The organism is Criblamydia sequanensis CRIB-18 (assembly GCF_000750955.1).
In the GTDB taxonomy this organism is placed as follows: Bacteria; Chlamydiota; Chlamydiia; order Chlamydiales; family Criblamydiaceae; genus Criblamydia; species Criblamydia sequanensis.
Genome location: NZ_CCEJ010000003.1, coordinates 173,014 through 230,684, shown reverse-complemented (window position 1 = coordinate 230,684; position 57,671 = coordinate 173,014). Strand labels below are relative to the sequence as shown.

General features: G+C 38.5%; 47 protein-coding genes, 1 tRNA gene and 1 other RNA gene (2 of these 49 only partly in view). 27 read left to right on the top strand and 22 right to left on the bottom strand.

The features are described 5' to 3' along the window. Positions 1-256: the 5' portion of a SycD/LcrH family type III secretion system chaperone gene (locus CSEC_RS12540; protein ID WP_053331713.1), read on the bottom strand. Its footprint begins 251 nt before the window's first position; only the first 256 of its 507 coding nucleotides appear in the window; it begins with the start codon at positions 254-256; its stop codon lies off the left edge, out of view. A 17-nt stretch (positions 257-273) separates the two neighbouring features. Further along, positions 274-801, bottom strand: coding sequence for a hypothetical protein (locus tag CSEC_RS02795; protein WP_041016890.1), 528 nt, complete (start codon positions 799-801; stop codon positions 274-276). A gap of 535 nt (positions 802-1,336) precedes the next feature. Between CSEC_RS02795 and CSEC_RS02790 the strand changes: the two genes are divergently transcribed. The 4 genes from CSEC_RS02790 (at position 1,337) to queA (ending at position 6,240) form a co-directional block, all read left to right on the top strand. After that, entirely contained in the window at positions 1,337-2,653 is a 1,317-nt protein-coding gene (locus CSEC_RS02790; RefSeq protein ID WP_154017606.1) for a sodium-dependent transporter, read from the top strand. A 567-nt stretch (positions 2,654-3,220) separates the two neighbouring features. Then, positions 3,221-4,237: a Holliday junction branch migration DNA helicase RuvB gene (ruvB, locus tag CSEC_RS02785; protein ID WP_041016889.1), complete on the top strand. Its 1,017-nt coding sequence runs from the start codon at positions 3,221-3,223 to the stop codon at positions 4,235-4,237. Further along, the gene (locus CSEC_RS02780; RefSeq protein WP_041016888.1) at positions 4,227-5,093 is read left to right on the top strand and encodes a SpoIID/LytB domain-containing protein; all 867 of its coding nucleotides are present in this window, start codon (positions 4,227-4,229) and stop codon (positions 5,091-5,093) included. The genes ruvB and CSEC_RS02780 overlap by 11 nt, the downstream gene beginning before the upstream one ends. A 106-nt stretch (positions 5,094-5,199) precedes the next feature. Then, entirely contained in the window at positions 5,200-6,240 is a 1,041-nt protein-coding gene (gene queA, locus CSEC_RS02775; protein ID WP_041016887.1) for a tRNA preQ1(34) S-adenosylmethionine ribosyltransferase-isomerase QueA, read from the top strand. Between the two features lie 101 nt (positions 6,241-6,341). On the opposite strand, the gene CSEC_RS02770 is transcribed toward queA, so the two are convergent. Beyond that, a complete protein-coding gene (locus tag CSEC_RS02770; protein WP_041016886.1) occupies positions 6,342-8,411 on the bottom strand; it encodes a thioredoxin domain-containing protein in 2,070 nt (689 codons plus the stop codon). A 461-nt stretch (positions 8,412-8,872) separates the two neighbouring features. On the opposite strand from CSEC_RS02770, the gene CSEC_RS02765 reads away from it, so the two are divergent. Then, entirely contained in the window at positions 8,873-12,514 is a 3,642-nt protein-coding gene (locus tag CSEC_RS02765; protein WP_041016885.1) for a hypothetical protein, read from the top strand. A 23-nt stretch (positions 12,515-12,537) separates the two neighbouring features. On the opposite strand, the gene CSEC_RS02760 is transcribed toward CSEC_RS02765, so the two are convergent. Together CSEC_RS02760 and CSEC_RS02755 are read right to left on the bottom strand one after the other, a co-directional pair. Next, positions 12,538-13,479 carry a hypothetical protein gene (locus tag CSEC_RS02760; protein ID WP_041016884.1) on the bottom strand — a complete coding sequence of 314 codons (942 nt, stop codon included), beginning with the start codon at positions 13,477-13,479 and terminating at the stop codon, positions 12,538-12,540. Between the two features lie 141 nt (positions 13,480-13,620). Beyond that, positions 13,621-13,821 carry an IS1/IS1595 family N-terminal zinc-binding domain-containing protein gene (locus CSEC_RS02755; RefSeq protein ID WP_041016883.1) on the bottom strand — a complete coding sequence of 67 codons (201 nt, stop codon included), beginning with the start codon at positions 13,819-13,821 and terminating at the stop codon, positions 13,621-13,623. Positions 13,822-14,394: 573 nt separating this feature from the next. On the opposite strand from CSEC_RS02755, the gene acs reads away from it, so the two are divergent. Both acs and CSEC_RS02745 read left to right on the top strand, forming a co-directional pair. After that, on the top strand, positions 14,395-16,359 hold the full coding sequence (gene acs / locus CSEC_RS02750; RefSeq protein ID WP_041016882.1) for an acetate--CoA ligase: 1,965 nt from the start codon (positions 14,395-14,397) through the stop codon (positions 16,357-16,359). A 12-nt stretch (positions 16,360-16,371) separates the two neighbouring features. Beyond that, entirely contained in the window at positions 16,372-17,613 is a 1,242-nt protein-coding gene (locus CSEC_RS02745) for an alpha/beta hydrolase family protein (protein WP_053331712.1), read from the top strand. Here CSEC_RS02745 and CSEC_RS02740 read toward each other — a convergent pair. Together CSEC_RS02740 and CSEC_RS02735 are read right to left on the bottom strand one after the other, a co-directional pair. Further along, positions 17,596-18,762: a class I SAM-dependent rRNA methyltransferase gene (locus tag CSEC_RS02740; RefSeq protein WP_237559199.1), complete on the bottom strand. Its 1,167-nt coding sequence runs from the start codon at positions 18,760-18,762 to the stop codon at positions 17,596-17,598. The two genes, CSEC_RS02745 and CSEC_RS02740, sit on opposite strands and share 18 nt — an antisense overlap. Next, complete coding sequence (locus CSEC_RS02735; RefSeq protein WP_053331711.1) at positions 18,762-19,169, bottom strand: DUF423 domain-containing protein; 408 nt, start codon at positions 19,167-19,169, stop codon at positions 18,762-18,764. Before CSEC_RS02735 ends, CSEC_RS02740 begins: the two co-directional genes overlap by 1 nt. A 54-nt stretch (positions 19,170-19,223) precedes the next feature. Between CSEC_RS02735 and CSEC_RS02730 the strand changes: the two genes are divergently transcribed. Then, complete coding sequence (locus tag CSEC_RS02730; protein ID WP_041016880.1) at positions 19,224-19,754, top strand: NUDIX hydrolase; 531 nt, start codon at positions 19,224-19,226, stop codon at positions 19,752-19,754. A gap of 47 nt (positions 19,755-19,801) precedes the next feature. Here the strand turns inward: CSEC_RS02730 and CSEC_RS02725 are convergent, their stop codons facing one another. After that, positions 19,802-20,236, bottom strand: a complete 435-nt coding sequence (locus tag CSEC_RS02725; protein WP_041016879.1) for a YbhB/YbcL family Raf kinase inhibitor-like protein — start codon at positions 20,234-20,236, stop codon at positions 19,802-19,804. Position 20,237: 1 nt separating this feature from the next. Next, positions 20,238-20,657: a hypothetical protein gene (locus tag CSEC_RS02720; RefSeq protein WP_041016878.1), complete on the bottom strand. Its 420-nt coding sequence runs from the start codon at positions 20,655-20,657 to the stop codon at positions 20,238-20,240. A gap of 213 nt (positions 20,658-20,870) precedes the next feature. Here CSEC_RS02720 and CSEC_RS02715 point away from each other — a divergent pair, with 213 nt between their 5' ends. The 13 genes from CSEC_RS02715 to CSEC_RS12535 all read left to right on the top strand — a co-directional run bounded on the left by CSEC_RS02715 (position 20,871) and on the right by CSEC_RS12535 (position 39,119). Further along, positions 20,871-21,635, top strand: a complete 765-nt coding sequence (locus CSEC_RS02715; RefSeq protein WP_041016877.1) for a class I SAM-dependent methyltransferase — start codon at positions 20,871-20,873, stop codon at positions 21,633-21,635. A 123-nt stretch (positions 21,636-21,758) separates the two neighbouring features. After that, on the top strand, positions 21,759-22,184 hold the full coding sequence (locus tag CSEC_RS02710; RefSeq protein ID WP_041016876.1) for a hypothetical protein: 426 nt from the start codon (positions 21,759-21,761) through the stop codon (positions 22,182-22,184). Positions 22,185-22,490: 306 nt separating this feature from the next. Next, positions 22,491-22,934 (top strand): hypothetical protein, encoded by a 444-nt coding sequence (locus CSEC_RS02700; RefSeq protein ID WP_041016874.1) that lies wholly within the window; start codon positions 22,491-22,493, stop codon positions 22,932-22,934. A 69-nt stretch (positions 22,935-23,003) separates the two neighbouring features. Further along, positions 23,004-24,497, top strand: coding sequence for a histidine ammonia-lyase (gene hutH, locus CSEC_RS02695; RefSeq protein WP_041016873.1), 1,494 nt, complete (start codon positions 23,004-23,006; stop codon positions 24,495-24,497). 9 nt (positions 24,498-24,506) lie between these two features. Beyond that, the gene (locus CSEC_RS02690) at positions 24,507-24,836 is read left to right on the top strand and encodes a 4a-hydroxytetrahydrobiopterin dehydratase (protein ID WP_041016872.1); all 330 of its coding nucleotides are present in this window, start codon (positions 24,507-24,509) and stop codon (positions 24,834-24,836) included. A 16-nt stretch (positions 24,837-24,852) separates the two neighbouring features. Then, the gene (gene hutU, locus CSEC_RS02685; protein WP_041016871.1) at positions 24,853-26,550 is read left to right on the top strand and encodes a urocanate hydratase; all 1,698 of its coding nucleotides are present in this window, start codon (positions 24,853-24,855) and stop codon (positions 26,548-26,550) included. Position 26,551: 1 nt separating this feature from the next. After that, the gene (hutI, locus tag CSEC_RS02680; protein WP_041016870.1) at positions 26,552-27,802 is read left to right on the top strand and encodes an imidazolonepropionase; all 1,251 of its coding nucleotides are present in this window, start codon (positions 26,552-26,554) and stop codon (positions 27,800-27,802) included. A gap of 59 nt (positions 27,803-27,861) precedes the next feature. After that, entirely contained in the window at positions 27,862-29,721 is a 1,860-nt protein-coding gene (locus tag CSEC_RS02675; RefSeq protein ID WP_041016869.1) for a hypothetical protein, read from the top strand. Next, complete coding sequence (gene hutG / locus CSEC_RS02670; protein ID WP_154017604.1) at positions 29,718-30,722, top strand: formimidoylglutamase; 1,005 nt, start codon at positions 29,718-29,720, stop codon at positions 30,720-30,722. Before CSEC_RS02675 ends, hutG begins: the two co-directional genes overlap by 4 nt. Further along, the gene (locus CSEC_RS02665) at positions 30,719-32,620 is read left to right on the top strand and encodes an asparagine synthetase B family protein (protein WP_041016867.1); all 1,902 of its coding nucleotides are present in this window, start codon (positions 30,719-30,721) and stop codon (positions 32,618-32,620) included. Before hutG ends, CSEC_RS02665 begins: the two co-directional genes overlap by 4 nt. Positions 32,621-32,700: 80 nt before the next feature. Further along, positions 32,701-33,684, top strand: a complete 984-nt coding sequence (locus CSEC_RS02660) for a class I SAM-dependent methyltransferase (RefSeq protein WP_041016866.1) — start codon at positions 32,701-32,703, stop codon at positions 33,682-33,684. A 170-nt stretch (positions 33,685-33,854) separates the two neighbouring features. Further along, positions 33,855-34,031 carry a hypothetical protein gene (locus tag CSEC_RS13080; RefSeq protein WP_154017603.1) on the top strand — a complete coding sequence of 59 codons (177 nt, stop codon included), beginning with the start codon at positions 33,855-33,857 and terminating at the stop codon, positions 34,029-34,031. 246 nt (positions 34,032-34,277) lie between these two features. Next, the gene (locus tag CSEC_RS12535; protein WP_053331710.1) at positions 34,278-39,119 is read left to right on the top strand and encodes a glycogen/starch synthase; all 4,842 of its coding nucleotides are present in this window, start codon (positions 34,278-34,280) and stop codon (positions 39,117-39,119) included. 218 nt (positions 39,120-39,337) lie between these two features. Here CSEC_RS12535 and ffs read toward each other — a convergent pair. Both ffs and CSEC_RS02650 read right to left on the bottom strand, forming a co-directional pair. After that, positions 39,338-39,437, bottom strand: an RNA gene (gene ffs, locus CSEC_RS12945) — signal recognition particle sRNA small type. Between the two features lie 82 nt (positions 39,438-39,519). After that, positions 39,520-40,065 (bottom strand): CT584 family type III secretion system tip protein, encoded by a 546-nt coding sequence (locus tag CSEC_RS02650; RefSeq protein WP_041016865.1) that lies wholly within the window; start codon positions 40,063-40,065, stop codon positions 39,520-39,522. Positions 40,066-40,276: 211 nt separating this feature from the next. On the opposite strand from CSEC_RS02650, the gene CSEC_RS02645 reads away from it, so the two are divergent. Then, the gene (locus CSEC_RS02645) at positions 40,277-41,413 is read left to right on the top strand and encodes a phosphotransacetylase family protein (RefSeq protein WP_053331783.1); all 1,137 of its coding nucleotides are present in this window, start codon (positions 40,277-40,279) and stop codon (positions 41,411-41,413) included. Between the two features lie 135 nt (positions 41,414-41,548). On the opposite strand, the gene CSEC_RS02640 is transcribed toward CSEC_RS02645, so the two are convergent. The 8 genes from CSEC_RS02640 to CSEC_RS02605 form a co-directional block, all read right to left on the bottom strand. Beyond that, positions 41,549-42,628, bottom strand: a complete 1,080-nt coding sequence (locus tag CSEC_RS02640) for a glycosyltransferase family 9 protein (protein WP_041016864.1) — start codon at positions 42,626-42,628, stop codon at positions 41,549-41,551. Then, entirely contained in the window at positions 42,625-43,521 is an 897-nt protein-coding gene (locus CSEC_RS02635) for an RluA family pseudouridine synthase (RefSeq protein WP_053331709.1), read from the bottom strand. The genes CSEC_RS02640 and CSEC_RS02635 overlap by 4 nt, the downstream gene beginning before the upstream one ends. Next, on the bottom strand, positions 43,521-44,549 hold the full coding sequence (gene pheS / locus CSEC_RS02630) for a phenylalanine--tRNA ligase subunit alpha (RefSeq protein ID WP_041016863.1): 1,029 nt from the start codon (positions 44,547-44,549) through the stop codon (positions 43,521-43,523). The genes CSEC_RS02635 and pheS overlap by 1 nt, the downstream gene beginning before the upstream one ends. 118 nt (positions 44,550-44,667) lie before the next feature. Next, positions 44,668-45,024: a 50S ribosomal protein L20 gene (rplT, locus tag CSEC_RS02625; RefSeq protein ID WP_041016862.1), complete on the bottom strand. Its 357-nt coding sequence runs from the start codon at positions 45,022-45,024 to the stop codon at positions 44,668-44,670. Between the two features lie 25 nt (positions 45,025-45,049). Continuing rightward, entirely contained in the window at positions 45,050-45,244 is a 195-nt protein-coding gene (rpmI, locus tag CSEC_RS02620; protein WP_041016861.1) for a 50S ribosomal protein L35, read from the bottom strand. 97 nt (positions 45,245-45,341) lie between these two features. Further along, positions 45,342-45,848 carry a translation initiation factor IF-3 gene (infC, locus tag CSEC_RS02615; protein ID WP_041016860.1) on the bottom strand — a complete coding sequence of 169 codons (507 nt, stop codon included), beginning with the start codon at positions 45,846-45,848 and terminating at the stop codon, positions 45,342-45,344. Beyond that, on the bottom strand, positions 45,845-47,479 hold the full coding sequence (locus CSEC_RS02610; protein ID WP_041016859.1) for a hypothetical protein: 1,635 nt from the start codon (positions 47,477-47,479) through the stop codon (positions 45,845-45,847). Before CSEC_RS02610 ends, infC begins: the two co-directional genes overlap by 4 nt. 86 nt (positions 47,480-47,565) lie before the next feature. Next, positions 47,566-47,639 (bottom strand) — tRNA-Val (locus CSEC_RS02605). 93 nt (positions 47,640-47,732) lie between these two features. On the opposite strand from CSEC_RS02605, the gene CSEC_RS02600 reads away from it, so the two are divergent. The 4 genes from CSEC_RS02600 (at position 47,733) to CSEC_RS02585 (ending at position 53,136) form a co-directional block, all read left to right on the top strand. After that, positions 47,733-48,707 carry a bile acid:sodium symporter gene (locus CSEC_RS02600; RefSeq protein ID WP_041016858.1) on the top strand — a complete coding sequence of 325 codons (975 nt, stop codon included), beginning with the start codon at positions 47,733-47,735 and terminating at the stop codon, positions 48,705-48,707. Positions 48,708-48,759: 52 nt separating this feature from the next. Then, complete coding sequence (locus CSEC_RS02595; RefSeq protein ID WP_041016857.1) at positions 48,760-50,376, top strand: hypothetical protein; 1,617 nt, start codon at positions 48,760-48,762, stop codon at positions 50,374-50,376. Between the two features lie 161 nt (positions 50,377-50,537). After that, positions 50,538-51,668, top strand: a complete 1,131-nt coding sequence (locus CSEC_RS02590) for a hypothetical protein (protein WP_041016856.1) — start codon at positions 50,538-50,540, stop codon at positions 51,666-51,668. A 1-nt stretch (position 51,669) separates the two neighbouring features. Beyond that, complete coding sequence (locus CSEC_RS02585) at positions 51,670-53,136, top strand: hypothetical protein (RefSeq protein WP_041016855.1); 1,467 nt, start codon at positions 51,670-51,672, stop codon at positions 53,134-53,136. A 72-nt stretch (positions 53,137-53,208) separates the two neighbouring features. Here the strand turns inward: CSEC_RS02585 and uvrC are convergent, their stop codons facing one another. From uvrC to CSEC_RS02570, 3 genes are all read right to left on the bottom strand, one after another. Further along, entirely contained in the window at positions 53,209-55,041 is a 1,833-nt protein-coding gene (uvrC, locus tag CSEC_RS02580) for an excinuclease ABC subunit UvrC (RefSeq protein ID WP_041016854.1), read from the bottom strand. Positions 55,042-55,327: 286 nt separating this feature from the next. Next, on the bottom strand, positions 55,328-55,732 hold the full coding sequence (locus tag CSEC_RS02575; protein WP_041016853.1) for a hypothetical protein: 405 nt from the start codon (positions 55,730-55,732) through the stop codon (positions 55,328-55,330). Between the two features lie 149 nt (positions 55,733-55,881). After that, positions 55,882-56,751 (bottom strand): glycosyltransferase, encoded by an 870-nt coding sequence (locus CSEC_RS02570; protein WP_079977953.1) that lies wholly within the window; start codon positions 56,749-56,751, stop codon positions 55,882-55,884. Positions 56,752-56,826: 75 nt separating this feature from the next. Here CSEC_RS02570 and CSEC_RS02565 point away from each other — a divergent pair, with 75 nt between their 5' ends. Beyond that, positions 56,827-57,671: the 5' portion of a rhomboid family intramembrane serine protease gene (locus tag CSEC_RS02565; RefSeq protein ID WP_041016852.1), read on the top strand. The gene runs 49 nt beyond the window's last position; only the first 845 of its 894 coding nucleotides appear in the window; it begins with the start codon at positions 56,827-56,829; its stop codon lies beyond the right edge, outside the window.

Here is a 57,671-nt window from a genome sequence, read left to right as displayed (position 1 = left end):
AAGTGGCTCCAAGGCCTTTCCAGAATCGTCCGTCTTTTCTTCTGACCGCCGTCAATAAAATAAAAAAGTTAAGGGCTTCCTGATACTTCCCTGCCTCATAAAATCCAAAGGCGAAGCTATAAAGGGACTCGACCAGACTGTCATCAATTGCCCTTAAGTTCTTTAAATCGGCTGTTTCAGGATCAAAATCTTCCAACACCTTTTTTAAATCTAAAGGCAATTTATCACTATCGATTTCTGAAAGAACTTTATCCATATGAAGCCTAAAAAGTTTTAACGGCCGCCAGCATTCCTTGCCATCGTTTTCTTTAAGTCAGAAAGCGTCTTAAGCGAGCTATGAGCCATCTGAATGGTTTGGTGTCTTTCGTTCGTAGCTCGGTTTACCGTTTGAAAGTCCATCTCTGTTTTAGTGGTATATTCAGAGACTTTCATACGAACGTTTTCTATCACTCTTTCTCTTTCCGCAGAATCAAATTCTCCATCCGTCTTAGAAATGGCAATCCCTTCAGCTTTTGCTTCATTGAGCATCTTCTCAAGATCAGACCCTTTTTCGACTGTAACTTTTCCATTCACCGTCTTAGCATTTATGGCCGCAATCAAATCCTGGAGTTTGGCAGCTTTGGTTTGCCGATCGCTCAATTTGTTTAAGTTATCACCGATTTTATCATCGAGATATTTAAATCTATCGACTTTGACCATAAGGAAAAGCTGCTCCACCGTGTAATCATCCGGGTTTATGGGCCTATCTTCGTCAAGCTCTTTAATCTTATCGGTCGGGCTTACGCCGGTACTGTCTACCATGGTCCTTCTCCTAATGTTGAGTCTTGCCAAGCTCTCTATCAAACTTTAGAGAACGAAAGAGTAATTTAACCACAAAACCATTTGGATTGGGTTAATTTTTTATTAATATTATGTAAACCGACTTCTGGTTGAACGTAAAAATGTAATAAAGCGCGAAAACTCAATTAAAATAAATAAAAATTTTAAATAATTAACTTATTAAAATCAACTAAAACTTGCATTTAACGATAAAGAGAATTTTTGAATTTAAACCCTAATGTTTCCTACTAGTAAATTTCTTTTCCTACAAGCCTTGCTAAACCAAGTTAGGCCTATTTTAAAATAGGGCTGGCTCTTTTAAGAGCCGGGGCGTTTTCGATTCCCTAGGGAAAAAGAAACCGAATCTAAACTATTATAGGTCGCAATCCGGGTTTTAAACTTGATTCTCTTCTTTTATCCCTATATAATAACAAGGTTTTTTAAATTATCTACTTTATAAGGGTAAAAATGGCAAGAGAATCCTGGGGTTCCCGATTCGGGTTTATTCGGGTTTATTATGGCTGTGGCTGGGTCCGCTATCGGGCTTGCCAATATCTGGCGCTTCCCCTATCTCGTAGGAAAAAATGGCGGCGCGGCTTTTATTCTCGTTTATATTTTCTTTTTAGCATTAATTGGATTTCCTGTGCTAGTCGCAGAAATCGCAATCGGGAGAAAAACTCTTCTTAACCCAAGCGGCGCCCTTAGGAAACTCGGAGGTCCGCTTTGGAGCTCAGGGGGGAAACTCATGATTTTAACAGGGTTCTTAGTCAGCTCCTTCTATAGCGTCGTCGCGGGATGGATTCTTGGTTATTTTATTGAAGCTCTCCAGGGGAATGTTTCAAACTTTACTTCCACTATAGAGGCCCAAAACACCTTCCTCTCTCTTATTGCGTCGCCTTACTGGGGCCTTTGCTTTCATTTTCTGTTCCTTTTATTTTGTGCCGCGGTACTCTATTTAGGGGTAAGGGAAGGTATTGAAAAAGGCACAAAAATAATGATGCCGATTCTTTTTGTCGTCTTAATCCTCTTAGTTATTAAGGGAATCTCGCTTGATAATTCCTCTGATGCGATCACTTTCTTACTCTCCCCTGACTGGTCTGTTTTAACAAAAGGGGCCATACTTGCAGCCCTTGGACAAGCTTTTTTTACTTTAAGTTTGGGTCAGGGAACGATGATTACTTATGGTAGCTATCTCAGCAAAAAAGAAAGCATTATCAAGACTTGCATTCCGGTTATCCTCATGGATTTAGTCGTCTCTTTGCTTGCAGCTGTTGCGGTGTTCACAATCGCTTTTTCGGTCGGAATTCAACCCGATTCCGGACCCGGGCTTATTTTCCACACTCTGCCCTGGGTTTTTAGCCAGCTCTCAGGAGGATACCTTATTGCGGTTGCCTTTTTTCTGCTTGTATTATTAGCTGCCATGACCTCTGAGATCTCAGCTCTTGAGCCGCTTATTGCCTATCTCTGTGATGAAAAAGGCTTTTCTCGTCATAAAGCTGTAATGTGGGCGGCAACAGGGGCGTTTATAACAGGCATTCCTTCTGCCTTATCCTATGGGATCTTGAAGAATTGGACGATTGATTCAATGCCTATCCTTGATTTTATGGATTATCTTTGCAGCAGCATCCTGATTCCAATCGGCGGGCTTTTAGCTGTAGCATTTGTTGGATGGCGTTGGAAGGTCAGTAATGCCATTCAAGAGATAAAAGTCGGCTCTCTTGAGAGTTTTGAAAAGCATCGATGGCTCACCCCATATTTTAAAATTTCTTTTCAATTCGGAGCGCCTATCTTTATTATTCTTATCCTAATGAATGCCTTAGGTTTATTCGGATAATAGAATTCTTTCGAAACTCGCTTTGATTGGAAGAATGGGCTGGTTTTGTGTAAATTTTGAAAGCATAGAATAACCTATGCGTGAAAAATTTAGGAAAAAAGATGCCAAAAAAAGCCTATTTTAACAATTGAATGGACTTTCGAAAGAAGTCTAATATAAAAGACCCCTCGGTTTAAACTTGTGACTTTGAGCCTCTTTTACTTTCTTTCGTTAAAGAAGCAGCAAGCAAGCCATCTTATTTTCGAGGCTTGTTCCCGCAGCTTTGAGCCAAAATTTGAATACGGTAAGGAAGTTTTATTGTCATGACTGACATAAAGATTAGGACCAATCAACAACATTTTAGGCCATCCACTTAAAAAAAGTTCATCTCAGTTATTTAAATGTAATTTAATATTCTCACACACTTATTTACAATAAGCATAAATTTTCTCAATCCGTTAGAAGAATCTTAGTTGTTTAAAAATCAAGATTTAAAGAAAAGTTCTTTAGAAATAGTTAGAGATGGCTCTTGCCAAGCAGTTAAAAAAGGATTAAAGTAGATCCAAAATCAATTTTTTTTCGAATAAGATGAAACAACACCCTTTTATAGAATCAACCTTCACTAAAAAAGACACCGTTTTTGAAGTCGGTCTAAGGCCCCAGCATTTAAATGAATTTGTGGGTCAGGAATTGATTTGCGAAAGGTTGAATGTGATGATTGGCGCTGCAAGAAAAAGAAATGAGACATTAGGCCACTGCTTATTTTTCGGCCCTCCCGGACTTGGCAAAACGACCCTTGCGACCCTTCTTGCAAAATCGATGGGTACAAATCTAGTCTCAACTTCAGCACCGGCCATTGAAAAACCAGGTGATTTGGCTGGCCTTCTGACAACTTTAGAGGAAGGCGATGTTCTCTTCATTGATGAGATTCATCGTTTGAATAAAGCCATTGAAGAATATTTGTATTCTGCCATGGAAGATTTTTCAATCGACATTTTGATTGACTCGGGCGCAAATGCAAGATCTGTAAAACTTAAACTTAAGCCCTTCACTTTAGCTTGCGCAACAACAAGACAAGGCATGATTACAGCTCCCCTACGCTCCAGATTTGCCCTCACTTGCAGACTAGACTTTTACCCAATCGAAGCCTTAAAGAAAATTATTTTAAGAACGGCGAGTCTTCTTAATTTTGACATCGACCCTCAAGGGCTTCACGAAATTTCTTCAAGGTCAAGAGGCACCCCGAGAATTGCCAATAACCTTCTTAGGTGGGTACGGGATTTTTCCGAGATGAAATCGGATGGATGCGGCAAAGATACCGTTGTAAAAGCCCTTGAAATGCTAACTATTGACCATCTTGGACTCGACGAAATGGATAGAAAAATTCTTCAAGTAATTATCGAGCACTATAATGGAGGCCCCGTCGGTTTAAAAACTGTCGGGATTGCCCTTGGAGAAGATGAAAACACTCTTGAAGAGGTTTATGAACCGTATTTAATCCTTCTTGGTTTTCTTAAAAGAACGCCAAGAGGCCGTGAAGCAACCACTAAAGCTTATCAACATATGAACATTATTAAAAAAGGAGAACCTGATTATGATTGCTAGGGTCATTCTTACCCTTATTGCCCTGATCCCGCTTTCATGTTCTTTAGAAGCAGGAACGCTATGGGATTCAGTAAACAGCTATTTTTCAAAAAAAATTGACACGACCCCTACTTTACGCATTTTAGTTGCGAAGGAAAGGACGGCTTTGGATATGGCAATCCAAGGAAAATTTCGAATTTACGACCCAAAAAACGGAGAGCTTTTAGCGACAAGAAAGCTTGGCAGGTCAGGGCCTATTGAAGCGACAAGTGCCGGCATCAAATGGGGAGAAGGGTTCCCGGGAATCCACCAGCTTCTTATCGTTCCGGATCACATCGGAACCACCATTGCTTTAGATGGGAAAGAATATCAGGGCAGCTTGTACGTCTATGAAATCGATGGAAAATTAAACGCCATTAATAGAATTGGCGTGGAAGAGTTATTGTATAGCGTCTTAAGCCAAGACTTCAATGAATATACGCCTCAGGAATTATTGGCCTCTCTTGCTATTGTCGCAAGAACGAATGCCTATTTTTTGGCTGATAACCCTAAAAATCCGTTTTGGACTTTAGATGCGGAACAAATAAATTATAACGGCATCAATCGTTCGCTTTATAATCCTGCGGTTGAAGAAGCGGTTCGACACACCCGTTATATGGTTTTATCTAAAAAAAGCTCATTTGATGCTGTTTCCAGCACCTTTCCGGCTTTTTGGGCGGATGCTTCCTCTAAACTTGCAGGAAGCGGGAAAGTTGGGTCTAAAATTTCAATAAGCGAAGCCAAACCCTTGGCGGACCGCGGCCAAACAGCCTCCCAAATTTTAGCAAAAGCTTTTCCTGGTACTGAAATCGTACTTATCCAGAATACGACCTACTAATCTAAAAGAAGGATGGTGTAACACCATCCTTCTTCTTTATTGAAATGAAAAACCATAAGTCCTTATACTGGTTTTGTTTATAAACTAATGGTTTCCTTTTATTCAGATGAATCCCAATCAAATTTTAGATTTAGATGCCTATGACTTTTCCCTGCCTGATGACTTAATCGCTAAAAGTCCCATGTCCCCAAGAGATCACTCCCGTCTTTTAGTCATCGATAGAAAATCAGGGCAAATGACAGAAAGAAAATTCTTCCAAATTAAAGATTTTTTTTCTAAAGGCGACTGTCTTGTCACAAACAATACAAAAGTCATTCCGGCAAGGCTAATCGGCGCTAAGGAAACAGGGTCTAAGGCCGAGTGTCTATTGCTTAAAGCCCTGTCCCCCTTTTCTTGGGAAGCGCTTGTCAAACCGGGAAAAAAAATCACCGAGGGAACCCGTTTAATTTTTAGCGAAGGATTCGAAGCTTTAGTTACAGCTGTCTTGCCTTCCGGAAATCGGGTCTTGGAATTTAGATGCGATTCCATGAGTATTCCAGAAGCAATAAAAAAATACGGAAAAATACCACTGCCCTCTTATATTAATGAAGGCGAAGCGAAAGAGGAAGACCGTATTACTTATCAAACTGTATACGCTAAAGAAGAAGGCTCAGCCGCTGCGCCAACTGCCGGACTTCACTTCACTCAAAACCTATTGGATGACATTAATAAACAAGGTGCCGATCTTCTATCTGTCACCCTTCATGTGGGGGTCGGTACCTTTAGACCTGTAAAAGAAAAAGACATCAGAAACCATCTCATGCATTCTGAGAGTTATATGATTTCAACTGAAACCGCCTCTAAAATAAATGAATCGAAAGGAAATCTTTTTGCAGTAGGAACAACCTCTTTGCGTGCTATCGAGTCTAATGCCTCCTTAAACGGGAAACTTACCGGGGGTTCTTTTGATACTTCTATTTTTATTTATCCCGGTTTTCAATTTAAGCGTGTGAATCATTTAATCACGAACTTTCATTTACCAAAATCTTCCCTTCTTATGCTGGTTTCAGCCTTCGCAGGTTACGATTTGATAAGGGAAGCCTACCAAAAAGCTATCAAAGATCGTTTTAGGTTTTATTCTTATGGCGATGCCATGCTGATCATTTAGACGATTAACTTCTTTTGGAAATCCCATTCGATTGACTATTAGATGCTTTCAGATTTTTTCAAAGCTCATTTTCCAAATCAAAAACGAATTAGGCAAGAAGTCTATTGCTTTTCTAGAGCTTTTGATATCTCTTCTAAATTGGAAAGAGGCTTAAGGCAAACGCCTTGATAGCACGTATAAAGAGTTGTTTTTCCATCAATTGGCACCTTATCCCTTATGTAGGGAAGAAGAGAGGTTAGTTCTTCATCCTGAACCCTTTTAACGATTATAGCTTTATGTGGAATAAAGTTTTGGTAAATGAGTTGTAGAATTCGATCTTTATTATCTTCCTTCTCATTTAAGGCGATAATGAAAGTCGGCATACGCGTATTATAATAGCGCTGCAATGCGATCAAATGGTAGCAATAGCCGGGTGAATAAACATCAAGGTATTTATTAACAGCTTTAAAGATATCTTCGGCTTGCTCAAGATAGTTAGGATTGAGGGTGATTTGGTAAAGGCGGATTAAATTTTCTGCGTGCACTGCATTAGCCGAGGGTTCAGCGCCATCGGCAAAAAGACAGCGTCTAATTAAAAGATGCTGATGCTCTTTTCCGGAGCTAAAATAAGCCCCGTTTTCTTCCTTGAATTCGTTTTGCAAGATATTTGTAAGAGCAAGAGCCCATTTAAGATAAAAGACGCCTCTATCGGCTTCAAATAAAGAAATTAGCCCGTGGATAAGATAAGCATAATCATCTAGACTTCCCTGATACCTAGGCTCATTATCCCTCCATCTTCTATAAAGAATCCCTTCTTTCCAGAGATATTTGTAGATAAACTGAGCGGAGTTTTCAGCAGCTTGCAGATAGCGTTCTTCGCCGAACGCTCGTCCGGCTTCCGCAAGAGAAAAAATTGTAAGTCCATTCCAGGCAGTTATGATTTTATCATCTTTTATGGGTTTTACGCGGGTTCCCCTCTCTTCTAAAAGCGCCTGTTTTTGAAGGGTCAATAACTCTTCCAGCGCATGAAAATCAGCTCCTTTATGGCTTGCAAACTCAGGTAAAGGAACCGGAGTGTTCAGGATATTTCTTCCTTCAAAATTCCCTTCATGGGTAACGCCATAATATTCTACAAAAAACTCTGACTCTTCTTGCCCTAAGATTTTTTTTATTTCTTCTTCTTCCCAAGTATAGTAATACCCTTCTTTTCCTTCCGAATCGGCATCTTCTGCGCTATAGAAACCGCCTAAGCTATTTGTCATAGTCGTAAGGATATATTCGATGATCTCCTGAGCAACCTTTTTATAAAGAGGCTGCTTGCCCGCTTGCCATGTTTCTAAATAACTGAATATAAGAAGCGCATTATCATAGAGCATCTTTTCAAAGTGGGGAATAAGCCAGTGTTCATCCACGCTGTATCTTGAAAATCCGCCCGCTAAGTGGTCGAAAATGCCGCCGCGGTGCATCATATCGAGAGTGCGTTGCACAAAGAAAAAAGATCTTCCATCCCCTGTCGTCTTAGCAAAACGAAGTAAGAAGTTATACTGATAGCCGATTGGAAATTTTGGAACTCCCTTCATCCCCCCATACACAGGGTCTGCAAGTTTTAAGAGAATATCAATAGTAGAGTCAATCACATCTTTTTTTGGGAAATCAATCCCTTTGGTGTGAGCATTGTCTTGAAAAACTTCAACGATGCGCTCGGCTTGACTTAAGATTTTTTTCCTATCATCGCTCCACCAAATGTGTCTTATCCTTTGCACAAGCTCAGAAATGCCCATCAGCCCATGCTTCGAAGTGGGCGGCATATAAGTGGCTGCAAAAAAAGGCTCCAATGAGGGGGTTAAGATAACATTGAGCGGCCAGCCGGCAGCCCCTGACATCATACTTTGGGCAAATTCCATGTAGAGCGAATCCACTTCGGGAAGCTCTTCCCTATCAATTTTAATATTAATAAAGGTTTCGTTTAACATTTCCGCGATTTCAGGATCCTCAAAAGACTCCTTTTCCATGACATGGCACCAATGGCAAGTCGAATAACCAATAGAAAGCAAGATGGGCTTATCGTTTTCTTTCGCAGTATTAAAAGCTTCTTCACCCCAAGGGTACCAATCCACGGGATTATGGGCGTGCTGGAGCAAGTAAGGGGATTTTTCATGGATGAGGCGATTTGTGTAGCGAGGTTGTTGCATAGATGCCTTTTTTAAAGCTGGAAGACTTTTTTAGCCTTTCAAAGATTTCAAAGCTTCCGTGGAATAACCACTTCAAAGCTTTATTCCTAAAGCAAAGTCCTTTAAGGGGTGCCTTTTTTAAAATTAATCGCTTGGTACTTTGATACCTTGCTTTCTTGAGAGAATCAAGAAGTTTTTAAAAGAAGCCAATAATTTTTTGAATCATAAGCAAAAATCATATTTGCTGTTTTTTTATTTTTTAAATTAAAAATATGAAAAACCAAAAACAAAGTTATTATTTTAAAAATTTAGTTACGTTTCATTTTGAAATAGATAAATAAACCTAAAAATGAATAGAAGTCCCTTTTCGGGAAATTATCAATATTCAACTTGAGTTTTTATCTTGCGAAGTATATGAAACGAATCTTCCTAATACGTTTATTTATTTTGGCAAGATGTTTCACAAAAAGGCTTAGCACCCTATGGATAGCAGCAAGAATAACAAGCCCTGTTCGGCAAATCCAACCAAAAACCGAAAAACTCTGCTTCGCGTCATCAATGGAATTGCTCTGACACTCATCGCAAGCATCGGGGTTCTCTTACCGATTTCTCCCGCAAAAGCTGAAAAGCCTAAAACTGAAAGAGCCGGCTCTCCCCTCACGCTTCTCTCCGATGAAATAGATGATTTGGGAGATAATCGAACAGACGATGACATGGAATTTATTAAAATTCTTCAGGAGCAAAGGCTCGCTCAGAATAAGAAAATTAAAATCTTGCGCAAAGAGTTAGAGTCGACAAAGTCTCGGCTTGAAATGTTAAAGTCAGATCTTATGGTTAAAGGCTATTCAGCCGAAAAAGTTTTGAAAAATCGAATCCAGTCTTTAGAAGATGAACTTTTAAAAATTAAAGATGAGACAAGCAACTTAACAAGCGCCATTGTTTCAAAAGAAGAAGCTCTTGAAACAAAAAAACATGAGTTGCATGCCGCAACAACGATTTTCATGGAAACAAGCGCTCGTCTAAACGAGCAGCTAAGAAATGCTGAAAATCAAATTGTGGCCATCAACCATCAGCTGACAATCGCAAATGAACGGCTGCTTGAAAAAGACGCGGAATTACAAATTGCTCATTCCTGGCAAGAGGATTTAAGTCATGCCGAAACAAAAATTAAAGAGATGCAAAAGCATCTCGAAAGAGCTGAAAGCCTCTACCGGCAAGAAAAAAATAAAGCGGATCTTTTGACTGAAGCTCTTCAAGAGCACTCCTTTACAAGACGCGAGCTTGAAAATAAATACGCTGAACTTGAAAAGACACTCGAAGAGGAGAAGGTGGAAGCTCTTTATCTTGTAGAAGCCTTAGAAAGTAATATTCAAAATCTTGAACAGAAAGAAGATAAAGTTAATAGCTCAATTTACGACCTCACGGTTCGCCTCCATCAAGTGGAGCTAAAAGGGGCTGATTTAAAAAAGGACTTACTCTCGGCTAAAAAAAATTATATTGCTGAAAATGAAAAACAGACTTCTTTGCACCAAAATCTGACTCAAGAATTAAAGGAAAAAGACTCCTTGTCCAAAGAATACCTGACAACTTTTCAGATCAGCATTCTAAATTTGGAAGATCAACTTGAAGCCGCTAAAATGAGAATTAGGGAGCTTGAAGCTTTAAAAGAAAAAGCGGATTCAGCGGATGGATTTCAATTAAGCTTGGCTGAAAAAGAAAAAGAGCTAAAAGATCTTAGCCATAAGCTTCAAGAAGAAATTCGAAATACCTCTTCCCTTCAAAGCGAGCTTGAATCTGCAAACGATCTTCACGCAAGCGAAAAAGATGAGCTTCTTAAAGGGATTCAAGCTCACAGAAAAGAGCTAGAAGAAGCTAAAACAGACTTAAAGCTTCTTTCAGAACAATTTTCTGCCATGACAGGCATTTTTGATCATTTTGAAGAAGGCGTTCGATCAAAAATCAGTGAAATGGAAAATCAAATCCACTTTTTTGAAAATGAAACTAAAAAAGAAGAAGCATGGAGAAAGCATCTTGAAGCTAAACTCGAAGAAAAAGAAAAAGAACTGCTAAATTTTGCTTTTCTTTTTGAGAACCGGGAAGAAGAATTAAAAGAAGCTATAGCACAGAAAGAAAAAGAGCTGGAAACAGAACAAAGCCAAACCTCCGATCTTGAACTTTATTTAATGGAAGCCAAAGAAGAGCTTGCTTCCTTAAAAGAAAACCAAAGACAAATCCACACGGAAAAAGAAGAGTTTCAAAAAGAGATTCATTTAGCAAAAATCCGAATCGATGATTCTCAGGAAGTCATTACTTACCTTAGAAATGAGCTTAACGACGCCTTAAGCCATCTTGAGGAAGAGCGTAGTCTTACCGAAAGATTAAAAAATGAGCTCGCCCAAAACGAGGAGTCTCAAAAGAAACATCAAGAGACCTTAGATTATGTGGCAGAACTTGAGTTCTTACTTGACCAGACCGACATCACAATTCATGAAGAAAGAGAACAAATTCTCGCGCTTAAGGAAACTCTTACAAAAGCTCTTGATGAAAAAAAACATCTTGAAGCTTACCTAGACCAATATGAAAATGCAAAAGCTAAACTTAATCATCTTGAGATAGCTTTAAATGAAGCGAGCGAAAGCACAAAGGCCATGGGTAGCCAAACTACCTCTTTAAGGGAGCAGCTTGAAGAAGCCCAAAAAGAAAAAGAAGTTTTGAGAGCAAGCCTTGAAGAATTTGAAAGATACAGAAATCATGCAAACGAATTGCAAGAAGCATTAAGCAAAGCCAATACGGCATTAGACGAAAATTTCTCGCAAATTCAACTTTTAAAAGATGAGCTTTCAAAAACTTTAGAGTTTCAAAATGTTTTAAATGAAAAATATGAAGCTAGCCTAAGGGAACTTGATCTCGCTAAGCAGAATCTTGCAAAAGAAGAGCTTGAATCAAACGAGCTAAAAAATCGATTAGATGACCTTGTATTAAAGCAAACAGAAGCAAATAATGTAAGTGTTGCTTTGAGAAACGATCTTGAAAGAAGCTATGCCCTTCAAGAAAGCGAAAGAGAAGAAGCTAAAAAGAAATTAGATGAATTAGAAGAGACATTAAGAAATCAAGAAAGAGAAAAATCCAACGCAGATGATCTTATTAGACATTTAAAAGATGAACTCCAAAAAGAAGAAGCTGAGAAAATTGAAGCTCAGCAATTAGTCTTAAAGCTTAAAGATATGCAAGAGCTTTATCATCTTGAAAAAGAAAAAACTGAATCTCTACTTACTAAAATTCAAGAGATTGAAATGGAAAAAAATCAGGAAGTTCAAAAAAACCATGCCATGATGGAACATTTAGCAGAAGTAATGGATGAAAGCGAGCACTCTAAACGCGGCATTAGCCATCTAGAAGATCAATTAAAAAATCTAACCGCCATTGAAATGGAAAAAAATCAGGAAGTTGAGAAAAATAACTCCCTCATTCAACGGCTAAATGCAGCTATGGAAGAAGTAGAGTATTCCAAAAATTATGCACAAGAACTCGAAGAGCGATATAAGACCCTTTCGTCAATTGAAATGGAAAAAAATCAAGAAATGCAGAGAAATCATGCTCTAATGCAGCAGCTGCATGATGCCATGGAAGAGCTTGAGCATTCTAAAAATCATACTCAAGAGCTAGAAGAAAAATTTAGTAGATTCTCCTCTTTAGAAATTGAAAAAAATCAAGAAATTGAGAGAAATCAGATTTTAATTCAAAAGCTAACTGAAGCCATGGAAGAGCTTGAGAAAGCAAGAAACGATCAACAAGCTTTAGTTTCCAAAATCAATCACCTAGCCGAGGAAGAGAGAAATTCAAAATTGCTTGCTGCAAAAGTGATTGACAATTTCGAATCCGCTTTAAATGAGCTTTCTATCGAAGAAAACACTTCCCGATCCTTAAGAAATTCTTATGACGATTTACTGATGTCCTATCAAATTGAGATTGAAAAAAATCAGGAGCAAAATCAAAGGCTTCAAGATTTAAGAAATCAAAATGAAGATCTCATCCGGGAAATTAACAAGGAAAGAGAAATCACTTTTCAATTAAGATCGGAACAAAATCGTCCCTTTTTTCATGATGAGGAATTTAATCAATAATCAGGCTTTTTAAGAGAAGGGTTTTATCCCTTCTCTATTTCGACTTCGGCCAAATAGATAGCACTCTTTTTTAATTGCGAAGAGTAATAGCAGACAAATAAACGATTCCCCATTAAAACAAGACCCGGATAGCCGCTATCGCCAAAACTTGGCAAAACCAGCAGTCGATTCCACTTGTTGTTTTCATATTCAAATAAAGTAGTTTTCTCAAAAATGCCATAAGGATTGATCTGAAGAAGCCTTCCCCCAATAATAGCTTTATTTTCTTCAGTAAGAACTACATTTGGACTGGCAAGATAGAAGGGCGCTTTTTCAAAATGCCAATCTTCATAGGGGTAGGAAGAGGTGCCAACTAAAAGTTTTCTATCCTCGCGATCCTGTCTTATGAAAACAGTCATTTGGTCTTTAAGGATATATAGACACGCCTCACTCGGCCTTCCCTTAAAAGGCCAATCTACAACTTTCTTAAAAAATTTCCCCTCTGAGGAAGTATGCAAACTTGCACTCCATGGCTTATATCGATCGCCCGGGACTGAAAAACGGTAGGAGGCGGCATAAAAAGATTTTTCCTCCTGAATAATACGCCAAAGCCATTCCCCCTCTTCTGCAATTAAAAAGAAAGGGCTAAAGATACGACCCTCTAAAGATCGGCAGCTAAGGGATAACATTCTTTTTTTGGAATTTAAACTTAAGGCACAAACATAAAGCATTAAGGATCCGTCGTTATGAATTAAAAACTTCGGATCTCTTAAATCAAATTCTTTATCATGCAAGAGAGCAACAGCATGCCAGTTTATGGCATCATGGCTTTGTAAAATCCGGATCATGCCGGGTTCAGTATCAGAATGCAGGCTAGCTTCCCTTAAACAAACAAACCACTGATTTTGGAAGCGGATAATATCTGGAAAAGCATTATGAGGAGCAAAGTCCCAAATTTTTTTATTGGATTTAAGATAGGCTTTCATTGAAACTCAATAATTTAAGGTTAATTGAAAGCAGCATAATCTTAAAAATACGTCTTTCATTATTGAAAAACTATAAATTTCTCAAGGACGAGGTTGATAAGAAAGTTTAAAGATTCATTATACATAATGAATCTTCTTTCATTAGCAAATATTTTCAAGCTGTCTTTCTTCAACACGAACAGCTACTAAGTTGGCTCCTTTCTCGATGAGAATTTTTTCTTCTTCAGGATCTATTGAAAATTGTCTTCCACACTCTAGACATCGATGGTTTTGTTTTCCATGTCTTGTATATCCGTTTTTCTTATACGCTTGGGAACTACATTCTGGACACGCAATAGTCACGGCACACCTCTCCTTGAGAAAATTATGATATAGACTTTCGAATCGATTCAAAAACAATTATTTTCACATCAAAGTTTGTTTCGAAAATCTTGTTATTACTGTCTCTTTAGTTTCAATAATAGAAATTCCAATTGTGTCTTTCGTTACTTTTATTTTTGCCGTCACTTCTAAATATTTTTTTAAGATTGTTCTTAAATAAAAAATAAATGTTTCCAATCCTTTAAATATTTACGACAAGACGTATACCGCTCTTTTCTAAATTAGCTCAAGTAAAAGTTTTAGAATTTTCTATTTTTAGAACCGATGGCAGCGCTATTTCACAAGAACTTATTGCAAGAACAAGAAAACTCATGAGAAAATAGAAGTAAATTTAAACGATATTAAAATAGAATTTAAAACTAATGAATCTATTTTCTTTGAAAAAAATTAGAGTGAACTGCTTTTATAATTACTAGGAAAATTAAAATGTCTAAAAAAATTGAACGGCGCTAAAGGTGGTTTTTTTAAATTTCCTAATACTTAACATGAATCCCGAACTTTTTTTGCAAAAGACACCTATTTCTTTTGAGGCTTATGACTTTAGAACCAAATCTCCTATCTCTCATTCATAAATCCCCCATTTTTCCACCCTTTCCGGATATCCAAAAAAATGCCGAAGTAAAGAATTTTGAAGAATATGAGCATCTTTACGAGAGCTCTATTCATCATGAAGAGGCCTTTTGGCTTGAACAAGCAAAAACGCTGGATTGGATGCGATTTCCAAGTAAGGGTCTTGAGTATAATTGGAGTAAAGATGAAGTTTGGCATCGCTTTTTTAGCGATGGAGAACTCAATGTCTCTTTTAATGCCATTGATCGTCATGTGCGGAATGGCAAGAAAGATAAGCCCGCCCTCATTTGGCAAGCTGAAGATGAATCCGAACATCGCACTCTCACCTTCGGACAATTGAAAGAAGAGGTGGAGCGTTTTGCCAATGTTTTAAAAAAGCATGGCGTAAAAAAAGGGGACAGGATTGCAATTTACATGCCGATGGTTTTAGAGCAAGCCGTCGCGATGCTAGCTTCTGCTCGAATCGGCGCCATTCATTCGGTTGTTTTTGGCGGCTTTAGCAGCGAGTCATTAAGTTACAGATTAAAAGATGCGGATTGTAAACTTATAGTCACATCCAATGTTGCCAAAAGGGGCGGAAAGATCATCCCTCTAAAAGAAATGGTGGATAAAGCGCTTCTCGAACCTTGTTCTTGTCAAAAAGTAATCGTTTTCCGAAGAGATGAGAGGCTGACTCCCATGGTAGCCGGGAGAGATCTATGGTATCATGAAGAAATGGCCTCCGTTTCTCCAATCTGTCCGCCGGAACCATTAAATGCCGAGGACCCTCTTTTTATCCTCTACACCTCCGGCTCAACAGGTAAACCTAAGGGTGCGCTTCATACGCAAGGCGGGTATTTACTTCATGCAAGTCTTTCCCATCGCCTATATTTTGATATAAAAGAAAACGATGTTTATTGGTGTACGGCAGATCTTGGATGGATAACAGGGCATAGTTATGTGGTTTACGGCCCCCTTGCAAATGGAACCACGACTCTTCTTTTTGAAGGAACCCCGACTTTTCCGGATCCTGCCATTTTCTGGAGAGTGATTAACAAACATCAAGTGACTAAATTTTACACAGCACCCACTGTCATCCGATCCCTTATGAAAGAAGGGGCCTCTTTAATCAATCCGGATCTATTAAAATCCCTTAAGCTTTTAGGAACGGTCGGCGAACCAATCAACCCTGAGGCCTGGATTTGGTATTATGATAATATCGGTCAAAATAAATGCCCTGTCATTGACACTTGGTGGCAAACAGAAACAGGCGGTATTATGATCGCTCCCCTTCCAGGCTGCCATAGTCTTAAACCGGGATCAGCTTCCTATCCTTTTTTTGGCATCAAGCCGGGAATTTATGATGAAGAGGGTGAGCTATGCGTTCATACAGGAGGCGGGCTCTACATCGAAAAACCTTGGCCCGGAATCATGAGGACTCTTTGGGGAGATCATAAAAAGTTCATAGAAACTTATTTTTCAAAAAAAGTAGGGGCTTATTTTACAGGAGATGGTAGCATCCAAGACGAAGCCGGCTGCTATTGGCTTCTTGGAAGAATGGATGATGTCGTTAATATTTCCGGACATAGAATTGGAACGGCTGAAGTTGAAAGCGCTCTTGTCTCACATGTGGCTGTGGCTGAATCGGCCGTTGTTTCTAAACCACATGAGATAAAAGGCGAGCTTCTTCTAGCTTATGTGATTTTAGTAAATGGCTTTTTACCAAGCAAAGAACTTGAAGAACAACTAAAGCAGCATATTAAAAATGAAATTGGAGCCATTGCGGTTCCGGATACGATTAAATTTGTGAGCTCTCTTCCAAAAACAAGATCGGGGAAAATCATGAGACGATTGCTTCGATGTATTGCGAGAGGAGAGCTTGATAAAATGGGTGACTTAACCACTCTTGCCGATCCTAATGCTATTGAAGAATTGACAAAAGACAATTAATTTTGGAGGCTTATGAGGCTATATTTCCACTCCCCCTCTTTCGATTCGCAGCTACTTCGCGTAGCATCCTACATTTACTTTGGGGCAAGCGATCTCGGAGAATGCCTGTCAACTGCCGCAAGAATTCATGAAAATGATTATGATAGCTGGCAGATGGAATGGAGCAAACTTGCCGAACGATTGATGTCCGAGGGTATCGAATCTGAAAGAAAAGGGCACCTTATAAGCGCAAGAGATTGTTTCTTAAAAGCTTCCAATTACTATAGGACGAGCTTGTATTTCGATTATCGTCCCGAAAAAAAGGAACGCTTGAAAGAAGGTTATGATTTGCATGTTCAAGCTTTTAACAAAGCTTCCTCTTATTTCGCACATACTGCAGAACCTTTAAAAATCCCATTTGAAGGCTTTTACTTGCCGGGCATATTTTATTCTATCGATAAAAGCAAAGAGGTGCGCCCCTTAATTATCTGTACAGGCGGCTATGACAGCACCCATCAAGAAGCTTATTTTTCATTTGTTCCGGCAGCCTTGCAAAGAGGCTATAATGTCATCAGTTTTGATGGTCCGGGGCAGGGCGAGCTTCTCATTAAAAAAGGCCTTCCCATGAGGCCTGATTGGGAAACTGTGATTCGAGCCGTTATTGATTTTGCTTCCAAAAGAGCCGATTTGGAACTCTCTAAAATCGCACTTTATGGATCAAGCTGGGGAGGCTTTTTAGCTCCGAGAGCTGCTTGTTTTGAAAAAAGAATCGCCTGTCTTATTGCTAATCCGGGTCAATATGATGCGATGGACAATGTTAGACGAGCCCTTTCTCAAGATAATGAAGGCTCTTGCCCTGAGTGGGAAGAGTTCATGCAAGCTGCCATGAAAGATAAGCACTTTGGAAATAAAATCCAGACAAAGATGTTTATTCATGGGGTAGAAACCCCTAATAAATTATTGCAGGAATGGCAAAATTACACTTTAAAAACAATTGCTGAAAATATCACTTGCAAAACGTTGGTTTGCGATTCAGAAAATGAAAATTTAGCTCCTGATCAGGCCAAAAATTTATTTGATCTTTTGACATGCCCTAAAGAATACCTTCTTTTTAAATCTTCTGAGGGAGCCGGAGAGCACAGCGGTTTTGGAAATTTAAGCCTTGCCCTTCACCGCATCTTTGATTGGCTGGACACTCAATATAATAAAGCTCAAATCATGGATGAGCTCGATTGTGAAAAGCAAGAAATCATTTCACTAGGATACATAAAGTAAAAGACTCTTAAGATAATCGCCTTCAGGGTGATAAATGCTTATCGGGTGATCTTTTGCAAGTTCATGGCGGCCAATAATACGAACCTTTCTTTTGGCTTCAAGGGCTGCTTGAAAGATCACTTGCTGGAAAAGATCAGCATTCACATGATAAGAGCAGCTGCAAGTCAATAAAATAGAACCCTTCTTAGCTTTAGAAAAAGCCAAGCGGTTAATATCCTTATACCCTCTGCAGGCCGCATCCACATCTTTTCTTAGTTTTGCAAAAGCCGGAGGATCTAGAATAACAATGTCATAATCCAAGGGTTTTTCACGTAAGAAAGTAAATACATCATCAGCAATAAACTCATTTTCATTATTGCTAAAGCCATTTAAAGCCACATTTTCCCTCGCAAGTAAAATGGCTTCTTTTGATATATCCACCGAATCGACTTTAAGAGCGCCCCCTTTTAAGGAATAGACAGAAAATGCGCCTGAATAACAAAAAGCGTTTAAAACCGTTTTGCCCTTAGAAAGCTCCGATATCTTATTTCTCATTTCACGGTGGTCTAAAAAGAACCCCGTTTTTTGCCCTTTTTGGATGTCTACTTTGAATGAAAGACCATTTTCTTTGATAACGAGTTCTTCATCCCATTCGCCATAAAGAAGTCCCTCTTCGCTTTTTAAACCTTCTTTTTTTAATGAAGGAAGATTCGACTTCTCGACAATAGCCTTCGGCCTCATATGTTTGATAATTAAATCAATAATTGTCTTTTTTAGCTTGCGTATGCCAAGCGTCCCAATCTGCAGGACAACGACCTCATTAAATCGATCAATAATAAGGCCGGGGATTCCATCTCCTTCGCTATTGATGACTCTATAAGCGGTTGTCTCTTTTCCTTTAAAAAGCTCTTCTCTAAGTTCTAAAGCCTCTTTAAGATTCTCTTCGATCGCGCGCTCGCATGGGGTGTCATCAAAGGAGAGCATGCGGACTGTAATATCGCTCTTCCGATTGACATAGCCATGCCCTAAAAGCTCTCCGCTTTCAGAGTAAACAGGTAAACCTACTCCATCTTCACAAGGGCTTATTTCTTTGATGGCTCCGGAGAAAATCCAGGGATGTCTAAATTTAACAGCGCGCTCTTTGCCTTTTTTAAGGATAACTCTATTCACTATAAACCTCCTTTTGGAACATCAAAAAAAACGCCTGCCAGGTATAAAAGCCAGCCTGCTATAAGTAGAAGGCCGCCAATTGGGGTTATAGCTCCAAAAATTCCGATTTTTGATAAAGCGAGCACATACAAACTAAAAGAAAAAATAAAGGTTCCAAGCGCTATGCTCAAAGCTGCATAAGAGAAAAAACCGGATGGAAAAAATAGCAATGTTATTGCTATAAGAATTAAAGCCAAGGAATGAATAAGCTGATAGCGAACGCCAACATCAAAGGCATCTAAAAACCGCTCTTCTATTTTTCCTTTCAGCCCATGTGATCCAAAAGCTCCTAATATAACACCCGTTAAGGCGAAAAAAGCTCCTACAAGCAAATAAGGTTTTGCGATTGCCAGTTGTTTGAGATCCATAAGGCCTTCATCTGTTAAAAGTTTAAAAATTCGAAAGAGACTATAAGGTTCAAAATGATAAACGATCCAATAAAAGATTCACAGTGTGTTTTTCAGGGTGTTAAATTTGATGTCTATCAAACCCAAAAAAAATCGAGGGAGGGTAATATTTTAAAAAAAGAATTTATAGCCCACAACGGGGCAGTTGTGATTTTGCCTTTTTTAAATCAAAATGAAATCCTCCTTATCCAAAACCATCGCTTTGCAGTTAATGAGACACTATTTGAATTGCCTGCCGGAACTTTAGAGATGGGAGAAGAGCCAATGAACGCAGCTTTTAGAGAACTTGCCGAAGAAACAGGCTATGAAGCAAAGGTTATAGAGCCGTTAAATCAATTTTTTACCTCTCCCGGGATAAGCAACGAGAAAATGTTCGCTTTTGTGGCGACGGATCTCAAGGAAACTCTTCAAAACTTGGATGAGGGCGAAGAGATCGAAGTGACCAAAATGTCTTTTAGCACGGCCTTAGACCTCATAAAAAATGGGCGAATCAAAGATGGTAAAACGATTTCAACCCTTCTATACTACAAGGCTTTTAAGAAATAAGTTCTTAATTGAAAAGGCGATATTTGAATAATCTAGCGTGCTATGTTTTATCTTTGGTAGGTGCCCATAAGCTCGGCGCGCTCTATGATATGATTTTCCATTTCCTTCAATAACTCTTCTTTTGAGCCGCCATTTTTGAGCTGGAGCACGGTATCAAGCGCAAAAAGAGTGATATAGTAGCGGTGAGCTTTTCCATGCGGAGGACAAGGGCCTTTATACCCAAAACTGCCGAAACCGTTTTTCCCTTGATGAATCAATTTTTCGCCTTCAGTAATTTCAGTCGTTGTGGGATGGATATTCCAAACAATCCAATGATCAAAAACACCGGATGGGGCATCCGGGTCTTCCATAATTAGAGCAAAGCTTTTGCATCCCATGGGAACATCGAAAATTTCAATAGAGGGAGAGACATTCTCGCCTTCGCAAGTATACTTTTTAGGAATAGGGGCACCATTTTCGTAAGAGCGGCTTGTAATCCTCATACTACTCCTTGTCTCCTTCAGCGCCCGGGTCAATTTTTTCAACTTTCTGACCTCTTTTTAATCTCTTATCCTGCAAATGGTTTAATGATTCTTGAAAGGAATAAAGCTTATCCCAGAAAAGAGAATTCTGTAAGGCAAGAGCTTTTTCCTCTTTGTTTTTTCTTTTCGAAGGGTTTTCAAGATGGGTAATTTCCTGCCAGATTTCATTGGATAACTCTTCATCTATATCAAGTTTTCCTTTCCCGAGAGCTTCTTCTTCAATGATGTCTTTAAAAGCTTGAATCGCTTTAATAAACTCATCATACCCTTTAAAAAATTCAGCCTGATTTGTTGCATTCTTACTAACTTCGCCTTCAAACTTTAAAAGCTTTTCTGTAGCAGAAAGGGTTTGATTGACTTTTAGATCGATATTGTCTGTCATTTATTGATCCTCTAAAAAGATTCACTATTAATTACATTTTAATCTTTTTTTTGTTTATTTGATTAAATTTAATAAATGTTATAGAAAATGTTTTAAAGACATTAAATAACAATTACTTATATTCACTAGATTTATCTCTTAAATAAGAGCTATCGACAGAAATAAGAACTTCCTTCATGATAGATGTAATTTAAAACCCTTATATTTAATATTATGAAATCCTCTTCAGAAGAAACTAGCTGGGAAACCTCAAGCGACTGGTACAAAAAAGCTGTTGGTGAAAAAGGGCATTACTACCATCAAGCCCTTATTATTCCTAACCTATTAAAAATGCTCCAGCTTGAAAAAACTTCATCGGTTTTGGATTTAGCTTGCGGACAAGGGGTTCTTGAAAGAGCCATCCCGAAAGAATGCTCTTATTACGGGGTTGATATTTCCCCTTCGCTTATCAAGGAAGCTGATAAGAAAAAGTTGAGCCGGGAGCATACTTTCCTTTGCCAGGACGCAAGCAAACCCTTGCCTATTAAAGGCAGGGAATTTACACATGCCGCCATCATTTTAGCTTTGCAAAATATTCTGGACCCGGGATCCGTGATAAAAAATGCTTCTAGACACCTCTCCGAAAAGGGATCTTTCATACTTATTTTAAATCATCCATGCTTTCGAATACCAAGGCAATCTTCTTGGGGTGTAGATCTTCAAAATAAAAAACAATATAGAAGAATCGATAGCTACATGTCAGAGTTATCAATTCCAATTACAACCAATCCTGGTAAAAGTAATTCTCCAAACACGCTTTCTTTTCATAGGCCTCTCTCTCATTATATAAGTTTGCTTTCCAAAAATGGATTTCTTATCAAAGAAATTGAAGAATGGTGCTCTGATAAAAAAAGTGAAGGGCGATCAGCTAAAATGGAAGATCGAGCACGTAAAGAAATCCCTCTATTTATAGCGATACATGCCATAAAAGTTTCTTAATTTATTAAAAGAGACCAATAAAATTTGATTGCAGAATTCAAATTGGTTTATTAATGTTCTATTTACTTGTCAACCGTTTCTATTAAATATTGATTCGAAAATACAAACAATTAAAGGTGAAAAATGAGCGCATCAACGTCAACTGTAGCTGGACCTACATGCCATGATTGCAAAATTGGGGCTCAATTCGACAGAATGTTATCCCGCCCCTTAACCACAACAGACCCTGACCTTGCTTCCTTTTCCTCTCTGCAAGGAAGATTGGTTTCTCTTGTAGAGTTGGGCCACACACTTGTAAGAGAACCTTATCGGGCTTTTAAAAACCTTCTATTAGTCATTCAAAAAATTTATGAATGGGTTCGAATGTTTTTTGAAACCTTATTCGGAGAGCATACTTGGGGGGAATTTGGAGCGGTCTCAGAAGATCTTGGAAGCACTCTTGTCGCTCTTCCAATGCGCGCTGCGACATGGTTTATGGATTTATCCAAACTCTTTGCAGGTATTTTTGTTCCGGCAGCCGCCATCAGCACAGAAACTACGCCTCCTTAAATAATTCAAGAAGAGGAAGGTGTCTTTACTTTCCTCTTTTTAAATTTGAATAAAATAACCCTCCTTGATTAAAGTATCTTTCCTGGAATAGACTCTTCCGAAACTCGCTTTGATTGGAAGAACGGGCTGATTTTATGCAAATTTTTTGATAAATTTTGAAAGCATAGGATAACCTATACATGAAAAATTTAGGGAAAAAGATGCCAAAAACAGCTATTTTAACCATTGAATGGAGTTTCGAAAGAAATCTAATGTACCCCATACGACCTCTCTCTTTATTCTAAAAATTCTTTAGGAGTCCGGCTAATGATTTGTGAAAATGATCACATCAAGCAAGATGCATTACAGAGAGACTTTGTTTTTGATTTTGAAGAAGCTCTCATACAATGTGAAAGAATCTTTTCAAGACCTCTTGCAACAAATAATTTGGTGAAGTACAACTCCTTCTCCTCTTGGAGAGGCAGAGCCATTTGCCTCGTCCATGCCGGCAAATTGCTTGTTAGAGAACCTTTTAGACTAGTTAAACATGTCATCACGATTGTGATTCATTTAGCCACCCTTTGCTTGGACTTATTAAATTTTCTTTTCTCGGAAGATGCTCGAGAAGACATGCTTGGACGTATAACCTCAAATCTCTTTTATATTGTAAACTTGATGGTAAGGCCGATCGCTTTTGCTTTAGACCTTTTAAAGCTTCTTGGAGGCTTTTTTATTCATCCGGGTATGGCCATAACAGCTATAAAAATTTAAAGCTTCTTACTTTTTTCCTTGCGATTTACGAGAAATTCTCTATCATTCAATTTTTTTTTGGAAAATATGATGGGAAAAGAAAACATAGAACTTGGCAAAGAACCTCTTACTCTAGAGATTGCAAAAAAATTAGCTTCAAAGACGATTCTATCTATAAATAAAGAAGCTTTAAGAAGGGTGTCTGAAAGCAGATCCTTGGTTGAAAAAAAAGTAGCTGAAAATAAACCCGTTTATGGCATCAATACCGGCTTTGGAGTCAATGCCTCTATTTCCATCCCGGGCAAAGAATTAAAAAAGCTTCAGGTTAATATTATCAGAAGCCATGCTACAGGGTTTGGGAACCCCTTAAGCGCTGAAGAGTCGCGCCTTTTACTCTCCCTTAGGCTTTTTACACTTCTTAATGGCCACACCGGCGTTTCAAGCGAGCTCTGTCTTGCTTTAAAAGATCTCTATCATTCAGAAATTATCCCTCTTATACCTGAAAAAGGATCGGTTGGCGCAAGCGGCGATTTAGCGCCGCTCGCCCATTTAGGTTTAAGCCTTATTGGAGAAGGCTCTGTCTTTCTTGATGGAAAAAAGATAGAAGCAAAAGCGGCTCTTAAAAAAAAGGGATTAAAACCTTATGTTTTAAAAGAAAAGGAGGGTCTTGGCCTTATTAATGGCACACAAGCCATGTTATCTGTCGGCTCTTTAGCTCTATATGAAGCTCTAGAACTTTTTTTTAAAGCCAACAAAGTGGCCGCCCTTTCTTTTGAAGCTTTAAGAGGCAATGTCGATGAGTTAAATCCCTTAATCCATAAAGCAAGAAAACAAATAGGGCAGATTGAGTCCGCAAAAGATATATTAGGGCAGCTTCAAGGATCTTCACTTCTTTCAAAAAAAACAAAGCGAAGATTCCTTCAAGACCCTTACTCTTTAAGATGCGCCCCTCAAGTGCATGGCGCTTCTTTTGATTTCCTGAATTTTTGTAAAACAATTGTAGAAAGGGAATTAAATGCCTCAACAGACAACCCTCTTGTTTTCTCTAAAGAAGGCCTCATCCTAAGCGGCGGAAACTTTCATGGAGAGCCTTTGGCCATAAGCTTTGATACGGCAGCTATTGCAGTTTCAGAATTTGCAAGCATTTCGGAAAGAAGACTTGAGCTTTTACTAAATCCTCATTTTAGCGGCCTCACCCCTTTTCTTGCCATTAACCCGGGACTTGAGTCGGGATACATGGGGTTTCAGTATTTAAGCGCAAGTCTTGTTAATGAAAATAAAGTCTTAAGTTCCCCGGCAAGTGTAGACTCCATTCCCGGAAATGGCGGGATTGAAGACCATGTCTCTATGGGGATGACGAGTGCAAGAAAGCTTAAGCAAATTGTTTATAATGTCAAAGTCGCCCTCGTATTGGAGGCTATATCTGCCGCTCAAGCGATTACGCTTGGAAAGTTAAGCCATAAGCTTGGTAAAGGAACTAAAAAAACCTTTGATCTCATTCGAGAGGAAGTTACACCTTTAACAGGTGATAGAATTATTTCAGAAGATGTCCAAAAAGGACTTATCTTTATTAACAAATTATAAGAGGCTGGCATGGCTTTAGCAAAAAAATCCTGTGAACCCTGCAATAAGAACACTCCTACCTTAGAATTGGAGGAACAAAAAATCTTTTTAGAAGGTCTTGATAAGGAATGGAAAATCAAAAATGGCGAATACCTTGAAAGACACTATCGTTTTCCTGATTTTAAAACGGCCTTAGACTTTGTCAAAATGATTGGAGATATTGCAGAAACAGAAAACCATCATCCGGACATTTTTCTAACCTATGGCAAAGTGTCTCTAAAAATTTGGACTCATAAGGCCCAAGGGCTTACCAAAAACGACTTCTATCTGGCAGCTAAATATGACGCCGTAACCCCTTAAATAATTGATGATATAAATGGATATCGACGCTTTTTTTAAAACGTATGCGAACCACCCCTGCTACAAAGCGCCAAGAGGAGCTACGCTTCATGCAAAAAGCTGGCTGACAGAAGCTCCCCTTCGTATGCTTTTAAATAATTTAGATGAAGAAGTGGCAGAAAACCCGTCCGAGCTTATTGTCTATGGCGGGAATGGACAAGCCGCAAGAAGCCGAAAAGACCTTGAAAACATCATCAAAGCTCTTCTTGTTTTAGAAGACGATGAAACCCTTCTCATACAATCCGGGAGGCCGGTCGGAATTTTGCCAACCCATCCCTTAGCGCCAAAAGTGCTTCTTGCAAATAGCAACCTCGTCCCCGCATGGGCAACCTGGGATAACTTTTTTAAGCTTAAGGATAAAGGGCTCATCATGTATGGGCAAATGACAGCCGGCAGCTGGATTTATATCGGCACGCAAGGGATTGTCCAGGGAACCTATGAAACCTTTGCCGAGCTTGCAAAACAAAAATTTGGCGGCTCTTTAAGAGGAAAGCTTGTTGTCACAGCTGGCCTTGGAGGAATGGGTGGAGCGCAGCCACTTGCTGTCACTTTAAATAAAGGGGTCTGTCTTGCCGCCGATGTCGATAAAAGCAGAATTGAAAAAAGGCTAAAAACAAGATACTTAGACGTTTTTGCCAAAAATTATGAAGAAGCGATCGCTTTGGCCTTAGACCATAAAAAGTCTGAAAAGCCTCTTTCCATCGGTATTGAAATGAACGCTGTTGATCTATTGGAAAAACTGTTGAAAGACCATATAATTCCGGATGCAGCCACCGATCAAACCTCGGCTCATGATCCTATCAATGGGTATATACCCCAGGGCCTAGATTTAAATGAAGCCAAGCGATTAAGAGAAAGCGATCCTAAAAAATATCGAGAAGCTTCTTTAAAAAGTATGGCTTTACATGTAAAAGCGCTTCTAAAAATGCAAAAAATGGGGACCGTTGTTTTTGATTATGGCAACAACATCAGAAACTTTGCCTTTGAGGGCGGGGAAAAAGAAGCTTTCAATATTCCGGGATTTGTTCCTGAATACATAAGACCTCTTTTCTGTGAAGGGAAGGGTCCTTTTAGATGGGTGGCATTATCGGGCGATCCTGAGGATATTGCGGTAACAGACGAGGCCCTTTTAGAATTATTTAAAGAGGATGAGCACTTAACCGAATGGTTAAAGAACGCGAAAGAAAAAATAGCGTTTCAAGGGCTGCCTGCAAGAATTTGCTGGCTTGGGATGGGTGATCGAAAAAAAGCAGGTTTACTTTTTAATCAACTTGTCCGTGAAGGAAAGGTAAAAGCCCCGATTGTGATTGGAAGGGATCATCTAGACGCAGGCTCTGTCGCCTCTCCTTATCGAGAAACAGAAAATATGAAAGACGGTTCAGATGCCATATCCGACTGGCCTCTTTTAAATGCTTTAACTAATACAGCAAGCGGCGCCACCTGGGTCTCTTTTCATCATGGCGGAGGGGTTGGAATGGGCTTTTCCCAACATGCTGGGATGGTAATTGTAGCAGACGGGTCGGAAACACAAGAAAAAGCGCTTGCTAGAGTTTTAAATAATGATCCCGCCCTAGGCGTTATTAGACACTATGAAGCAGGTTACGATGAAGCCAAAGCGGCCATGGAAAAGCATCCCATAGACTTGCAAAAACGAATCAAAAAAGGAATTTCTTAAATTGAAAGAAACCGCTCAATCCTTAATTGGACCTTTTAAAGAAGTCGTTACGATGGAGGGTCTTCCTTTGGAAGGCCCTTTAAAGGATCAAAGTGTGCCGATTGTCAAAGAAGGCGGTATCCTTCTTGAAAATGGGATTATTCTAGAAGTTGGTCCTTTTGAAGATCTAAAAAAAAAGGTTAATGGCTCCATCTCGCATCTTCCTTTTCCGGCCATTGCCGTTCCGGGATTTATAGATTGCCATACGCATCTTTGCTTTGCGGGATCAAGGGTTTCTGATTATGCAAAACGAGTCTCTTCGATGAGCTATCTAGAAATCGCAAAAGCAGGGGGCGGGATATTAGACACAGTTAAAAAGACAAGAGCTGCCTCAAAAGAAGAGCTTATCGTTTCCTTAAATAAGCGATTGGAAGAGGTGATCTCACAAGGAATAACTTCATTGGAAATAAAAAGCGGTTATGGGCTTACGCTTAACGATGAGATTAAACAGCTCGAAGCCATTAAAGAAGCTAGTCTAAAAAGCCCCTTAACTATCATCTCCACTTGTCTTGCAGCCCATATCTGCCCACCCGAATTTTCATCTAGCAAAGCCTATCTTGATTTTCTAATGAAAAAAGTTCTTCCTTTAGTGAAAGAAAAAAACTTAGCGAAACGCGTTGATATTTTTGTCGAAAATGGAGCCTTTGAAGTTGAAGAAAGCATTTTCTATTTAAATTTCGCAAAGACCTTAGGGTTTGAAGTTGTGGTTCATGCCGATCAATTTCATCCGGGCGGCTCGAACGTTGCAAAAATAACCAAAGCCATCAGCGCCGATCATTTAGAAGCCTCAAGCGAAAAAGATTTATTGGAATTAAAAGAGGCGGGTGTCATCCCGGTTGCTCTTCCCGGCGCTTCAATTGGCCTTGGAATGGCGTTTACAAAAGGAAGAAAAATTTTAGATCTTGGCATGCCTCTTGTGATCGCCTCTGATTGGAATCCAGGCTCTGCCCCGATGGGAAACCTGCTTGCGGAAGCGGCGATCTTTGGCGCTTTTGAAAAATTAACCATCTCTGAAACGCTAGCTGCCATAACATCAAGAGCCTCTCACGCTCTTTCTTTAAAAGATTGCGGCATTCTTAAAACCGGATACAAGGCTGATTTTACCATTTTTGAAACAAGCGATTATCGAGATATTTTCTATTACCAGGGAAGCTTAAAACCTTCTGCTACCTATATAAAAGGCACTCAAGTCTTTTCCAAAGATAAATTTTGATTGCTTAAAAAAGCCTTAATGCCTTGCTATAAGTTTTAAAACTATACCCCCTTTATTTTATGTCGCAACCTCTTCAACAAGTCACAACTTTTTCTAACTATTCTTTTATTGATGATTACAAAATACCCGATAGAAAAGCTATTAAAAAGGCTTTATCTAACTGCCGGCTTCCTTTTGCAAAAGACTCAGGGTTTAGTATTCAATCCGCTGAACGAGATCTTCTTATTCTTGAAATAGCGGTTAGCTATTTTGCTAAATTAAAGTCCAATTCAAAGAGAACTCTAATTAAACATCGAACTTTCTTAAGTGAAAGAGTAAAAAAAGAGGAATTTAATGCGATTATTTCAAGTGATCATGCTTTAAATTCTTTTCACAATAAGTTAATCGGTATTTTCTTTAGCGGTATTTCCCCCCATGCCGTCCTTCCTCCCAAAAAAAATAAATTTTCAGATTGGGAAGCCATGAAGACTAGAGAGGAAATCGAAAGAGAAGGGTTTGGATCAACAGCTGTTAACCCATCGCTTATTGAATCTGAAAAAGAATTTCACCCTCAAGCAGAAGAAGTCCCGTCCTTAGGAAGCGTTGATGAGTCTCCGCCAACTCTTGAGGAACCCTTAGAAAAAAGCGCTTTTAAAGATAAGGAAATAGAAGAATCCCTTTCAGCACTTCAAGAAGAAGACTTGGAAGAATGTGATATTTTTAAGACTCTTTATCAAATGAAAAATGATAATAACGATCCAATCGGGTGTGAAGCTATTCGTATTAGAATAAAAAAAGCGAATAAAATATCTGAGTTTTTTCAAAATTTTATTTTTAAATATTACCTTCGGATGTGTCCTGATTCAAACCTATCACAAGTTTCAACACAAAGGCTTATTGCAAAAATTAATCTCAGGCTTCCTGAGTTTATACAAAATTATTTTTTCCCTCTCCCAAACGAATTCGCAAAAAGAGACAAAAGCTTCCTTTTATCTGCTTTAGGTCAATTAAGCGCTTTTTTAAACTGTTACATCGATGCTCACAAATACCACTCGAAAAATACCAAAGGCTTTAAGCTCAATAAACCTGGAGAGCAAAAGAAGTTGGGCAAGCAAGAGGATTTTCTTCCATCTGAGAAAGAGAAGTTGCTTGCTGAGAAAATGAGTGAATTACTGAGTCAAAAAGGGATTAAAGCTTGCGTTTCCCCTCTTTTTACTAAAGAAGATCAGCTTCTTTTAATCGGAGAAAAGCTAAGTGAGCTTTACAACCAAATTTTTAGTGAAGAATTTAGCTTGCTTGCAGAACTTCTGACGACTCCTTTTCTTTTAACACTAAATGAATTAATCTGTCCTGAACTTTTTCTTTTTTTACTGTATCGTTTATTGATGGTGGATTTCTCTCTAAATACGGAAGGAGAACCAACGATCCCTCGTTCGATTTTTGAAGCGAACGACAAAGATTTTTCGAATGAAATTGGAAATCAAATAGAAGCGCTTATGACAAATCTTCTAGAACTTGGAGATGCAAGCTTACTTTTAAAAAAATTAACAGGTAAATTGGTCAAAAGCGGAAAAACCACCCTTGCTGAAATTTTAGAAAAAGAAATAAAGAGGATCTATAGTATGGGTGCTCTAGGATTCAATGGCATCCTTATTTTAAATCATTTACTTTTTCAAAATGGAGAGCCGATTTTTTCTAATCGAACGATCCCGATAATTCCTGAAGCTCTTTTGAATCAGCAAGAATTGAAAAAAAGACTGTGTGTTCTTTTTAAAAATCAGGGACCCTCCCCTGTTATTAAACTTATTGCAAAAGTCTCCTCCTTAGAAGATTTTTTTGACAAGATCAGCCATCATCTGCTTTCTTTAGCAGAAAGCCCCCTGCTTAGTTTAATTGCCATTACCGCCCTAATTGATGGGCTAAAGGAAAAGAAAGAGTGACTAGTGTGAAAGGAAATGAATGGTTAAGCCGGTATTCTCCTCCTGCTCTCACTCTATGGGTTGGACGTAGAGATAACCCTCCGGGGGATAGAGTCTATGAAAATATAACTCTCATGGATCTAAGACAAAAAAATGCCGCTAAGTCTCAGAACTTTGGACTTCTTGGCCTTAGATCTGATGAAGGGGTTAAACGAAATTTAGGAAGAGCCGGCGCCTTCGATGGACCGTCTGCCTTTCGAAAAAGCTTTGCCAATCTTGCCCTTCCCCTCAATTTACAAAATAAATTGGTGGATTTTGGGGATATTTCGGCTATTGACAATGACTTAGAAATGACTCAAGAAGCTTTCGGGTTTGCCTTGGAAAAAATTATCCGTAGCGGCTTTACACCTTTTGCCATTGGCGGAGGCCATGAATTAAGCTGGGCTTTCTATCAAGGTTTGATCAAAGCTTATCCGAACGAGGCAATCACCATCATCAATTTTGATGCGCACTTCGACTTAAGACATTTAAATCATTTAGAGAAAGGAACTTCCGGAACTTCATTTAGACAAATTGCTTTAAACTTAAAGAAAAGAGACCTTCCCTTCCGTTACCTCTGTCTTGGCATTCAGTCGTTTAGCAATACTCATTTTCTTTTTGAACAAGCTAAAGAGTTTCAAGCGGACTATGTAAAAAGCGATGATTTTTTCCTTAAAGGCTATGAAGCAGGTCTTCCTTTAATTGAAAAGTATCTCGAATTTTCTTCAAAAATTTATGTCACGATATGTCTTGATGTCTTTCAAGCAGCTATTGCGCCTGGTGTCAGTGCCCCTCAAGTATTAGGCATCCATCCCTGGCATATCATTCCTTTGCTTAGAAAATTGGCGGAGTCTAAAAAACTCGTTGGGTTTGATATCGCCGAATTAAACCCGGCTTTTGATCAAGAGGATCGGACAGCCAAGCTTGCAGCTCTTTTAAGCCTTGAGATGCTAAACGCGCTTTCCCCTAAGGAGAAAGAATGAGCGGAGGTTTTGCTGGCATTTCCTATCCCGACGTCTTTCAGGTGGAAGAACAAATCAACCCTATGCTTAAGGCCATTAAAAGCAACCTAGAATTAAACGTTCAATTCTATACTCATAAGCAAATACAAATCGGAAGTGTTGGAACCCCTATCTCCTTCAACGAAAAAAAGACCATTAGCGCCATTTTTGACGGTCAGCTTTATAACTATGATGAATTAAAACAAGACCTCTTATCTAAAGGGTTTCACTTTCACTCTGACAACCCCTCTGAACTTATACTAAGAGCTTATGAGCACTATGGCCTAAATTTTTTAGATAAGCTTGATGGCGGTTTTGCCCTTTTGATTGCCGATTACTATAAAAAAAGGCTCGTTTTAGCAAGAGACCGCATCGGAAAAAAAAGTTTATATTGGTATCATGATGGGAAAACTTTTGTTTTTGGCACACGTTTAAAGGCTCTTTTATCGCCCGGACTTGTGCCGCATACCCCGGCGCTTGAAGCCATAGCTTCCTATTTTTATTTTGGCTACCTTCCTCAGGACTTAACGCCCGTAAAAGACATTAATAAGCTTTTGCCAAGCCATTATTTGCTCTTTAATTTTAATAACAGCAAGTCGATCGAAACCTATTGGTCCTACAGTTCCTTTTTTCAGAGGTCTCTCATTAAGCCAAAGAAAGTGATCTTAGATACTGTCGATAAAAGCCTCCTTCTTTCTACGGAAAAAAGAATTCCGAAAGGGGGAAGCAGCATCGGTTGTTTTCTCTCGGGAGGCCTTGGGTCTGGTTCTGCTGCCTATTATGTAGATAAAGTCATCAAGCCCAAACCCTTAAAAGCGTTTACTGTTGGCTTTCAAGGGGAAACCGATGAAGATGTAAAAGCTGCGGCAGGGGTTGCTGAGAACCTTATGATCCCCCAAAATATTGAGTGGATCACAGCGGAAACTTTTTTAAATCATTTCCCAAAAATCATTTGGAATTTAGATGAACCGATTGGCGATCCCAATATCGTTGCCACCTATAGGCTTGCAAAATTAGCGTCAAAAGAAGTCTCATGTGTCTTTTCAGGAATGGGCAGCGATGAGCTTTTTGCTTTGCATTCAAGATATGACGTCGAAGAAGGAGATGTCGGTTTATTTGAAAGGTTTTATGCTTTACCAAGACCTATGATGAATCTAATTCTTCCCCTAATTGGATTTTTTAATAAGAAGCTCTCTTATAAATTCTTAAAAAAAGCACGGACGAACCCCTGGCAGATTGAATATCTAAATCAAAATGCCCTTTTTGATGAGAAAACAATCCATCAAGCTTCTCCCTTTCTAGCCAAGCTATTTGACCCTGAAGTTTTTCTACATAAATTTTATAATCTAAATCGAATCCGGTCGAATCTTTCTTCATTCCTCTACTTTGATGTAAAAACAAGGCTTGCCGATAACTATGTCTTCCAATACGAACGCATGACATCAAGTGAGGGCCTTCTTTGGCAAACTCCTTTTTTAGACCGAGCTCTTTTTGAATACTTGGCCAGCCTGGAAGAGCCTGATTTTATCAAAGAGAGTGAAAATGGCTCCATACTTAAGGAGCTAATGAAAGGTATTTTTAAAGAATCGTTTATTAATAGACCAAAGAAAACCAGGGAAAACTTTTTGGCTTCCTGGGGGGTACGCTCCAACTTTATCGAACTTATTCCTCTCTTACGAAAAGGGACCCTTGTAGAAACCGGGATTCTTTCAGAGGATTGGATGAGAAAGATTACGCAAAATGATAGAGCTATCACAGAAAACTTTAAGTATCTCTTCGCTATTTTAGTATTGGAAGTTTGGTTTAGGCTTTTTCTGAATAAGCAAATGCAATTTGAGCCTGTGGATATTGATGTAAAAACCCTCCTCTTGGAATTATAGCCTTTCCTTTTTCCTTGTTTCTAAATGGATGAATCTTTTATCTAGCTTATAAAAACTCTTAACCCAATTGTTGCTTTTTAATGAAACGACACCCTCTTTCCATCATTGAAATCGAACATTCCGAACCTCCAAGAAAACCCGATAAAATCAGTAAACGGAGGGAAGTGGAAGGTCATTTCGAGACGCTTTGGAGAACGGATCCACAAATGTTTAATCCCTTAAGAAATGCTAAAGAAAGGGAGAGAATTAATAGGTCTCTAAATTTTTTAGAGCCTAAAAAATCACATGATAAAATCAAGGCAGTAGATCTAGGCTGCGGAGAAGGAGTTTTTGCAAAGAGGCTCCTTGAAAAGGAAGGCTATGAAGTTTTGGGAGTTGATTGTGCGAATATCGCTTTAAAGAAGTTGATGGAGGATTATAAAGGAGACTTTCTCGCTGCAAAAAATGACTGCATGCCCAATACCACATTGGAAGATGACGCCTTTGATCTTGTAATCTCGCTTGATTTATTAGCCTATCTAAAACCGGATGAATACCGCCTATTTTTTAATGAGATCGCAAGAATCATGAAAAAAGACGCTAAAACCCTTATCTCAACTCCTATTGACTTTAGATCTGAAAACGCTCTTCAAAAATTTATCGAATTGGCAAAAACAGAGCTTGAAATTGAGAAAATGGAACTTAGTCATTTTAGCTATTATATCAAGCTAAAAGACATTTTTAGAGCTCCAAAGCGTTTTTATGAATCCTCTAAAAGCCCTTTAATTAGAAAAAAAGCCCTTTCGTCAAGAAGCGGGCTTTTAAAAAAGTGGTTTCAGCTTAATAGCACTTCTTTTCTTGGCCCCATTTGGAAACTGATTTCTTTTGCAACAAGTCCCATTGCTTCTTCTATCGATCAAAATCATTGGCTTCTTTTAAAATTGGAGAAACTTGCCAAATTCTTAAATAGCGAGAACACCGTCAGCCATGCGATTATCTTAGCCAAAAGAAAACTTCTTTTTGATGAAGAACCCTATCTTCCCAAAACAATTGAAAGAAAAGGAAAACGACAAATCTGGGAATAAGAGTTTATCTATAATAATTATTTTAAAAATTATTCTGGCGGGTGATCGTACCTTAAGCAAAAGAATATTAGGAAACTTGGATTTCTTTTCAATATTGTAGAGATTCGATTAGAAAAAGGCTGTTTTTTCCAAGTAATCAAAAAAATGAGCCTCTCCTGGGCTTCTTTATAATGCTAAAACTACTTTCCCATGAGCTTCTACCCATTGAGATTTCAGGGGGGACAGAAAAGGAGGAAGGCTGGCGTATTTTCTTACAGTTTGAGGTAAGTCAGGGAATACCTGAGATTATCTCAAACAAGACGGCATTAAAGAATTTCGATAGTGCCGGGACAATTATCGGCCGATAGCCTTCTTTGGTCCTAAAACGTTAAACAACTCACCGATTGTTTAAGTAGTTTCATAAAATTTTTAACTTTGTAAAGCAATTTTTATAATTTTTATTTGATAAACGGTCAAATCTTCAATTTCTCGATTATCACATTCTTTCAATCTAATTTCCACCGGTAATAGAAAAAAAATATTAGACAAACTAATTATTGATATTTAATGAGTTACTATTTATAATATTTTTTTAAATTTTTTAATTAAATATTATGAATATAGAAAATAATAGTAAAATATCTTCAATCTTTCATGTTAATGAAAGAACCGAAGAATTGCAGCGCTCGATAACCAATGTCTCCGCAGCAAATCCGGAAATAACACTAGAGATTCTAAAAAAAACACAACTTTCACTATTTGAAAAATTAATTTTGAAAATAGTTAATTTCGTCAGGTCTTTATTTGGATTAAAATCGAAAGCAATTAACCGTCTTTTACAAACTCAGACTATCGCTGCAAAATGTATTCGTTTTTGCGGAACTTCTAAGGCAAATCCCCCCTTGAATCAAGAGCTGCCTATTATTATAACGGCAGGAAAATTAAATCTCTTCGCGACTAAATGCCAATTTAAAATAGCCAAAGCGCAAGACCACACCGAAATCCTTCAACAAATACAAGAAGTATCAAAAAACGAAGAAGTCTTTTCAGAAAGTCAAATATCAAATAAAAAAGTTTTTAATAAACTTAAAAACATTTTAAATAATATCGTTGAAATTTACAGCAATAAACAACCGGAAAAACTAAATAAAAAAATTGAAACATTTGATGATTTAATAAAAAAAGCTTTTTGCATGACTGACGAGAACAATCAGAATGTTGTTCAACAATTAAATAAATTATATTTAAAAAAGAAAGAGGGTTATTCAGCTCTTGTTAACCTACACGTTATCAAGCAAAAATTAAAAAAAGATTTTACTCCTAAAAAACTCCAAGAGTTATTGCAAGACCATTTTGAAGAATTCTCAAAATTTGAAAACGACGCCTCTCGATTAGATCCTTCTAAAGCGCTCGAATACCTTTCACAAAAAATTCAAAAAAAGAAAGCTTACATCCAAAAAATCGATAAAGTTTTAGACGATTTCTCCAATAAAGTTCATGATGATTTTTCTGTTTATAAGGTTTCTGCTAAACGATTAATAGAAGAAATCCCTTCTGAAATTTTAGATAAACCCATCAATGTGACCATGATTGGAGTGGAATTTACGGGACTTATAAAAGAAGGAGGGCTTGCTGAGGCTTTGGAGGGAATGGCAAAAGCCATGAAGAATCAGCATCCCGATAACAAAGTTCGCCTCATTTTCCCAAAATTTAATATTTTACCGGCTGAAATACAAAAGGCTATTAATCAAGTTCAACCCTCAAGCCATCTTAACAGCAAGGATAAGCCTTACAAGGTTTATACTATTGAACTTGGCGGAATTGAATACAATTTCATTGAAGATCCTTCTTTTATCTTAAGCGGTCAAAGACCGAGCATTTATGGACCTGACGAAGCTTCATCAAAGGAAAGATTTGCCGTTTTTTCAGGACTTGCAGCAGATTTTGTTAAAGAACTTAAAACCGATGTCATTCATCTCCACGATTGGCACGTTGCCGGAGTTGCTTTAAAGCTTCATAATGATTCGCCTGAAAAAAGAGATTATCCCCCTATTGTTTTTACTTACCACAATAATAGTCGAATGGCTCAAGGAAGATTCGAACAAGGGATCTATAATTATGAACCTGTTATCCAAGGCCTAATCCAAGCAGGGATTGCATCTGAGAATGTTAATTTCTTTGTGGAGGCTATAAAAAAGTCAGATGCCATTACAACTGTCTCTGAAAGCTTTGGTATAGAAAGTCAAGATATGAGCCGAGGCGAGGGCGTTTCTTTTGCTGCAAGAGAAGCTGCGCAAGCCGGAAAATTAACCGGCATTATTAATGGGAGTAATCCTCATTCTTGGAATCCGGAAGAAGATGCCCTTCTAAAAAATTGGAAAGACCCGGAGACAGGAATACCCTTTGATCTTACCTATGGCCCGAATGAAGACGACTTAACCCTTATAGAAAAAAAAGAGCTTTGTAAAACTCATCTACAGAAATGGGCTGCCCAAAATTTTCCTCATGCGAAAGTGGATTTTACTAAACCGATCGTGACCTATGTCGGCCGTTTTGATTCCTATCAAAAAGGTTTAGATAAATTGGAAGGCGCCATAGAGGAAACCTTAAAAAACGGCGGACAATTTATTGTCATGGGTTCTTTAGAAGATAAGAAAGCTTCAAAAATCCTTGATGACCTTGAGATAAAATACAAAGAAAATGTTCTTTTTATAAGAGACTTCAAAGATCCGAATGGCCGCTATCATTATCAACAAGGAGATAAAGATAGGCAAGGTTGCGGCTCTCTTGTCAGAGGGGCATCCGATTTCCTCTTGATACCCTCAAAATTTGAACCTTGCGGTCTTGTTCAATTTGAAGGTTGGCTTTTTGGATCCTTAAGCATAGGTTCGAAAGTCGGCGGACTTTCAGATACGATTATTCCGCCTGAGAAGAATAGCGAGAGATTCAATGGTTTTCTTTTTAATCGAGAAGAAAAAAATTCCATGGAAACAGCTATTCGAACCGCTCTTCTTACATGGAAAAACTATACGCCTGAACAAAAAGGTCGATTAGTGCGTCGAATCATCGAGGAGGGTAGAAAATATAGTTGGTCCACATCCCCTTCCGGTTATTCTCCAATAGAAAAATATCGGTTTGTTTATGAAAACGCAAAAAAATTCGCTATCCAAAGAAAAAATCCTCTCAAAAGACCCCTGGTCAACATTTGTTCTCAAATGGACAAAATCCGAGATACAAGCCTAATACAGCATCATAGAGCATCTAATTCAGATAAGCTGGAAGAAAATTATAGCGCCTATTTTTATAATCAGTTTAATTTTAAAAAATTAGAGAAAATGTATAGAGCGCTTCCAGAAAAAGTTCGAGGGCGCGTTTCCTCTCCTTACGGCTATAAAGTAAATTCTAAAACTTATGAAAAGTTAGGCTCACATTTCATTTCAGGAGCTGACGGAGCTAATATAGAGGGCGTTCAGTTTGCTGTTGAAGCCCCTCAAGCTAAAACAGTTCAAGTTAAAATTTTAACCGAAAATCAAAGTCATCTATACGAACTAAGTAAAGAAAAAAATGGAACTTGGGCCGGTTTTGTTCCAGGTTTAGGTATTGGAACTTACTATCAATTTATTGTGAACGGCCAGATTAAATTAGATCCTTTAGGCTTAAGCCACTTGCAAAATCCCATCCCGGGTGAACCTCTTTGTTCTGTTGTCGTTGATCGCGCTTATGAATGGAATGATCAAGAATGGATGCAATCCCGCGTCGAAAATGCAGGCAAGCCTGCCCCGGTAAGTGTCTATGAAGTGCACCCATTAACCTGGAAGAAAAAAAATGGAGAATTCTTAAATTACAGGGAATTTGCTTTGGAACTTGTAAAGCACTGTAAAACAATGGGATATACCCACGTTGAGTTGATGGGAATTTTGGAGCATCCGAATGAAATATCATGGGGCTATCAAGTCACAGGCTTCTTTAGTCCAACAAGCCGCATGGGAACACCGGAGGATTTCAAATATTTAGTTGAGACACTGCACAATCATCAGATCGGCGTATATCTTGACTGGATTCCCGCTCATTTTGCAAAAGATCCCAACGCCCTTAGCTATTTTGATGGAAGCAACCAATATCAACCCTCCTTCTTAGCCCTGCTTTTCTCCATTCGAAACCTAGCCTTTGATTGGGGGACTTACTTTTTTGATTATGGAAAAAAACCAATTCGTAATTTTCTTACTTCAAGCGCGATTTATTGGCTAAAAGAGATGCATATCGATGGTTTGCGTGTGGATGCTGTAAGGTGCATGCTGCTTAGTGAAGATTCGAATTCAAGCCGTCGTTTTTTAAAAGATCTGAACACTGTTGTCCATAGAGACTTTCCAGGCGTCATGATGATGGCAGAAGACTATTCCGGAGAAATGGAAACGACAAAATCGATGGCTAGCGGAGGTTTAGGGTTTGATCAAAAATGGAACATCGGTTGGATGAAGAATTCGCTCGAATATTTTTCAAAGCCTCCAACAGAGCGAAAAGGTTACTATCATAAAATTACGACCGCCGTTAGCGAAGATACTTTTCATAAAATGATTTTAGCAATTTCTCATGATGAGGTAACGATAAAACTGAACGCTCTCCTCGAAAAAAACACCAACTTATCGGTTGAAGAGAAGTTTGCCAATTTAAGAGCTTTTTTTGGCTATATCATGAGCGCACCAGGTAAAAAATTAATGTTTATGGGCTGCGATAGCGGACTCAGTCAAGGATGGGATGAATTCATCGGCAAAGAAAAAGGCTTAATGGATCTTAAGCTTGGCGAAAAAGAAAGCAACAGCCAGAAGACCCTTCAGCGCTTGAATAGGATTTATAAGTCCTATACGCCTTTTTGGCAGCATGACGACAATGCAAATGATTTAACCTGGATTGAAAAAAATGATCCCCAAAAAATTATTCACGCCTATCGCAGAACAAGTAATGAGGGCGAGTCTATTGCATGCTTCCATAATTTTTCAAGTGAGCACGTAGAAGAATTCAAGGTCTTTTTTGAAAATAAAGAAATTTTGGAAAAAATGAAAATCTTAGCCTTAAAAGGGAAGAAGAACAAAAGGGACAATGCAAACAAAGACTTATCTTCTGAAGAAATCGAAAAGCTGAGCTGCCTAAGCCGTTATCCGAATTTCTTTGAGAAAATCAAAAATGACGCTAACCTTAAAAAGGAATTTTTTAAATGGGTCTTTCAATCAAAAAAATCTATAGAAGAATTTCTTAAAAAACATGGCTTGCCTAACCTCCAATGGCATCCTCACGAAATATTTAACTCGGATGAGACGGAATTTGGCGGAAAAGGACGAACAAATAAAAAATTAGAATACTTAAAAGATGGAAGCGGAACAATTATTGGATATAAGCTACAAGTTCCACCCTTATCTAATGTTTTTATCTCAGAAAACGCTTCACCTCTTCCGACATAAGTTAATAGAGTTGATTGTTCCTATGTGAGGTCTTACTTCGCAGGGTTTAAACCCAACTTGTCCCCTTAAATCCCGCATGAGCAAGCCTCTCAGTTGCCAATTGAAACGCTAAGCACCTCGGCCAAGTTCATAACTTCGCCTTCGGCCGGACAGATCAGACCTATTTTCTTACAGTTTATGGTAACTGAGGTTCTTGAGAAATGGGTATAAAAAAAAAGAATACCGGAGATTATCTCAAGACATAAGACGACATCCTTAAGGCTGCTACATTCCTGTCCTGACCTGGTTCGGACTGCCCTATCTCATGAGGTCCCCGGTAAAAAATTGGACCATGAACTGATAAACAGTTCAATAGGAAGGATTATTATAAAAAATAATCCTCTAACATTCAAGATTCTTTTTAGGAAATTTCTTTCTGAAGGCTATCAGAAAACATTTTTAGTTGCGCAATCGCCTCTTTTTGTTCTTTCAAAGTAGCCTTCCCGGCCTCATTTTTAGCGATTTCCTGAATACGGTTTACAAAGTGTAGAATCATTTGAAGAGTGGTAGGAACATCGGTAATAAAATGGGTCTCTGTCCCATCGATATTTCTAAAAAGATTGCTTAAAACAGGTTTATTGTCCTGGAAAGATAGGATATCTGAAGTGATAAATCCTAAAAACTCTCCCCTATCATGAACTTCTCTTGCAAGTCTAACAAGGGGAGAATATTCCTTGATAAGGGTATTTAAGTCTTTATTGGCAGGATTTACAGGCTGTCCTAGGAGAAAAGCTTCAAACATGTCCTTAAATTGAGCTTCGTTTCCTCTTGCAAATCGCATTAAAATACCATGTAATTCCCTTAATGTAGATCGTTTAATCGGCAAAGAGAAAAGCCTTTTTAACATAAGACCAAGTTGATTCACTTGCTCTTCTGTCATTTGTACGTGTTTAGCTTCTTGATGCATAAGTTCATTCCTTTTTCTTAAGAATCTGTAATGAATGTAAATTTTTGTGGTAAGGAATTTTTGTTTTATCGAAAATTTAAGATTAAGAATTAAGTCTACAGCAAGAGTAACATCAACTCAACAAAAAAAGGCCTTTTCAAAAGCGAGAGCAAAAGGCAAGAATTTAATCGGTAAACCCGATAATTTGAAGGACAATTCGAAAGGAAAAAACATGGCAGACAAAAATAAAGGGTTTTTTATAGCGGCGACAGGACAGCATGTTGGAAAAACCACTCTTTCATTAGGTTTGACAGCTGTTTTGAAAAAGCACTTGCCTTCTGTCGGTTTCATAAAACCTGTCGGTCAGCAGCATGTCACAATTGATAATGTGAAAGTTGATAAGGATGTAGTTTTAATTAAAAAGCAATTTGATCTTAGTGCTTCATGGGAAGATATGAGCCCCGTCATCATCCCATCAGGCTTTACAAAACTCTATTTAGACGGGGGCATCGATAGCGATTTGCTATTGAATAAAATAGTGGAATGCCATGAGCGCATCTCTCAAGCTCATTCCTTCACACTTGTTGAAGGCACAGGACATGTGGGCGTCGGTTCCATTCTTGAGCTTTCAAATGCTCGGGTCGCAAGCAAACTTGGACTTGATATTATCCTTATCTCATCAGGAGGTCTAGGTTCTGCTTTTGATGAACTTTCCTTAAATTTATCCTTGCTTAAAGCCTGGAATGTTAAAGTCAAGGGAGTCATTCTCAATAAAGTCCTAAGCGAAAAGAAGGAAATGATCGAATACTACATTAACAAAGCCTTGAACAAGCATAATATACCGGTTATCGGTGTTGTTCCTTACGACCCTTTTTTAAGTAAGCCCACCATTCAAGACTTTGAAACCCTTTTTCAGACAAAACTTCTCTCGGGCGAATCGCATAGGATGAGGCATTTTGATAATGTCAGGCTAGTTGCAGGATCAGTTGATGCCTTTTATGAAGAGCTTCTTCCAAATCAACTGATTATTACACCGGCAAGCCGAAAAGATATTATCGACGCCACTTTAATGCGCCACCAAGAAGAGATTACGAAATGGCATAAGGATTATCAAGGAGGGCTAATTTTGACAGGACGGCAACCGCCCTTGGAAGAGCATATGGAAGCTTTTAAAAAAGTGGATATGCCGATCCTTTATGCGCCGCTTTGCAGCTACGATGCCATGCAAATGATCACTTCATTTACGGCCAAAATTCAAATGGCCGATTCAGAGAAAATCGAAAAAGCCATTCACCTCATTGAAGATCATATTGACTTAAACTTTATTCTTCCAAAAACTTCAAACCTCCTTGAAGAAATCCGGATTTAAAAGAGGATTGGGAACGAAATCTCTCTAATAGAGATGCCTTTAGGCGGACGAGGGTCAACTTTTGAGTTTGGCTTCACTCTGCGTAAATTACGCCTCTTGCATTTTCAAAATTATAAAGCGGGATTTGGCCGCAAATTAGGGCTTAAAGTTTTCGGAAATCCAATGGGTTTTTTGCAAGGATTCTAAAAGAATAGTCTTTGGAACCTCTCTTAAGCAAGCCCCTGTCTTGCAAGTTCGAAGTTTTGGGCATCGTTTAACAAAGGTTATGCCGTACGGGCACTCCCCCTGAAAGTAAGCGCTATCATTTATTGGCGGCGCATAGATTTCGCCAAGCGAAGCACCAAAAAATCCAAAAGTGGGTTTTTTGGAAGCTCCGGCTAAATGAAGAGCAAAAGAATCCATCGCTATAACACCGCTTGAGCGTAATAAACAATGTTGAAAAAGAGGGATGGATAGCTTTTCTAAAACGAAAGTTTCCTGGCTAATTTGCTTACTGATTCTATACGATTCTTCAAACTCTTCATCGTTTCCGGAGCCAAAGACAAAAAGACAGTTTTTACACTGCTCTGAAAGCGTATTGATGAGATAGGTTAATGAGGATTCGGGTAATTTTTTATTTGGCCAGGCGGACCCAACACAAACGAAGATAATTTTTTTGCCGGATGAAAAAAGTTGATCGACTAATGCCTTAAGCTTTTTTTCTTCATCGTCTGATAACTTAAGTTTAAGAGCGCCTTCTTCAAAAGGCTCTTTATCTTGAAAATAGCCTCTTAATAGCTCTAAATAGCTCAACTTAGCATTTAATTTTTTAGGTACTTTAACTTTGGTAGTAGTTGCAAGGCCGCTTGGCCACTCTGCAAGGGATTCCCAAGAAAAGCCCGCTTTGTCTTTTGCTTTTGCAAAATAGGTCAAAAAACCTGATTTTATATTCCCTTGAAGGTCAAATACGCAATCATAGCAGATTTCCTGAATCTCTTTTTTTATCTCTTTAAGATAAGAAAGTGAGTTTAGTGAGAAAGGCTGCTTTTTCAAGGCTTTTAAATCGATGATAATGGCTTTGTCAATCAAAGGATGGGATTTGACAAGGGAGGCGCACCTTTTATCGACAACCCAGCTGATATGGCAATTTTTGAATCGCTTTTTTAAGTATTCAACTGTTGGAAGAGATTGTACGATATCCCCTAAAGCTGAAAGCTTGACGATTAAAAATTTCATCTCTCTTTCCAAAGATTCCCTATAAGATGCATTTCCATTTCATTAAAATCCAAGGGAGTTTTTGCGACAATGCAAATTTTTTTATGCGTGTCAGGGTGGGTTAATTCAATGGAGTAGGCATGAAGCAAAGTTCTTCTCACATTAAAAGGAAGAGATTCCTCCCATCCATATTGAACATCTCCGACTATAGGGTGTCCAAGCGTTTTTAGATGCGATCTGATTTGATGGGTTCGTCCTGTTTTTGGAAAGCATTTCACCAGGGTGTGTTCTTTTCCATGAGAAACGACTATAAATTCGGTTTCAGCAAATTTTCCAAGTTTTGAAGACTGCGGCCCATAGATAGTTTGACCTGAAAAAGAACCCGTTTTTCCTAAATAATTAAGGACTGATTCCTGATCTTTCTTAAGCAAACCTGAAACCAAAGCCAAATAGGTTTTATGGATTTCCTTTTTTCGAAAAAGCGATTCAAGATAGGCTGCCGTTTTTTCTGTCTTAGCAAAAAGAAGAACTCCTGTGGTGTCTTTATCCAAACGGTGGACAGGAAAAACTTTTGTATAGCTTTTATTGATTTCTTCTAAGATTCCCTTTTCCATCGTTAAGCAAGAAGAGGGCTTGTCATAGGCTAAAAAGAAGTCATCCTCAAAGAGGATTCTCTCTTTTTCAAAAGAGATAGCTTTCTGCTTTTCGCTCTTTTCTTTTTCAAGCCATTCTACAAGATCATCTTGATTGACTTTAACGCTGCCGAATCGCTCAACTTTTTTATTCCGCTTGCAGGCTAAGCCCATCAGCCCTGATTTAATTTCCTTTAACGAAAAAAGGCCCTTTAGGTGCTTTTGCAAGAATTGCTGAAGAGAAAGGCCGGCTTCCTCTTTTGTCACTGTCCATCTATGCATTAAATGGCCGAGAACTGATTTAAAAAACGAATGTCGTTTTCTGTAAATAATCGAATGTCTTTGATTCCGTTTTTAAGCATCACAAGTCTTTCAATTCCAAGGCCCCATGCAAAGCCGCTGTATTCCTCGGGATCAATACCGCCATTTTTTAAAACTTCGGGGTGAATCATGCCGGCGCCTGCCACTTCAAGCCAACCCGTATGCTTGCAAAGAGTACAGCCCGAACCTTTGCAGTTCAAGCAGTGGATGTCAACTTGCAGCCCAGGCTCAACAAAAGGGAAATAATTGGGCCAAAAACGGACTTTAATGTCTTTATAAAAAAGCTTTTGCATGAAGTCTGTCAAAGTTCCCATCAAATCAGAAAAAGAGACATTTTTATCGATGTAAACCGCTTCCACTTGATGGAAGAACACATGAGATCTTGAAGTGACTGCTTCATTACGGAAACACTTGCCCGGCGCAATAATTCGGATGGGCGGCTTTTGAGACTCCATCACACGCGCTTGAATGTTGCTTGTATGCGTTCTAAGCAACACTTCCTTGTTTATGTAAAACGTATCTTGCATATCCCGAGCAGGATGCTCAGGAGGAAAATTTAAAACTTCGAAATTATAGTAATCGGTATCAATATCCGGGCCTTGTTCGACTGTAAACCCCATGGCGATAAGGATATTGATGATTTCATCAAGAGTGCCGTTTACCGGGTGTTTACGCCCTTGAAAGCGTTTTTTTCCGGGAAGCGTTTCATCAATTTTTTCAGCTAAGAGCTTTTGCTGCTCTTCTCTTGCAATTAAAGAGCGGCCAAGTTCGGTAAGCTTTGCTTCAATAGACACTTTTAAGTCATTAATCGATTTGCCAAGCTTGGGACGATCTTCCCCGCTTGCTTCTTTAAGACCTTTCATCAAGTCTTGGATAGGGCCTTTTTTGCCAAGGTATTTTATTTTAAGGGATTCAAGGGTCGCTGAAGAGAAGCAGTTTTTAAAATCTTCTTCGAATTCTTTTTGGATGGTTTCAATGTGCGTCTGCAAGAGTCACTCCAAAGCGTAAAAAATGGAAAAATGAAAGAATAATAATTCCGAGAAGAATTTTATTGTGTTATTTAGGCGATATAAAAGCGGAGCCTTAGCTCCGCCTCAACTTTTCATTCTAAACCAAAGCGGCTTTTGCTTTTGTTGCAATTACTGCAAAGGCTTCAGGATCTCTGATTGCCATATCGGCCAAAATTTTCCTATTCAAATCACATCCTGCTTTTTTCAAGCCGTGGATAAGTTTGCTATAAGAAACACCATTAATCTTAGCTGCAACTGAAATACGTGTAATCCAGAGTTTTCGAAAATCTCTTTTACGTAGTTTTCTGTGAGCATAATTATAAGCCATTGCTCGCATTACAGCTTCTTTGGTAATGCGAAGGTGGTTTTTACGGTCTCCCCAAAAACCCTTAGCTCTTTTTAGAATGCGTTTACGTCGACGATTTGCTGCGACAGCATTTGTCACTCTAACCATCGGGTTCCTCCATGATTCTTACTGTTTAAACACCCATTGCACGCTTATAAGTTTTGAGCTGAGCTTCAGAGACTAAAGCTGGCTGTCTCAACTGTCTTTTGCGCTTTGACGTTTTTTTTGTCAGTATGTGGCGCTTGCCTGGGCGTTGTCTTTTTAACTTTCCGGTTCCGGTTACCCTGAACCTGGCCGCAACGGCCTTTCTAGTCTTCATTTTAGGCACTGCTGATTCTCCTGAATAGCGTCTTATGTGTTTGAATGTTCTTATATTTTCGAGCTTTAAAGAGCTTCCACACTATAAGAAATTGGCTAAAACACCTTTATTTCTTCTTTGGCTTAGGAGCTAACACAACAATTAGAATCCTTCCCATTCTTTTCGGTTCGGACTCAGCTATTGCCGCCTCTGCTAGCTCTTCACATACCCGATTCATCAGATTTTCTCCGATTTCAGGATGTGCCATTTCCCTACCTCTAAAGGACAACGTTATTTTTACTTTGTTGCCTTTATCTAAAAACTCTCGCGCTTGCCTTAATTTGGTTTGAAGGTCATGTTCATCTATATTCGGCTTAAGTTTAACTTCCTTAACCTTAATTTGATGCTGCGCTTTTTTACTTTCTTTTTCCCTTTTTGTCTGATCATATCGGAATTTACCGAAATTAATGATCTTACATATTGGAGGCGTTGCCGTTGGGACGATTTCAACAAGGTCTAATCCGGCTTCTTCAGCCTTCGTAAGCGCTTCTTGAAATGAAACAATTCCGACTTGTTCGCCCTCTTCGTTGATTAACCGCACTTTGTGCGCGCGGATTTCTCTATTGCTTCTCAATCCTTATTGTATCTCCGTTGGTCCCGCAAAAAGGTCGGGACAGATTCTATTCGTAGTGCTTCGGCGATGCGCTCTATTATTTCCCTTACTTCAAGTTTTTCCTCAGAAAAACCTTTTGCTTGAAGCGTAATCTGGTCTTTATCTTGTCCGCTTATTAAAACGTTAAAAGGCATCTCTAACTTAGAGTTTACCTTTTTAGTAAGATCTTCCGAGCGGTCAATATAAAGCCGAACCCCTTCCCGAATAGCTTCCATTTTAATTTTTTCCGCTATTGGAAGAAATTCTTTTTTATGGAACTCAATGCGTCCATGCCAGGGCATTAGCGCTAAAGGGAGCGAACCATGGCGTTCAAGCCAAAAAGCTAAGAACCGCTCTAGGGAGCCCAGCAAGGAATAACGTATTAACGAAACCGATGATTCTCTTGGAGAGTCTCCTTTGCTATTTCCCAATTGAGTCAGCACTTCAATAAAAGGGCCTTCCCAAAGGTCTCCGAAAACATCTTTATAATTAAGAATTATTTTCGAAGTTTCGGCTGTCTCGGAAGTAACTTCTTCCCATTCCACCTGGGACCTTACTAGGGCAGTTTCCAGTAATTTTTCGCTTAAACTGATTCTTTGTTTGCCCGATCGAGCTCGGACAAACTGCCACTTACTCTCAGTTCCAGATATATTAACGTTTTCTTGGATGAATTGCAAGGATGAATTAAGTTCTGCCTGAAGCTTTTCTTTAGAACAAAAGATATAACTCTCATCTCTATAGGAAAAAAGGGGCTGATAAAGGCTATTTTTTAAAAACCTGGGCGGATGTTCCCCCACTCTCTTAATTTCAAAAAAAGAAGAAGTCCCATTCGGCCCTTCAATCGGCCCTAATAAAGAAAGCAAATCCAGGGGAGCAAGTGATTCTTTTAAATTTCCCTTCCAATTTCTAACAAGCTCCAAGTCTAAAAACGGGAGTCCCCTACCCTCTGAAGCTTTTTTTAAATAATTTTTTAGACGATCGACAACCTCAACCCCTTCACTTTTGAAGAGGAACACACCCGGGGGCGCCTTCTCTACTTCTCCTACGAGACCTAGCTTGAGTGCTTTAGCAAAGTTTTGCTTTTCTAAATGCAAAGACCTTTCTTTAACCTTTTTTTTGAGCTCATCGCGTGTTTCTGCTGCAAGCCCAAGGATTCTTATGACAGGGGTTTTCTTACCCTCCGGCAGCCAAATAGTTTCATTTTTAAACCCCAATAGCTTAATGGCTTTTATTTCACCGGAGTGATCCAAGACCGGGTGATCCAGAACATCCCAAAAATTTTTAACACGGACAAGCGGGATTAACCCTCCTGGACAACGCTCTAATTGAGCGACTCTTTCCATGAACTTTTCTTGCAAAAACATTTTTTTTGCGTTCTCAAACACCATTTCATGGGTGGAAAAAGAAATTTTTTCATTAAGAAGCCGATTTAGCCGATCTTCTATAAATTCAAGAGCTTTTGCATCTAAGGTTTCTGAAAGGTTAATAAAATCATAATAGAATTCGAAGGAATTACTTCCTCCGCCAGCCAGGCGAACTTTTGGAAAAATTTCTTTTACCGCCAAAGCAAGAAGAATTTTTGCGCTGGCTTGGATTATTGACGGCTTTTTCATAAGTGTCTATTGAAACTAAAAACAATAAGGGGTATTCGCTATTTGGCGTATACCCCTCTAAGATTTTGTTATCCTTAAAGAAGGGTTGGGATATAGCTGACTCGAACAGCTGACCTCCACGATGTCAACGTGGCGCTCTAACCAACTGAGCTAATACCCCGTTTCTTAAAAAGAAGCTGTGATATTAGCCGCTTCATGGTTTATTGACAAGCTTAAAAGAGTTGAAGAACATTTATTCTATTGAAGGAAAATTATGCGAAAGCAGGATATCGTTTTTTTAGCATGCGCCGTCTTCCTCTTCATTTTGGCTTTTTCATTCCCCTCAATAGGCTCTAAAGGCTCTCTTTTACATCCGGAAAAAGCAACTTCATTTCTTGCCGCTTTGATTTTTTTTATCAACGGAATAGAGATAAAAAAAGAAAAATGGTTTGAGTTCTTTTATTTAAGAGATTGCCTCCTCATTCAAGCGGCAACTTTTTTAATCTCCGTTCTAATAGGATTATTGCTGCATGAGCTTTTCTTTAAAAATTTTTACTTATCGCCTTTGATCCTTGCCGGCATTGTTCTTTTGTCTTCATTGCCGACAACTGTAGCCTCAGCTTCCATTTTTACAAAGATTGCTGAGGGCGATTCCACATTCACGTTAATTAATTCCATTATCGGAAACACTTTGGGCTTATTTATCGTTCCCCTGATCACAGGCTATTTTATCCCTAACTGGCATAGAGAGAGTTTTGATACAGGCCTTCTTGCTTTAAATTTATTTTTAATAGCGCTCCTTCCTTTTTCTCTTGGTTTAGCTTTAAGAAAATTGAACCCGGGAGATGCAATTAAACTTTTTCTAAAATATTTTCAGCGTTTTTTGCTCCTAGCTATCGTTTACTTAAGCCTGTCTGAGAGCTTTTTCCAAATAGATAACGACTTTTTATCTGCAAAAATTTCTTATCCCATTCTTTTATTAGAGACTTTTATTCTTTATCTGCTTTTTTTAGCCCTATCTTTTATTCTAAGCCGTTTTATGGCCTTTTCGAGGAAACGTAAAATTGCTTCCATCTTCATATTAACTCAAAAAACAGCGGTTCTTGGAATCCCTCTCGCCGAATCATTTTTCTTGTCATCATCGGAGCAATCTTTTTTACTATTTCCACTTCTATTTTATACACTCATTCAATGGACGGGCTCGAGCGCTTTACTCTTTTTATTAGGACAAAAAGAAAAGCTGAATTAAAACCCAAGTTGCAACTTTGGTATAAATACAATCATTTATAAATAGGTACTTTATGGGCTCCTCGGACCTAATGGGCTACTTAACCCCTCGTGTGCATGAATCCTTCAGTGAACTAACGACTTTTAATTTCGACCTGCTTTTAGAGAAAAAAGAATTTCGGAAAAGATTAAAAAAAGACTTTAAAAATCCGGAAGCGAGAAAAAATGGGCTTTACCAACAAAACTTGAGGATTGAGGCTTTGATTAACGCCTTTGTGATCGAAGGAAAAGATAAATACCTTGAATTTGCAACAGAACTGCACGATAACTTCATAAGAAATAAATTCACAGTCAATGTTGTCAATAATCAAGAGACGCGCTTAGCTAGAGCCAAAAAAATACAAAAGTCTATTTTTAACAGTTTTTGGGAATTACAATTTCAGACAGTTAATGCTTTTATGCAGATCGAGGCTTTTAAATATGATCTCTCACTTCATCAAATTTCGCCTGTCTTCTATCCAACAGACGAAGGAAAGCGCGCCTTTGATAGAGCTCTTGAAAATTATGTTTTTATCGATGAAATCGATCCTGTTTTAAGGTACTGGAAAGAATATTCATCTTTTGAGTTTGGATTTCTTAAAGCGGAAACTGCTGAGTTAATAAAAAAAGGCAAAGAAGAGAGCGACTTTCTGATTCTTTTAGAAACTCAAACTCTAAAAGAAAGGGTTAAAGAATTCATGGATGGCGATAAGAAAATGGTAGCCTTACATCAGCTAAATAAACGAATCCTTGCTCTAATTGAGGCTGCTTTATTTCTTAGAAACAACTCTTTTTTACTTGCAGGTTTGGAATTAAGGGATTTTGCTTTTGGTCTTGTAAAAAATAAAGGATCGCTTAAGTTAAATTCCGAGAACGAAGATATAAATAAAGGGCTAGAAAGCGCCCTCGCCTGTTTAAATGACCTTTCTTTTATTTATTCCAATAAAAAAATCGAAGCCTGTAATCTAGATCTTTCGTCAACTCTTCAAGAGGCTCTTAAAGAACTTGTAGAAGACACTGCTTTTACCGCTAATTTTAGGGAAAAAAATAAGGAGCGATTATTTTTTCTGGAAGGGCCGAGAACTTTCTCAAATATCTCTCATCACCTAGGAATAGCAAAAAAATTAAAAGCGGAGCTTAACAATCACACAAAAATGCAAGCAGAGAGGTCACGAAAAGCAAGCTTGGTTGATGAAATGAAATTTTCGAGAGAGAGAGAACTTTCCTCAAGAAACGAATTTCAGAAAGACGAACCTTCACCAAGAAATGATTCTCCAAGAGAATCTCTTAAAAAAGATTCAACCCCAGGTGAAAAAGAGCTAAAAAAGGTAGCATTGTCCTCGATTGACTCCTCTGAATTTGACGAAGCTGCAAGTAAGGATTCAAAATATCAAAAAAGAGCACATCAGCAAGTCAAAGCTTTTCAAAAAGCCCGTTTAAAAAAAGAAGAACTTATTGCCTTTTATATTAAAAAGTTGACTGAAGATAACTATCTAAAAGAAAATTTTTCAACAGCTACCGGTCTTTTCTTTCAAGCTCCCTCTACAGTTGAAGAAGTTTTAAAGGAGCTTCAATCAGACAGCCCAGCTAACGCCCTTAAAATTTTAACGACCTTGAAAAGAAAAATACCTGAAATATTCTTTCACAAATGAAAAAAAATTTTTTTTAATTAATAAAATTAACCTATCCTTTAATATGAATGGTTTTATTTAATTACCAAATAAGCTAAAGTATTTTATATTAAATTTTAAATAAGAAAAAAATCAACAATTTATAATAATATTTTTTAAACAGAATTAAAATAGAGAGTTTTATGGAAGCACAAACTTCAAGTTATCTGGGGACTCAACCATCGCTTACTTCTTCACACGATCACTTTACAAGTTCAAACGGCCCGACTTCTCGCTATCATGTGGTAAACGGAGCCTTTACAGAAGCCTTTGGTTATTTTCCGACTTCAAAATCAGAAGAAAGAACAAGCCTTGAACAATCCGCAGCTTTAATTGATCCTATTACGAAAGAACTTTTGAAAGCGCCCTATATGTCAAATTGCGGTTGCGGCTCTACATTAGATTTATCCACTTGGAAAAAGCTCCAAGAGAAAGGAAGCAAATGCGTCGTTTGCGAAAATGTGTTTACAAGACTTATTTACAACACTCCAATAGCAGAAGAACTCTCTTTGCCGGGATCTCAAAGACCGGTTGCAGATCGATTAGAAGAATTTTTTAAAAGACGCCCAATAGATACTGCGCATCAGATGGAAATAGCTCAAGAAGCTATTCAAAACTTACAACCCCACAGTATAGTGAGCCAAACCCAAAAATCTATTCGGGCGGCAGCTTTTGCAGCTCTTCAAGAAGCTTTCGAATTATCCCCGACTTCTGCTGAGGAATATCAAGAGCTGTCAAAACAATTATTCCCAAGTTATAAAAGAAAGGTCGTCGAGGAAGAAGAAGATTCAGAAAAAAGATCAGAAAGCTCCGATAGTTGCGGAAGCAAAAGAAAAGCAGATGTTTTTTCCGGAAAAGAAAAAGAAATTGAGACTCAGCACAAAAAAAGCAGAAAAGGAAAGGAAAAAGAGAAAGGGAAGGAAATAGCTGATGATCAAGCAGCCTGTAAGTCTAAAGGTCCTGGGGAAAGAGTTAGGCAGAGCTTCCCTGAAATTCTTCTACACGAAGTTGATGTTTTCTCTCAAATAGAAGAACACTTCTCCGGTCTTAGCAATGTTCAAGTTCATTGTAATAAACTAGTTTGTATTCTTGATAACCTTATCAACTCCTATAAGTTTCCAAAAGATTTCGAAACGAATGTAAAAAAACCGCTTTCCTTGCTCCCTCAATACGGTGAGTTTTTAACCTATGAGCTCATACGTGAAATCCTGAGTCAAATAAATGAAGGGTACAAGATTTATAAGTCTAAATATTTTAATAATAGAGGTATTTAATATGCAAGTTCCAGCTAAAGGGCCTATAGAGAGAACAGCTCCTAGCCAACCTCAAGAAAGAACTGTTCCCGATCTTAAAAAAACTCTCACTGCTTTAGAGCAAAGAGTTGTTGAATGGTCTCGTGAAAAATTTGAAGATCCCTACACTGTCGACTGTGAGCACGGGTGCGGTATTACGCTTTCAAAATACAGATGGAAAGAGCTACGAAAAGAAATAGGCACTCCTATTTGCATTCTCTGCCGTACAGGCTATGCAAATTTAATATTTAACCGTAACTTTGCAGCCCTAAGAAACCCATCTGTCAGCTCGCCTTCTGAAATAATCGCTTCTAAGGAAGAACACATAACCCTAGAAGTTCGCGAAACAATTGAGGCTTTAAAAAAACGAATTGAAGCTCCTTTTTCCAAAGCGGAAAAAGACGAAATATTGTCTTCTCTTGCTGCTGTAAGAGACAAAGCGCCACCTTCTTTTTATAATGAAATTGATGGACTGGCATCACGTACATTTACTAAATCTGCAAGCGACGCACCAATATCTTTATACTCTTTGCAAGCTCCGGTGCAAAATCCATCTCCAAGCCGTGTTGATTTACCCGTAGCTACACTTGAAGCAGGTACCGTTGAAGTTTTGAGCCCGAGTACAGCCCGAAAACTGATGGATATCGTTGTTGATAACAACGAGGAAGAAGAGAAGAATTTGGAAAGAGAACTTCTTCTTTTAGATGATAAAGGCAGACTTGAGGTGCTAAGGGAAAGAAAAAGAAAGAGAAATGAAGAATCCATAAAAGAAGAAAAAGTACTGGCTCAATTTGCAAACGACCTACAAAAAGAACTTAATGGAGTCGAAAATCCTATCGGTTCAAATGTTCAAAGAGAAACTTCTGAACGAGCTCCAGCTGCTGCTGCTTCTAGCAGTTCGGCGCCTTCGCATCCTCCTGCTGCAAAAAGGCCAAGGATGAGCCTGGAAACTTCCGCTGAATCAAGTATACCTGAAGCTCCTATCCCTCAACCTGTTCCCGCAAAAAGACCAAAGATGTACTCGCAACCTCCAGCGCCGGCGACGGTTCCAACTAGAGTTAGAAGACCAAGCACCGGAGGCATGACTTTGCCAAAAGCAATTCCAAGATCCCAAAGAGCTCAAGAAGAAGCAAGTCTCCTTGAATCTTCTGTCGATATTAAAGATCTTATTGCAAAATTGCCAAATGAGTTAATTTTAGAAAAAACGATTCTAACGATTCTTGGCGACAATAATAAAATATCTCCGTCTACCTTAAAAAGCAGGCTCATTGCTCTTTTGAAAAAACAATCGATTAATGTAGAAATAACAAATTTTTTAGCAAACTCGATTGAGAAGATCGTAAAAAGTTTTAATCCTGAAAAAGGTATGCTGACTATAGAGCAGGTAAAGAGCTGTGTCGCAAAAATAAATAAAGAATACCAAGAGTGGAAAAGCAAGATATTAAGCTAGAATTAAGCTCTTTTTTTAAAGAATTAAGGCCCATTACTTAACTATAAAGGTTAGCTAATGGGCCTTTTCCATTTAGCTAGGATTAACGTTGTAAAACTCTTTTATGGCCTTTATGTCATTTTTTGTAATACCAGCCACATTCAAAAGCATCTCCTCTGTTGCTTCCTGAATTTTCTTAACGCTGCCAAAAGTTTTTAATAAGGCAATTCGTTTCTTTGGTCCAATGCCCTTTATCCTCTCTAAAGAGGATTTCATGGTATTCTGAGCTCTCTTCTTTCGGTGGTAGGTAATAGCAAAGCGATGAGCTTCATCTCGAATTTGTTGTAATAGAAAAAGGAGCGATGAATTCTTTTTTAATATGACAGGATCTTTAACTTCAGGCAAAAATATTTTTTCTTCTGTGCTTCCCTTATCATGGCGAGCCTCTTCTTTTGCAATCGCAATAAGGTTGACGACCACAATATCAAGTTCCCGAAGCACCTTGAGGGCAATATTAAGATGGCCCTTTCCTCCATCTACAATCACTAAATCAGGAAGGTTATTTTCATTTTTGAAACGACCTAAGGCTCTATTTAAAACTTCATAGAAAGCCGCATAATCATCGGGAGAACTTGTGATTTTTAAAGCGTATCGCCGATAACTTTTCTTGGCCGGCATCCCGTCTTGAAAAACTACCATGGAAGCGACATAGTTAGATCCTTGCAAGTTGGAAGTATCAAAGCATACCACCTGTCTTGGAAATTTGGTAAGATGAAACTTTTCTTGCATCTCAAGAAGGATTTTCTCTTTAACCCCTTTTTCATCACGTTCTTTTTTAAAAATAGCAGCCGCGTTATCCTCAGCCATTTTTATACGCGTTTTCCCTTCCCCTTTTTGAGGCCTATGAAGACGCACTTTAAAACCTTTTTGTTCAGATAAAATGGATTCTAAAGAAGCTTTATCTTCAAGAAAAATAGGCAAAAGGATCTCTTTCGGAATCTCTACCCCATTTTCATATAGTTGTAGAAGCAATGAGGTGAGAAGCTCATCTGATTCTTGAATCGTATCTCTAAACTGAAAGGATCTGCCCCCTGTTAATTTACCGCTTCTAAAGAGCATCTGGGAAATGGAAACCTCGCTGCCTTCCCGATAAAGACCGAAGACATCGCTATCTCCGCCAAAGGGTTTATCAACCGATTGATTCTCTAAGGTGGCTTTGATATAACGGATGGTTTTTAAAATTCGGTCGGCCTCTTCGAACTCTAGATTTTTGCTTTTTTCTTCCATTTCTTGAGTCAGTTCACGAAGAATCTCATCATCCCGGCCTTTCAGAAAATCAATCGTTCTATCTACATTTTTTTGATACTCTTCATGGGTGCAAAATTTTACGCAAGGCGCCAAGCACCTTTTCATCCCATAAAGAATACAGGGTCTTGTGCGCCGAACGAATTCCTGATCGCTGCATTGTCTTAGAGGAAAGAGGCGGCTTAAAAGATCTATCGATTTTCTAGCTGCTTGAGCACTGGTATAGGGGCCAAAAAAAGTCCCTTCTTTTTTGGGTGTCCCTTTATATCGAACCACCTGGATCATCGGCCATTCCTGATTCGTGGTTATTTTTAGGGCTAGATACGTTTTATCGTCTTTTAAAAGAACATTGTATCTCGGCTTATGCGTTTTTATAAGGGTATTTTCAAGAAGAAGGGCTTCTTTATCTGAAGCGACAACAATGGTTTCTATATCCAAAACTTTAGAAACAAGAAAAGGAATTGAGTATCTGCCATCCCTTCCGGGCGTAAAATACTGGCGTGTTCGAACCTTTAAGTTCTTTGCCTTTCCGACATAAAGGATCGCTCCCTCACTGCCTTTCATAATATAAACGCCGGGCTTTGCCGGAATTTTTTCTAAGATGGAAAGATCAAATGCCATAGTTTTCTTATATTAATTATAAAGGTTATACACATAGTATTTCAAAAGTTGGAATTCTAGCAAAGAGGTTGCCTGGGATTTAAATCCAAATTACCGGCGGTGAGATGCGCCTGCCTAAAGGCAGCCTTGCTATGCAGCGAGGATTTAAATGCCAGGGTACCGGCGAAAATAAAAACCAACTTTTAAAAGACGCGGTGTACATAAACATTATAGCAGAAAAAAACATTTGGAAGGCAATTTTGATAAGAGAGCAAGTAAAAAACCGCTCTCTTATTGGGCTTAATGTTTACGAATATAAAATATCATTCGCTTCATGGCTTTTTTGCCACTTCACAAAAGAGCTAAAAACTTCAGGCGGCAAAGGCTTTGCCGGACAAACTTCCTCAAAAGTTTCTTGGGCTTTCGCAGCTAGAGTATCAATAACCGATTTTCCAAGGGATGTGAACTCAGCTGACAATCCTTCTTTTTTTTGATCTTTAGACATGTCAGTGATTAGCTTTCTGCAGAAAACAGCTCCGAGTGAGATGGCTACAAACCCGGCCAAGCTCATAATAGATTTAAAAAATTGATTTGCAAAGCCTTCAACTTTTTTTGGCTCCTGTTGAGCCTCTCGAGCTTCTTTTTTTTCATCTACCGGATCTACACCTTGAAAAGGGATAGAAGCGGGTGCACTAGAACCTACGTTATGCATAACGATTCTCCTACTTATATTATTTATTAAACAAATACTCGAATTTTAATAATTCGAAAAAAACAGCATCAACATAATACATCTTTACTGTATTTAATATCAATAGTTAACTATTTTTTGCAATAATTGATTAAGATAATAAAAGGGGATCATCTACCCAAGAAGGCTGCTCGAAGCCTTCCTAGCCATAATTTAAAAAAACGTTTAATATCTTTTTGAATAAAAACCCAGTGCAGGAGGGGGAATAGACCAAAAAATGAAAAAATAATTTTACCTGTTTCAAAAAAGTGAACCAACACCATTTTCCGAGTCACAGACCTCAGATCATAATCAGAAAGAACCCTGCTAGTAGAAGAGATGGAAAATCTGGAAGTTAGAGCCATTCGGCAAAGTAATTCATAGCCTCCCCTCATATCGAGGTCGGTATTGAATTTTCCAACTTCTTTGAAGACATCATTTTTAAACCAACATGATTGTAAACTGGTCGGCTGTTGGCCCCGTTTCAAATAATTAATACTAAGAGGCCTGTAGAGAATCTTAGCTTCTTTTTTTCCGTCTCTCAGAAGAGCCCCTGAATAAATAAGATCAGGCAATTCATTTTGAATCGCAAAGCCCATCGCATGTCTAAGGGCGTGTCTTGAAATATAAAAATCACCCGGGAAGAGAATGGAAATATATTGGCCTTCCGCTTGGGCGATTCCCTTATTAATAAGCTCATAACGTTTATTGCCCGCAATGGAAAAAACCTTGATTCGATCGTTTTTTAAGCTTTTAATAATCTCAACTGTCCTATCAAGTGATCCACCGTCTATCACGACGAGCTCAAAATCAGGGTATTGCTGATCAAGGACGCTTTCAATAGTGATAGAAATTAACTGGGATGAATTGTAGGTTGGCAAAATGATGGTCGCTTTTGGGTATTCGTAATCTGCAAATTCAAATTCCCGATCCTCTAAATTTTTTTTTAATAAACTTAGGGATTGTTCTCTTTTGGGCGAGGGTTTATTTTTTTTATCCATAAATTAAAAAGATTTTCTCGTTAGATACACTTAGTTTTTGTTATAATAAATATTCACGTTTTAAGAAATAGAACTATGAGATCCTACTATCAAACACAAAACCGCAAAACGCCTTCTCTTCTAAAGCGTTTGATCCTTATCACAGCTCTTACGAGCATTTTTTCCTCGCTTTTCGAGATCTTTATTCATGAAGTTTTTCGAATCGTCGGACCGCAAACCCTTTTAAGTCTAAACCCTCTTCTTGTTGCGAAAGGACTTATTTACCAACCTCTTAGCTACTTGTTTGTTTACGGTCAAATTGGCGAGCAAATTACCTTTAGCTGGCTAATTGGCCTTCTTATTCTCCTTTATTTTTTGTGGGTCGTAGGCGGAGATCTCATCGAACGGGTCGGAGCTAAACAATTCCTTTTATTTTATCTTGGAAGCGGTGTGTTTTCCGGGACTATGGTTTGCCTTTCTGCTTACATTTTTGGTCTCAGCGGGACAATTGCAGGCCCCGGAGCTTCCATTCTCGCAATACTTGTCCTATGGTCTATGTTTAACACTGATAGTAAACTTTTCGTGTTCTACGTCTTTTCCGTCAAGGTCAAATGGCTTGTCGCAATTACTATAGGGTTATTTTTATTAACGACACTTAACGCCTATGATATCCTTTATTTTATATCCTATGTTTCCGGAGTTCTTTTCGCTTGGGTCTACGGCCTCTTTGTTTGGCAGCTTCAAAGCCCTTTTAAAATTTTTAATCCCCTTGAAAAGGTCCTTATAAAAATGTCCGGCAAGATTACTTCTTTTTTTAAAAGAAAGGAAAGCAAAATAATTGATATCAGGACCGGTGAGGAAATTAATGATGATGATCGATTCATGGATGAAATGCTCGAAAAAATAACTAAAAAAGGAAAAGCCTCCTTAACCTTTTTTGA

What these genes read in the sequence shown, in the direction of transcription:
- CSEC_RS02585 (WP_041016855.1), top strand. Translation starts at nt 51,670, where the DNA reads ATGCAAGTTCCAGCTAAAGGGCCTATAGAGAGAACAGCTCCTAGCCAA.
- ruvB (WP_041016889.1), top strand. Translation starts at nt 3,221, where the DNA reads ATGAAACAACACCCTTTTATAGAATCAACCTTCACTAAAAAAGACACC.
- CSEC_RS02660 (WP_041016866.1), top strand. Translation starts at nt 32,701, where the DNA reads ATGAAACGACACCCTCTTTCCATCATTGAAATCGAACATTCCGAACCT.
- CSEC_RS02650 (WP_041016865.1), bottom strand. Translation starts at nt 40,065, where the DNA reads ATGCATCAAGAAGCTAAACACGTACAAATGACAGAAGAGCAAGTGAAT.
- rplT (WP_041016862.1), bottom strand. Translation starts at nt 45,024, where the DNA reads ATGGTTAGAGTGACAAATGCTGTCGCAGCAAATCGTCGACGTAAACGC.
- uvrC (WP_041016854.1), bottom strand. Translation starts at nt 55,041, where the DNA reads ATGGCATTTGATCTTTCCATCTTAGAAAAAATTCCGGCAAAGCCCGGC.
- CSEC_RS02765 (WP_041016885.1), top strand. Translation starts at nt 8,873, where the DNA reads ATGGATAGCAGCAAGAATAACAAGCCCTGTTCGGCAAATCCAACCAAA.
- CSEC_RS02745 (WP_053331712.1), top strand. Translation starts at nt 16,372, where the DNA reads ATGAGGCTATATTTCCACTCCCCCTCTTTCGATTCGCAGCTACTTCGC.
- hutH (WP_041016873.1), top strand. Translation starts at nt 23,004, where the DNA reads ATGGGAAAAGAAAACATAGAACTTGGCAAAGAACCTCTTACTCTAGAG.
- CSEC_RS02790 (WP_154017606.1), top strand. Translation starts at nt 1,337, where the DNA reads ATGGCTGTGGCTGGGTCCGCTATCGGGCTTGCCAATATCTGGCGCTTC.
- CSEC_RS12535 (WP_053331710.1), top strand. Translation starts at nt 34,278, where the DNA reads ATGAATATAGAAAATAATAGTAAAATATCTTCAATCTTTCATGTTAAT.
- CSEC_RS02590 (WP_041016856.1), top strand. Translation starts at nt 50,538, where the DNA reads ATGGAAGCACAAACTTCAAGTTATCTGGGGACTCAACCATCGCTTACT.
- CSEC_RS02795 (WP_041016890.1), bottom strand. Translation starts at nt 801, where the DNA reads ATGGTAGACAGTACCGGCGTAAGCCCGACCGATAAGATTAAAGAGCTT.
- acs (WP_041016882.1), top strand. Translation starts at nt 14,395, where the DNA reads ATGACTTTAGAACCAAATCTCCTATCTCTCATTCATAAATCCCCCATT.
- CSEC_RS02610 (WP_041016859.1), bottom strand. Translation starts at nt 47,479, where the DNA reads ATGAAAAAGCCGTCAATAATCCAAGCCAGCGCAAAAATTCTTCTTGCT.
- CSEC_RS02715 (WP_041016877.1), top strand. Translation starts at nt 20,871, where the DNA reads ATGAAATCCTCTTCAGAAGAAACTAGCTGGGAAACCTCAAGCGACTGG.
- CSEC_RS02730 (WP_041016880.1), top strand. Translation starts at nt 19,224, where the DNA reads ATGATAAACGATCCAATAAAAGATTCACAGTGTGTTTTTCAGGGTGTT.
- CSEC_RS02760 (WP_041016884.1), bottom strand. Translation starts at nt 13,479, where the DNA reads ATGAAAGCCTATCTTAAATCCAATAAAAAAATTTGGGACTTTGCTCCT.
- CSEC_RS02640 (WP_041016864.1), bottom strand. Translation starts at nt 42,628, where the DNA reads ATGAAATTTTTAATCGTCAAGCTTTCAGCTTTAGGGGATATCGTACAA.
- hutU (WP_041016871.1), top strand. Translation starts at nt 24,853, where the DNA reads ATGGATATCGACGCTTTTTTTAAAACGTATGCGAACCACCCCTGCTAC.
- CSEC_RS02635 (WP_053331709.1), bottom strand. Translation starts at nt 43,521, where the DNA reads ATGCATAGATGGACAGTGACAAAAGAGGAAGCCGGCCTTTCTCTTCAG.
- CSEC_RS02600 (WP_041016858.1), top strand. Translation starts at nt 47,733, where the DNA reads ATGCGAAAGCAGGATATCGTTTTTTTAGCATGCGCCGTCTTCCTCTTC.
- CSEC_RS02570 (WP_079977953.1), bottom strand. Translation starts at nt 56,751, where the DNA reads ATGGATAAAAAAAATAAACCCTCGCCCAAAAGAGAACAATCCCTAAGT.
- CSEC_RS13080 (WP_154017603.1), top strand. Translation starts at nt 33,855, where the DNA reads ATGCTAAAACTACTTTCCCATGAGCTTCTACCCATTGAGATTTCAGGG.
- CSEC_RS02645 (WP_053331783.1), top strand. Translation starts at nt 40,277, where the DNA reads ATGGCAGACAAAAATAAAGGGTTTTTTATAGCGGCGACAGGACAGCAT.
- CSEC_RS02575 (WP_041016853.1), bottom strand. Translation starts at nt 55,732, where the DNA reads ATGCATAACGTAGGTTCTAGTGCACCCGCTTCTATCCCTTTTCAAGGT.
- CSEC_RS02710 (WP_041016876.1), top strand. Translation starts at nt 21,759, where the DNA reads ATGAGCGCATCAACGTCAACTGTAGCTGGACCTACATGCCATGATTGC.
- CSEC_RS02720 (WP_041016878.1), bottom strand. Translation starts at nt 20,657, where the DNA reads ATGACAGACAATATCGATCTAAAAGTCAATCAAACCCTTTCTGCTACA.
- CSEC_RS02665 (WP_041016867.1), top strand. Translation starts at nt 30,719, where the DNA reads ATGAGCGGAGGTTTTGCTGGCATTTCCTATCCCGACGTCTTTCAGGTG.
- CSEC_RS02770 (WP_041016886.1), bottom strand. Translation starts at nt 8,411, where the DNA reads ATGCAACAACCTCGCTACACAAATCGCCTCATCCATGAAAAATCCCCT.
- CSEC_RS02700 (WP_041016874.1), top strand. Translation starts at nt 22,491, where the DNA reads ATGATTTGTGAAAATGATCACATCAAGCAAGATGCATTACAGAGAGAC.
- CSEC_RS02595 (WP_041016857.1), top strand. Translation starts at nt 48,760, where the DNA reads ATGGGCTCCTCGGACCTAATGGGCTACTTAACCCCTCGTGTGCATGAA.
- CSEC_RS02725 (WP_041016879.1), bottom strand. Translation starts at nt 20,236, where the DNA reads ATGAGGATTACAAGCCGCTCTTACGAAAATGGTGCCCCTATTCCTAAA.
- CSEC_RS02675 (WP_041016869.1), top strand. Translation starts at nt 27,862, where the DNA reads ATGTCGCAACCTCTTCAACAAGTCACAACTTTTTCTAACTATTCTTTT.
- CSEC_RS02690 (WP_041016872.1), top strand. Translation starts at nt 24,507, where the DNA reads ATGGCTTTAGCAAAAAAATCCTGTGAACCCTGCAATAAGAACACTCCT.
- queA (WP_041016887.1), top strand. Translation starts at nt 5,200, where the DNA reads ATGAATCCCAATCAAATTTTAGATTTAGATGCCTATGACTTTTCCCTG.
- CSEC_RS02735 (WP_053331711.1), bottom strand. Translation starts at nt 19,169, where the DNA reads ATGGATCTCAAACAACTGGCAATCGCAAAACCTTATTTGCTTGTAGGA.
- CSEC_RS02780 (WP_041016888.1), top strand. Translation starts at nt 4,227, where the DNA reads ATGATTGCTAGGGTCATTCTTACCCTTATTGCCCTGATCCCGCTTTCA.